Genomic DNA, 56,314 nt, shown 5'->3' with positions numbered 1-56,314 from the left:
AGGTCGTTGGCGCGTTCGGCCAACAGTGCGCTGCCGGTGTGTTGCAGCACTTCGCACTGCACGTCGATCGACTGGCTCCAGGCGTGAGTCGCCGCCGTGCCTTGGTCGATAGCATGCAGCGCAGCGTCGAGCAGGGCCGGGTCTTCGAGCAGTGCCAGGTGCGCGGCGAAGATCGCTTCTTCGTCGGCATTCTTGTGCCGCTTGGCTTCGGCCAGGGTGCCGTCGATTTCGCTGCGCACTTGATTGAGGGCGGTGTCGAGGCGTTGTCTTTGTTCGGTTGAATCATGATGGCCGGGATCGACTGGCAGGCTGATCGCGCTCAAGCGAAACAGCGGCCCGCCGACCAGTCCCGGTGCCGCGCACACACCGTGCAGCACACCGGCTTCGGCCGGGCGTTTGCGCGGTGCGGCGCTGACCGGTGCTGCGGCGTGATGGTCCTCGGGCAGGGCAGTCGCCAATGCATTGAGCAAGGCTTGCAGCGCGGTTTCGGCGTCCGGCCCCTGACAGCTGACTTGCACTTCATCCTGCTCGCCAACCGCCAGTCCCATCAGCCCGATCAGGCTGTTGCACGGCGCCGACTTACCAGCGAAGTGCAGCTGCGACTGGCTCTTGAAGCCTTGTGCGGTCTGCCGAATCAGCGCGGCGGGGCGTGCATGCAGGCCGCCGCGATGCGCCACCAGCACATGACCGTGAACCTCGGGTCCGTCCAGCGTTTCAGCATTTGCCACCGAACTGTTGCGCGCAACGATATGCAGCAACGGATCGCCGACCTTTACCGGTTTGAGCGTGATCGGGCGCACCTGGAAGTCCTGGCTGTTGGTCAGGATCAGCAGGCTGACCAGGCTTTTGCACTGCTGGCCGACCTTGTCCAGGTCGTAGCGCAACAACGGTTGGCCGTTGCTGACCCGCGTACCTTCCTTGACCAGCATCGAGAAGCCTTCGCCGTTCAGTTCAACGGTGTCGAGACCCAGGTGCAGGAGGATTTCCGCGCCGTTGTCGGCACGCACGGTCAGTGCGTGGCCGGTGCGGGCGACGTGGATGATTACCCCGGCGCAGGGCGAATACAGGGTGTCGTTCAGCGGATCGATGGCGATACCGTCGCCCATCGCGCCACTGGCGAACACCGCGTCCGGGACTTTGGCGAGCGTGAGCACCGGGCCGCTGAGCGGGGCGCTGAGGGTCAGCTCTTTATTGTTGTTGTGCATGGCTCGGTCTCATCAGGTGTGCAGTCATTCGGACTTAGTGCGTACGCGTCACTTTGCTCAGGTGGCGCGGCTGATCCGGGTCCATGCCTCGGGCCACGGCCAGGTTGGCGGCCATCACGTAGAAGCTCTGGATCGCCAGAATCGGATCAAGGGCCGGGTGTTCGGCGCGGCTCAGGGTCAGGTCGCGTTCGAGGATGTCGTCCGGCGCCGCCAGCAGCACACGGGCGCCGCGTTGACGCATCTCTGCCGCAAGGCTGATCAGACCGGCCTGTTCGGCACCGCGCGGGGCGAACACCAGCAGCGGGTAATGCTCGTCGATCAGTGCCATCGGGCCGTGACGGACTTCGGCGCTGCTGAAGGCTTCAGCCTGGATCGCCGAGGTTTCCTTGAACTTCAGCGCGGCCTCTTGGGCGATGGCAAAACCGGCACCACGGCCGATGACCATCAGGCGTTCGCAACCACGCAAGGCCTCGATGGCTGCGCTCCAGTCCTGCTGCGCCGCTTCGCGCAGGCCTTCGGGCAGGGCGTTGTGCGCTTCCAGCAGTTCGCTGTCTTCTTTCCAGTGCGCGATCAGGCGGGCACTGGCGCTCAGGGTGGCGATAAAACTCTTGGTCGCGGCGACGCTGCTTTCGGTGCCGGCGAGCAGCGGCAGGCTGAATTCACATGCGGCTTCCAACGGCGAATCGGCAGCGTTGACCATCGACACACTGAGGGCGCCACGCTTGCGCAACAGTCGCAGACTGTTGACCAGATCCGGGCTCTGCCCCGATTGCGAAAAGGCGAACGCCACCTGACCGCTGACCTTCAGCGGCGCCTGCTGCATGGTCACCACCGACATCGGCAACGACGCCACCGGCACACCCAGTTGCTGCATGGTCAGGTAAGCGAAGTAGCTCGCCGCGTGGTCGGAGCTGCCGCGCGCGACGGTCATCGCCACTTGCGGCGGCTGGCGGCGCAGGCGCCCGGCGATCTCGATCATTTGCGGGTCGAGCTGTTGCAGTTGGGCTTGCACGGCCTCGAACGAGGACAGCGCCTCTTCAAGCATTTTTGAAGTCAATGTCTTCTCCTTCGACCATGACGGCGGTCAATGTGAGTGAGCGATCCAGCCGCACGCAGTCGGCCCAGGCACCCGGTTGCAGGCGCCCGCGTTCAGTGATGCCGAGGTAGTCGGCGGGAAATTGCGACAGACGCTGCGAGGCCTCGCTGATCGGCAAACCGATCTTCACCAGGTTGCGCAGGGCCTGATCCATGGTCAGGGTGCTGCCGGCCAACGTGCCATCGGGCAGGCGCACGCCGCCCAGGCATTTGGTCACGGTGTGGCTGCCGAGCTTGTATTCACCGTCGGGCATGCCGGCGGCCGCGGTCGAATCGGTGACGCAATACAGGCATGGGATCGATCGCAGGGCCACGCGGATCGCGCCGGGGTGCACGTGCAGCAGATCCGGGATCAGCTCGGCGAATTTGGCGTGAGCCAACGCGGCGCCGACGATGCCCGGCTCGCGGTGATGCAGCGGGCTCATGGCGTTGTACAAGTGAGTAAAACTGGTCGCGCCAGCCTCCAGAGCGGCGACGCCTTCCTCGTAACTGCCGAGGGTGTGGCCGATCTGCATGCGAATGCCGCGGCTGCTGAGTTCGCGGATCAACACGTCGTGGCCGGCGATTTCCGGAGCGATGGTGATCACCCGGATCGGCGCCAGCGCCAGGTATTCCTCGACTTCGGCCATCAACGCGGTGTGGGCGAAGTTCGGTTGCGCGCCGAGTTTGCCGGGGTTGATGTACGGGCCTTCGAGATGCACACCGAGTACCCGGGCGGCGCCTTGCGGACGCTGTTCGCAGAACTCGCCGACCTCTTTCAGCACGCTGGAGATCTCGGCGCTCGGCGCGGTCATGGTGGTGGCCAGCAGCGAAGTGGTGCCGAAGCGCACGTGTGTGCGGGTGATGGTTTCGAAGGCGCTGGCGCCTTCCATGATGTCTTTGCCGCCACCGCCGTGGACGTGCAGGTCGATGAAACCCGGCAGCAGGTAGGGCAAGTCATTGTCGGCTGGATCGCAGGGCACGCCTTCGATCGACACGACTTTGCCGTGTTCGTGGATCAGCCGGCCGCGAACCCAGCCGTGAGCGGTGAGGATGTTGTCTTCGGACATTTCGGTTCTCGCTGTTTGACGGCTTCGCCCGGTTAGCGGCGCAGCTCTGCAACAAAGTCGTAGTAGTCGTTGCGGCAATAGGTGTCGGTGACTTCGATCGGCGTGTTGTCTTCCAGATAGCCGACCCGGGTCATCAGCAGCATGGCGGTACCGGGGGCGATGCCGACCAGCGCGGCGAACTCGTCCGAGGCGTTGATCGCCTGAATGTGCTGCAGGGCGCGGACGATCGGTTTGCCGATGCCGTCGAGGTATTCGTAGAGCGAATCGCCGACCAATTGCGGCTTGGGCATGATCGAGGCGGGCAGGGTGCTCATCTCGATGGCCATTACGGTGTCGTCGGCCTTGCGCAGGCGTTTCATGCGCGCCACCTTGTCGTTCGGCGACAGGCTCAGGCGGATCAGTTCTTCGTGAGTCGGCAGGGTGATTTCGCGCTCCAGCCACTGCGAGCTGGGCACGAAACCCTTGAGGCGGAGCATTTCGCTGAAGCCCGAGAGGCGCGACAGTGGTTGTTCCAGACGGGGCGTGATGAAGGTGCCGGAACCTTGCAGGCGGCGGATCAGACCTTGATCAAGCAGCACTTCCAGCGCCTTGCGGGCGGTGACCCGGGAGATACCCAGTTGCTCGCTGAGATTGCGCTCGGAAGGCATCGCCTGCTCGGCCTTCCACTGCCCGGAATGGATCGCCGACTCCAGATTACGCGCCAGCTGCAGGTACAGCGGTGTCGGCTGGGAGTCATCTGGGCGTAGGGCCTGGAGTTCGTTCATGTAGGTCATTTCCGACGCGAGTGTAGGATTGTTGTTGCTCGCTTGTGGGGCGGAAATTAATACCACTTGAATACCATGTCAACGCAGGGAATTGGCCTGTAGGCCAATGAAATGGCGGGTCTCGGGTGTGATGTATTGAAGTGGTATTAGAGGTGGAATGCAGAAAGCAAAAGATCGCAGCCTGCGGCAGCTCCTACAGTGGGAAGTGGTATCAACCCTGTAGGCGCTGCCGCAGCCTGCGATCTTTTGATTTATTTTTTTTCAGGTGACCAGTGGTGGGGCGTTAAGGACGGATCTCGATCATCGTGCCGTCCGGCACCAGGCCCCAGACTTCACGCATGTCCATGTTGCGCATGGCGATGCAACCGTCGGTCCAGTCCAGGGTGTGGAACAGGTCTTCGGGCGTGTCCTCGGTGTCGGGCGTGCCGTGGATCATGATCATTCCGCCAGGCTCGACGCCTTCGCGGCGGGCGCGGGCCGAATCGCTGATGTTCGGGTAGGAAATGTGCATCGCCAGGTTGAATTTTTCGCTGACCTTGCGCCAGTCGATCCAGTACAGACCTTCCGGGGTGCGTTTGTCGCCCTCAATCAGTTTCGGACCTTTCTTCGCGCCCTTGCCCAGGGAGATGCGATAGGTCTTGAGTGGCTTGCCGTCAGAGATCAATTGCAGTTGATGCGCCGATTTGAACACCAGTATTTTTTCGATCCGGGGGCTATTCGATGGCGTCACGGTGGTCACGAATGACGCTTGGGACACGGTGACGAACGACAGGCAGAGCAGGGCAAGCAACCAGCGCATTGAAACGATTCCCCAAGAGTGACGCATTGTTAAGTGTAGGAGCTGCCGCAGGCTGCGATCTTTTGATCTTTGATTTTTTTGAGTCAGCTGATGGCAGGCTGGACCAACGGTGGAATCGATTCCGAACGAACCGGATACGCCTCGACCCGTCGATCAGCGAAGAAGCATTCTAAAGTACGCCCCACCGTGCGAAAAGCCAGCTCGTCCCACGGGATGTCGGCTTCGTCGAATAGTTGCACTTCGAGGCTCTCGGGGCCGGCGGCAAAGTCCAGATCGGCCAGTTCGGCACGGAAGAACACGTGCACCTGGCTGATGTGTGGCACATCGATCAGCGTATAGATGCTCAGGTTGCGCACCCGGGCGCAGGCTTCCTCGGCGGTTTCGCGGATCGCGGCCTGCTCGATGGTCTCGCCGTTTTCCATGAAACCGGCGGGTAGCGTCCAGTAGCCGAGACGGGGCTCGATGGCGCGGCGGCAGAGCAACACTTGGCTGCCCCAGGTCGCGACGCAACCGGCGACAATATTGGGGTTTTGATAGTGAATGGTCTGACAGCTGTCACAGACAAATCGCAGCCGCGAATCGCCTTCGGGAATGCGCTGGGTCACCGGGTTGCCGCACTGGCTGCAAAATTTCATGCTGGGGTTCCTGAATGCTGCGCCTATCTTGGCGTGCAGCGGTGCCGGTCGGCAAGTTGTCGTTTCGCGACATGGCCGGGCGAGGGGCTTGGGCGGCTGCCATGATTGGTGCATGATGCAGGGTAAGGCACAGATCGAGAACACTCATGCTGGACGAGCTACTGCATAGGGTAAGCAACCACACACCGCGCACGCTGGAGACCGATAAACGTTTCCCCGAGGCCGCTGTTCTGGTGCCGATCACCCGCAGTGACGAGCCCGAGCTGGTACTGACCCTGCGCGCCAGCGGCCTTTCGACCCATGGTGGCGAAGTCGCCTTCCCCGGCGGGCGCCGTGACCCGGAAGACCCCGACCTGATTTTTACCGCCCTGCGCGAAGCCGAGGAAGAAATCGGCCTGCCACCGGGGCTGGTCGAGGTCATCGGCCCGCTCAGCCCGCTGATCTCCCTGCATGGCATCAAGGTTACGCCGTATGTCGGGGTGATCCCGGACTTTGTCGAATACCAGGCCAACGATGCCGAGATTGCCGCAGTATTCAACGTGCCGCTGGAGTTCTTCCGCAAAGACCCGCGCGAACACACGCATCGTATCGACTACCAGGGTCGCAGCTGGTACGTGCCGAGTTATCGCTACGGCGAGTTCAAGATCTGGGGGTTGACGGCTATCATGATCGTCGAGCTGATCAATCTGCTCTATGACGAACGGATAAGCCTGCATCACCCGCCCAAAAGTTTTATCAATACCTGAAGCCATCGCTCGAATGGCCCGTTCGTGAGCCCTGAGGAAAACAAGATGAAATACCGCCTGGGCGACGCCCGCGTCGACACCCATCCACAGAGCTGGGTAGCGCCCAATGCCGTGCTGGTGGGCAAGGTCAAACTTGAAGAGGGCGCCAACGTCTGGTTCAACGCCGTGCTGCGCGGTGACAACGAACTGATCCTGATCGGCAAGAACAGCAATGTTCAGGATGGCACCGTGATGCACACCGATATGGGCTATCCGCTGACCATCGGCACCGGCGTGACCATCGGTCACAACGCCATGCTGCATGGCTGCACCGTCGGCGACTACAGCCTGATCGGCATCAACGCGGTGATCCTCAACGGCGCGAAAATCGGCAAGAACTGCATCATCGGCGCCAATTCGCTGATCGGCGAAGGCAAGGAAATTCCCGATGGCTCGCTGGTGATGGGCTCGCCGGGCAAGGTCGTGCGTGAACTCACCGAGCCGCAGAAGAAAATGCTCGAAGCCAGCGCCGCGCACTATGTGCACAACTCGCAGCGCTATTCGCGTGACCTGGTAGAGCAGGAAGAATGAACACGCCTGAAAGACCCGTTGCCTCGCCGTGCGTGAATATCTGCGCACTGGATGAGGACGATATTTGCACCGGCTGCCAGCGTACGGTCGCGGAGATCACACGCTGGGGCCGGATGACCAACGACGAGCGGCGGGTGGTGCTCGGGTTGTGCCATGAGCGGGCGAAGGCGAGCGGGTTGGTGTGGATGATCCCGGCCAAGCGCTGAGATATTGGTTGAAGTGCTTTTGTGGCGAGGGAGCTTGCTCCCGCTGGGTCGCGAAGCGGCCCCTCTTTTGCTCTTGAAAGCACGGACTGCTGCGCAGCCCAGCGGGAGCAAGCTCCCTCGCCACAGGTAAGCCGCTTGCCATTGCGGGTGTATACAATTTTCGATCGACTTGGCCGAACTCTCTGCCTCAAGTAACCTGTGCGCCAATTTGACAGGTCGCCCCCATGATTTTCCTCATCGCCTACATCAGCAGCGTCGTGCTGATCAACTTCGCTTTCTCCACCGCGCCGCACCTGGACATCATCTGGTCAGCCTGGGGCGGGTTGGTGTTCGTGTTGCGCGACATGGTGCAAACCCGTTTTGGCCACGGCGCCATCGTGGCGATGCTGGCGGCGCTGGTGCTGTCCTACGTCACCTCTGATCCGTCGATCGCCTTGGCCAGCGCCACCGCGTTCGCGATCTCCGAGTGCATCGACTGGCTGGTGTTCAGCGTCACCAAACGCCCGTTGCGTGACCGCTTGTGGATCAGTTCGGCACTGAGCATTCCCCTCGATACCTTCATCTTTTTCGGCATGATCGACCTGATGACGCCACCGGTGATCATCACCGCATTGGTCTCGAAGTTCGCTGGCGTCACTGCCGTTTGGCTGATCATGGCCTGGCGCGAGCGCAAACAGGCTGTCGCCAGCTAAGCCAAACCCTCCGGTTCATGTAAAATGCCGCGCTTTCTCCCCATGGAAAGCGCGTCTGGCGTTGCTTTCCTCGATGATCCGCTTCTTTGAGGACCTGAGATGACCCGTATCGGAACTCCATTGTCGCCAACCGCGACCCGCGTATTGCTGTGTGGCTGTGGTGAGTTGGGCAAGGAAGTGGTGATCGAGCTGCAACGCCTGGGCGTTGAAGTGATTGCCGTCGACCGTTACGCCAACGCGCCGGCCATGCAGGTTGCGCACCGCAGCCACGTGATCAACATGCTCGACGGCGCGGCCTTGCGTGCCGTCATCGAAGCCGAGAAGCCGCACTTCATCGTGCCGGAAATCGAAGCCATCGCCACCGCTACGCTGGTCGAGCTGGAAGCCGAAGGCTTCACTGTGATCCCGACCGCGCGCGCCGCGCAACTGACCATGAACCGCGAAGGCATCCGTCGTCTGGCCGCTGAAGAACTGGACCTGCCGACCTCGCCGTACCACTTTGCCGACACCTTCGAGGACTACAGCAAAGCCGTTCAGGACCTGGGTTTCCCGTGCGTGGTCAAACCGGTCATGAGTTCGTCGGGCAAAGGTCAGAGCCTGCTGCGCAGCGCCGATGACGTGCAGAAAGCCTGGGATTACGCGCAGGAGGGCGGTCGCGCCGGCAAAGGTCGGGTGATCATCGAAGGCTTCATCGATTTCGACTACGAAATCACTCTGCTGACCGTGCGCCACATCGGCGGCACCACGTTCTGCGCACCGGTCGGTCACCGTCAGGAGAAGGGCGACTATCAGGAGTCCTGGCAGCCGCAGGCCATGAGCCCGATTGCCCTGGCTGAGTCCGAGCGCGTGGCCAAGGCTGTGACCGAAGCATTGGGTGGTCGCGGTCTGTTCGGCGTCGAACTGTTCATCAAGGGCGATCAGGTGTGGTTCAGCGAAGTCTCGCCGCGCCCGCATGACACCGGTCTGGTGACCCTGATTTCTCAGGATCTGTCGCAGTTCGCCCTGCACGCGCGCGCCATTCTCGGTCTGCCGGTGCCACTGATCCGTCAGTTCGGCCCTTCGGCTTCGGCAGTGATTCTGGTGGAAGGGCAGTCGACCCAGACCGCGTTCGCCAACCTTGGCGCTGCATTGAGCGAGCCGGATACGGCGTTGCGTCTGTTCGGCAAGCCTGAAGTCAATGGTCAGCGCCGGATGGGCGTGGCGTTGGCGCGGGATGAGTCGATCGAAGCTGCGCGTGCCAAGGCGACCCGGGCTGCTCAGGCTGTTGTTGTAGAGCTGTAAACCGAGGCGCGGCATTCGCGAGCAAGCTCGCTCCCACAGGTTCGGCGGTGTTCACAAATTTTGTGTACTGCACGGACACTGTGGGAGCGAGCTTGCTCGCGAAGCTTTTGATCTTCCGTCAGGCAACCTGATTCAGATCGTTATTGCGCGTTTCCTTCAGGCACAGCACAGCAATCAAGCTGAGCACCGCTGCCGCCGACACATACCCACCGACATAACTCAAACCCCCCATCGCCACCAGTTTCTGCGCGAAGAACGGGGCGGCCGAGGCGCCGACGATGCCGCCCAGGTTGTAGGCCGCCGATGCGCCGGTATAGCGCACGTGCGTCGGAAACAGTTCCGGCAGCAGCGCGCCCATCGGGGCAAACGTCACGCCCATCAAGAACAGCTCGATGCACAGGAACAGCGCCACGCCCCAGGTCGAACCTTGCGTCAGCAGCGGCTCCATCAGGAATCCGGACAGGATCGCCAGCACACCACCGACGATCAGCACCGGTTTGCGCCCGTAACGGTCGCTGGCCCAGGCGGACAATGGCGTTGCCGCGGCCATGAACAGCACGGCAAAACACAATAGTCCAAGGAACGTCTCACGGCTGTAACCCAGTGTGGATACGCCGTAGCTCAGGGAAAACACCGTCGAGATGTAAAACAGCGCATAACACACGACCATCGCCGCCGCGCCGAGCAGGGTTGGCGCCCAGTACTGGCTGAACAGCTCGACCAGCGGCACTTTCACTCGTTCCTGACGGGCAATGGCGTTGGCGAACACCGGGGTTTCGTGGAGTTTCAGGCGCACGTACAGGCCGACCATCACCAGTACCGCACTGAGCAGAAACGGAATCCTCCAGCCCCAGCTGCGGAACTGCTCGTCGTTGAGGGTCATGGCCAGGGTCAGGAACAGCCCGTTGGCCGCGAGAAACCCAATCGACGGGCCAAGCTGCGGAAACATGCCGAACCACGCCCGTTTGCCCTTGGGCGCATTTTCCGTGGCCAGCAACGCGGCGCCACCCCATTCGCCACCCAGTCCCAGCCCCTGACCGAAACGCAGCACGCACAGCAGAATCGGTGCCCAGGCGCCAATGCTGTCGTAACCCGGCAGCACGCCGATCAGCGTGGTGCACACGCCCATCAGAAGTAACGAGGCGACCAGTGTCGATTTGCGCCCGATGCGGTCACCGAAATGGCCGAACAGCGCCGAACCCAGCGGGCGGGCGAGGAAGGCGATGCCGAAGGTGAGAAACGCCGAAAGCATCTGCGCGGTGCCGGACGTCTGCGGAAAGAACACCGGCCCGATCACCAGTGCGGCGGCAGTGGCGTAGACGTAGAAGTCGTAGAACTCGATGGCGGTGCCGATGAAGCTCGCCGTCGCCACGCGGGTGGCGGAGTTGGTCGGTTGGGCAGGCGCGGTGTCGCGGTAAGCGGTACTGGTCGTCATGCGGTGATCCCTGACAGTCATGAGCTCCGTTGGAGCGAATTATTATGGTCGAACACCCAGGGATGTGGGATCAGGCGCGAGCGCTGTTTCGAGTAGGAACAGTCGTCGGGGTGGTGCGGAAAATTACCGAAACCGTTGGCGTGCGGGGTAAGCACAGGGCTCGGCGGCGCTTGGGTAAGCGGCTCGATTATAGGAAGGGGGCTAACAATCAAACAAGAGCAAAGGATCGCAGCCGTTGGGCTTTCTGTGGCGAGGGAGCTTGCTCCCGCTCGGGCGCGCAGCGGCCGCATGAATCTGTGGGTAAATCAAAAGCCAGGGCTGCTTCGCAACCCAGCGGGAGCAAGCTCCCTCGCCACAACAGCGCTTAAACCTTGGCGGGCACCGAGGTCGTATGCCAGATCAACACCTTGCTCACCCGGTTGTCTTCGGTTTCGAGAATTTCCAGTCGATAGCGGCCGATCTTCAGGCACACCGCGCTGTCGGGAATGGTCTCCAGCGCTTCGGTCACCAGGCCGTTAAGGGTCTTCGGCCCGTCGCTCGGCAAATGCCAGCCCAGGCATTTGTTCAACTCGCGGATCGACGCGGTGCCGTCGATCACCATGCGCCCGTCGGGCTGCGGATGGATGTGCGGGTTGTCGAGGCTGTGCTCGCTTTCGAATTCGCCGACGATTTCTTCGAGAATGTCTTCCAGGGTCACGATGCCCAGCACTTCGCCGTACTCGTCCACTACCATGCCCAAGCGGCGCTGCTGCTTGTGGAAGTTCAGCAGTTGCAGTTGCAGCGGGGTGCTTTCCGGGACGAAATACGGTTCGTAGCTGGCGGCCAGCAGCGCTTCGCGGGTCAGGTTGCCATCGTTGAGCAGATGGCGGATCTGCCGGGTGTTGAGCACCGCTTCGACCTGGTTGATGTCGCTGTGGAACACCGGCAGGCGTGTGCGCTTGTTCTGGCGCAGTAGTTCGATGATCTCTTCGATCGAGTCGTCAAGGTTGATACCGTCGACATCGCTGCGCGGTACCAGAATGTCGTTGACCGTGATGTTGTCCAACGCGTGGATTCCCGAAACCGGGTGTGTGCGAGACGGGTGTTCCGGGTCGTCGTTGTGCTCAGCGGGATCTTCGTCTTCGCTCTGCTGGACCACTTGGGGCTTGCGCGCGAAGGGGCGCAGCAGCCAACCGCTGAGGCTGCTCAGCAGCCAGGCCAGCGGGTAAAGGATTTTCAGTGGAACGGTCAGCAGGGTATTGCCGAACGACAGCACCGCATCGGGATAACGCTGGGCTACGCTGCGCGGAAAGTAATCGGCAAACACCAGCAACACGGCGCCGGCGCCCAGGCAGGCAGCCCAAGGGCCGTTCTCTTCGCAAAGAAAGATCGCCAGCAGTGTGGCGATGATCACCGCGAGCGCTCGGCACAGGGTGTTGCACAGGATCAGGCTGTCGAGCGGAAAGCTCAGCTTCGCCAGCGGCTTGTCGCTGGCACGCGAGGCCGTGCGTTGCGCCAGCAGGTGCTGCTGAGCGACTTCGACGGCAGTAAACAGCCCCGACCATAAAATCAGCAGGACAAATACCGCGAGCATCGGCCCTATGGGCAAACCGTCCATTTATGCCGCCCGTCAGATGTGCAGGATGTATTCACGAACCAGTTTGCTGCCGAAATACGCCAACATCAGCAGGCAGAAACCGGCGAGAGTCCAGCGAATCGCCTTGTGGCCACGCCAGCCGAGGCGATTGCGGCCCCACAGCAGCACGCTGAACACGATCCAGGCCAGGCACGCCAACAAGGTCTTGTGCACCAGATGCTGGGCGAACAGGTTCTCGACGAACAGCCAGCCGGAGATCAGCGACAGCGACAGCAGCGTCCAGCCAGCCCAGAGGAAGCCGAACAACAGGCTTTCCATGGTTTGCAGCGGCGGGAAGTTCTTGATCAGGCCCGACGGATGCTTGTGCTTGAGCTGGTGATCCTGCACCAACAGCAGCAAGGCCTGGAACACCGCGATGGTGAACATGCCGTAGGCGAGGATCGACAGCAGGATATGGGCGAGGATGCCAGGTTCTTCGTCGATGATCTGCACCGTGCCGGCCGGCGCGAACTGGGCCAGCAGCACCGTGGCCGCGCCGAGCGGAAACAGCAGCACCAAAAGGTTTTCCACCGGGATCCGCGAGCAGGCCAGCAGCGTCAGAGCGATGACGGCCGCGGCAATCAGGCTGGCGGCGCTGAAGAAGTCCAGGCCCAGGCCGATCGGCGTCAGCAGGTGAGTGAGCAGGCTGGCGCTGTGGGCGAGCACGGCGAAGATGCCGAGCGTAACCAGCAGGCGCTTGTTTGCCTTGGCGCCGGAGGCCAGGCGGGTGCCCTGATAAAGGGTCGCAGCGGCATAAAGGAGAGCGGCGGCGAGCGTGGTCAGCAAACTGGGTGACAAGGGGAGCATAAATCCTGTTAGGCAGGCCCGAAAGGCGCTGAGTTTGGCATAGAACCGCCACACCACGAAAGTGCGAGGTGTCCGCCCGACGCAGTCTTCGCTATAATCCGCGACCTGCCCACGCCGCAGGCTCGCCGAGCACATGTTGAATCCGGTCTGGGCCGCCATTATCCCGGTCTACACAGGGCCTGAAAGGATCGCGCAATGTTTGAAAACTTAACCGACCGTCTCTCGCAGACGCTGCGCCATGTCACCGGCAAGGCGAAGCTGACTGAAGACAATATCAAAGACACCCTGCGCGAAGTGCGCATGGCGTTGCTCGAAGCCGACGTCGCCCTGCCGGTGGTCAAGGACTTCGTCAATTCGGTCAAGGAGCGCGCTGTCGGCACCGAGGTGTCGCGCAGCCTGACGCCGGGCCAGGCGTTCGTGAAGATCGTCCAGGCCGAACTCGAAAGCCTGATGGGCGCGGCCAACGAAGACTTGAACCTGAGCGCCGTGCCGCCCGCCGTCATTCTGATGGCCGGTCTGCAGGGTGCCGGTAAAACCACCACCGCCGGCAAACTCGCGCGCTTCCTCAAGGAGCGCAAGAAGAAGTCGGTGATGGTCGTGTCGGCGGACATCTACCGTCCTGCGGCTATCAAACAGCTGGAAACCCTGGCCAACGACATCGGCGTGACGTTCTTCCCGTCCGACCTGAGCCAGAAGCCGGTCGACATCGCGACCGCTGCTATTAAAGAAGCAAAACTGAAATTCATCGACGTGGTCATCGTCGATACCGCCGGTCGTCTGCACATCGACGAAGAGATGATGGGCGAGATCAAGGCGCTGCACGCCGCGATCAACCCGGTCGAAACCCTGTTCGTGGTCGATGCCATGACCGGTCAGGACGCGGCCAACACGGCCAAGGCCTTCGGTGATGCGCTGCCGCTGACCGGTGTGATCCTGACCAAGGTCGACGGCGATGCCCGTGGTGGTGCCGCACTGTCGGTACGCGCGATCACCGGCAAGCCGATCAAGTTCATCGGTATGGGCGAGAAGAGCGAAGCGCTCGATCCGTTCCACCCTGAGCGTATCGCTTCGCGGATCCTCGGCATGGGCGACGTGCTCAGCCTGATCGAACAGGCTGAAGCGACCCTCGACAAGGACAAGGCCGACAAACTGGCCAAGAAGCTGAAGAAGGGCAAGGGCTTCGACCTCGAAGACTTCCGCGATCAGCTGCAACAGATGAAGAACATGGGCGGCCTCGGCGGGCTCATGGACAAACTGCCGAGCATCGGCGGCGTCAACCTGTCGCAGATGGGCAATGCCCAGAACGCGGCAGAGAAGCAGTTCAAGCAGATGGAAGCCATCATCAATTCCATGACCCCGGCCGAGCGCCGCGACCCTGAGCTGATCAGCGGTTCGCGCAAGCGCCGGATCGCCATGGGTTCCGGCACTCAGGTGCAGGACATCGGCCGCTTGATCAAGCAGCACAAGCAGATGCAGAAGATGATGAAGAAATTCACCGCCAAAGGCGGAATGGCGAAAATGATGCGCGGCATGGGCGGTATGTTGCCCGGCGGCGGCATGCCGAAAATGTGATTCAGGACACCAAGACTTCGCCGGTCGTCGCACCGGCGCAGACCCTGCAAGGACGCAGGATCAACAGCAAACCCGCACTCGGCGGGAGCTGACTGGCCGTTTTCATCGACGGCTCTATATGCAAATCCGCACGGCATGCCATAGGCGCCGGAAAAAGTCATTTGCAAAAGTCCGGATATTCCTTAGAATATGCGGCCTTTCGGGCACCCATGCCCGCTGTGCATTTAGATTTGCAGCACCGACTACAGGAACGATGTTCACATGCTAACAATCCGTCTTGCCCTTGGCGGCTCCAAAAAGCGCCCGTTTTACCACCTGACCGTAACCGACTCGCGTAACCCGCGTGACGGCTCCCACAAAGAACAGGTTGGCTTCTTCAACCCTGTTGCCCGTGGTCAGGAAATCCGTCTGTCCGTGAACCAAGAGCGCGTAGCCTACTGGCTGAGCGTTGGTGCACAGCCTTCTGAGCGTGTTGCTCAGTTGCTGAAGGAATCTGCCAAGGCTGCAGCCTGAGCAGTATGAGCGCGACGCCAGAAAAAGCTGATGACCTGATCGTTGTCGGCAAGATTTTTTCGGTTCACGGCGTTCGCGGCGAGGTGAAGGTCTTTTCCTTTACCGATCCGATTGAAAACCTGTTGGACTACCGCAACTGGACGCTTCGGCGCGAAGGCGTGGTGAAACAGGTCGAGCTGGTCAGCGGCCGATCCACTCAAAAGGATCTGGTTGCCAAGCTCAAAGGCCTCGACGATCGCGATGAAGCCCGTCTTCTGAGCGGTTATGAGATCTGCATCTCGCGAAGCCTTTTGCCCAACCTGACAGGCGACGAGTACTACTGGTACCAGTTGCAGGGTCTGAGCGTCATCAACCAGGACGAGCAATTGTTCGGCAAGGTTGATCACCTGTTGGAGACCGGCGCGAACGATGTATTGGTGGTCAAGCCCTGCGCGGGCAGCCTGGATGATCGCGAGCGGTTGTTGCCCTATACAGAGCAATGCGTGCTGGCCATCGACCTGGATGCAGGCGTGATGCGGGTGGAATGGGACGCGGACTTCTAAGCAATGGCCAGCCTGCGCGTAGACGTCATTACGCTGTTCCCCGAGATGTTCTCGGCCATCAGTGAGTACGGCATTACCAGTCGTGCGGTCAAACAGGGGCTGTTGCAGCTGACCTGTTGGAATCCGCGGGATTACACGACGGATCGGCATCACACTGTGGACGATCGCCCGTTTGGCGGTGGTCCGGGCATGGTGATGAAGATCAAGCCCCTGGAAGATGCTCTGGTTCAGGCCAAGGCAGCAGCCGGGGAGGCGGCGAAGGTGATTTACCTGTCCCCCCAAGGCCGTCAACTGACTCAGTCGGCGGTACGCGAGTTGGCAAAATCGGATGCATTGATCCTGATTGCCGGCCGCTATGAAGGCATTGACGAGCGCTTTATTGAGGCTCATGTCGATGAAGAGTGGTCGATTGGTGACTATGTACTGTCTGGCGGCGAGCTGCCGGCCATGGTCATGATCGATGCGGTTACACGACTGCTGCCCGGAGCTTTAGGGCATGCGGATTCCGCTGAGGAAGATTCCTTTACGGATGGTCTGCTGGATTGCCCGCACTACACCCGACCTGAGGTGTATGCGGATCAGCGTGTTCCCGACGTGTTGCTAAGTGGCAATCACGCGCATATCCGGCGTTGGCGTTTACAGCAGTCCCTTGGTAGGACCTATGAACGACGCGCCGATCTTCTGGAAAGCCGCTCGCTTTCTGGAGAAGAGAAGAAGCTGCTCGAGGAATACATCCGCGAGCGGGACGATAGTTAACAACGTATCGATGGTAGATCAGTTGATTTACCTTAGGAGCACAGCATGACCAACAAAATCATCCTTGCACTCGAAGCAGAGCAGATGACCAAAGAAATCCCTACCTTTGCCCCAGGCGACACCATTGTCGTTCAGGTGAAAGTGAAGGAAGGCGATCGTTCCCGTCTGCAAGCGTTCGAAGGCGTTGTAATCGCCAAGCGTAACCGCGGCGTGAACAGTGCGTTCACCGTTCGTAAAATCTCCAACGGTGTTGGCGTAGAACGTACTTTCCAGACCTACTCCCCGCAGATCGACAGCATGGCTGTTAAACGTCGCGGTGACGTACGTAAAGCCAAGCTGTACTACCTGCGCGACCTGTCGGGTAAAGCAGCTCGCATCAAGGAAAAACTGGCTTAAGTCCAGCTTCCGATGCAGAAAAAAGCAGCCTACGGGCTGCTTTTTTGTTGTCTGCAATTTAACCCGTCCCCCTGTAGGAGCTGCCGAAGGCTGCGATCTTTTGATCTTGCTTTGTATTCGGGAGCCCGCGATTTACGAGCAATAACCCATGACCACCCGCGACCAGGAAATCCAGCGCCGCACCGAACTCTCGGTGACCCGCGTGACCAAAGCCGTCTTCCCGCCGACCACCAACCACCACAACACCCTGTTCGGCGGCACCGCGCTGGCGTGGATGGATGAAGTGTCGTTCATCACCGCTACGCGTTTCTGCCGTTTGCCGCTGGTGACCGTGTCCACCGACCGCATCGACTTCAATCACGCGATACCGGCCGGCTCCATCGTCGAACTGGTGGGCAGGGTGATCAAAGTGGGTAACACCAGCCTCAAGGTCGAGGTGGAAGTGTTTGTTGAGAGCATGAGTTGCGATGGCCGCGAGAAGGCGATTCATGGGCAGTTCAGCTTTGTCGCTATTGATGATGACAAGCGGCCGGTGCCGGTGCTGCCCGGATTTCCTGCCTGATCTGAAACCGAGTTGCGGCTATCGCGAGCAGGCTCACTCCTACAGTGTTTGTGTCGTTCGCACCTTTATGTACGACGCGGACACTGTAGGAGTGAGCCTGCTCGCGATTCGATTTATCAGGCGCCGCTGCTCTCAGGCTGAATCAACGCCAACAACGTCCACCCGGATCCCGGTTTCAAAGCAGTCTCCGGCGTCACCACATGCACCCACCCGCTGTCATCGCGCATGAACAGCAGGGTCGCCCGACTGCCATGCAATGCCTGGTAGTCCTCCCAGCCAAAACCGTCCGTCAGCGTTGTGCTGTAAACCTCGGCACCGTTGCTGATCAGACTGGCCAGCTTGGCATAGGTCAGCGCCTCGCTCCCCAGCTGATTGCCACGATGCTCGAGACTCGCCCGGTGCTTGTCGCTGCGACGACTTTCCTGACCGCTGGCCAGGCCAAACAGCCGTTGATGACCGAAGTCATGGCGAAAGCGCATCGCCGCCAAGGTATTCAGCTCGCCTGAAGGCGACAGCGCCAACAAGTGCCCCAACCCCACCAGATCCAGGTGCGCATCGGCATGCTGCGAAGCCGGGTTACCAAAGTACGTCGGCAACCCCTCCATGCGCGCCGCACGAATGTTCTCCCAGCTCGAATCGGTCAACAGCACCCGGCTGCCCAATTGCTGCAACGACTTGCCCAACAGACGCGCCGGGCCGTTGGCGCCGACGATCAGGAAGCCGCTCGGCGCCGGTTCGGCCACGTTCAGCAAGCGCGCCAAGGGGCGTGCTGTTGCGCTTTGCAGCACCACGGTGCCGATGATCACCGCGAAGGTCAGTGGCACCAGTAGCAGCGCACCTTCGTGCCCGGCCTGATCCAGGCGAATCGCGAAAATCGCCGAGACCGCCGCCGCCACGATCCCGCGCGGGGCGATCCAGCACAGTAGGGCGCGTTCACGCCAGCTCAGGCTGGAGCCGGCGGTGCTCAACAGCACGTTCAACGGGCGCGCGATCAACTGAATCACCAGCAGCAGAATCAGCACCAACGGCCCGAGGCCGATCAAGGCATGCAGATCCAGTCGCGCCGCGAGCAGGATGAACAACCCGGAAATCAGCAGCACGCTGAGGTTTTCCTTGAAGTGCAGGATGTGCCGCACATCCACGCCCTTCATGTTCGCCAGCCACATGCCCATCAGCGTCACCGCGAGCAGGCCGGACTCATGCATCACCTGGTTGGACGCAATGAAGATCCCCAACACCGCCGCCAGCGAGGCGAGGTTGTGCAGGTATTCGGGCAGCCATTGGCGACGGATGACGGTGCCCAGCACCCAGCCGCCGACCACCCCGAATACGCTGCCGCAGACAATCACGCCGCCGAAGGTCAGCAGACTCTGTTCGAGGCCGTTGCCCTCGGACCGGGCGATGATGAAGCTGTAGACCACCACCGCGAGCAGGGCGCCGATCGGGTCGATGACAATGCCTTCCCAGCGCAGGATGTTGGCGATCGAAGCTTTCGGCCGCACCACCCGCAACATCGGCACGATCACCGTCGGCCCGGTCACCAGCGTCAGGCTGCCGAACAGAATCGCCAGCAACCAGTCGAAGCCGAGCAGGAAATGGGTCGCGACGGCAATCACCACCCAGGTCGTGAGTGCGCCGAGGGTCACCAGCCGATGCACGACGCTGCCGATTTCGCGCCATTCCGACAGATGCAGGGTCAGGCTGCCCTCAAACAGGATCAACGCCACCGCCAGCGACACCAGCGGCATCAGCAGCGGGCCGAACATTTCTTGCGGATCGAGCCAGCCCAGTACCGGGCCTGCGAGAATCCCGGTCAGCAACAGAAACAGAATCGCCGGCAGCTTCAGGCGCCACGCCAGCCACTGGCAACCCAGCGCAGCGGCGCCGATCCCGCCAAATGCCAAGAGAATTTGCTGCTCGTTCATTGAAGCTCCCTGTTCCTTGAAATTGCGGGCTATGAAAGACTAGCGGCCATTCCTACAGTTCACTCTACATTTGCGCGCAGCCCTGGAGGTTGCGTGTCTTGAGCGCCCATGCCTGCCATCGACCATCCACTGATTGACCAATTCCTCGACGCCCTGTGGCTGGAAAAAGGTCTGTCCGACAACACCCGCGGCGCCTACCGCAGCGATCTGGCGCTGTTCAACGGCTGGCTGCAGGAGAAAAACCTCGAGCTGATCAATGCCGGTCGCGAGTTGATCCTCGATCACCTGTCCTGGCGCCTGGAGCAGAATTACAAACCCCGTTCCACCGCCAGATTTCTTTCCGGTGTGCGTGGCTTTTATCGCTATCTGCTGCGGGAAAAACTGATTACGGTCGATCCGACCTTGCGCGTCGACATGCCGCAACTGGGCAGGCCGCTGCCCAAATCGTTGTCGGAAGCTGACGTCGAAGCGTTGCTCAAAGCGCCTGATCTGAGCGAAGCCATCGGCCAGCGTGACCGCGCCATGCTTGAAGTGTTGTACGCCTGCGGGCTGCGCGTGACCGAACTGGTGAGCCTGACGCTGGAGCAAGTCAATCTGCGTCAGGGCGTGTTGCGGGTGATGGGCAAGGGCAGCAAGGAGCGGCTGGTGCCGATGGGCGAAGAGGCGATTGTCTGGATCGAGCGCTATATGCGCGATGGCCGCAGCGAGCTGCTCGGCGGGCGCCCCAGCGATGTGCTGTTCCCCAGCCAGCGCGGCGAGCAGATGACCCGCCAGACCTTCTGGCACCGCATCAAGCATTGGGCCAAGGTCGCCGGGATCGGCAAATCGCTGTCGCCGCACACCCTGCGTCATGCGTTCGCCACGCACCTGCTCAACCACGGCGCCGACCTGCGGGTGGTGCAGATGCTGCTGGGGCACAGTGATTTGTCGACCACGCAGATTTACACCCATGTGGCGCGTGCGCGCTTGCAGGACCTGCACGCCAAACATCACCCAAGAGGCTAATGAAAAATCTGTGGGAGCGGGCTTGCTCGCGAAGAGGCCGTCACAGAAGAGATATTTGTCGCCTGCCAAGACGCCTTCGCGAGCAAGCCCGCTCCCACAGGGTTTGCGTCGCCCACAATCTCTGGCGACAGGCGCATTCGGCCATGCGAGCCTTATGTGGTAGGCTTTGCCGGTTTGCACGATGGACGGTTATGACCCGGTGTTCCGGCTCGGGCGTTCTGACCGTTTCATTTGTCCGCCTTCAGGAGTTCTCATGCGTCTGACCCAGATTTTCGCCGCCGCCGCCATTGCGTTGGTCAGCACCTTTGCCGTCGCCGATGACGCGGCCGACAAAGCCATTCGTCAAAGCCTGGAAAAACTCGAACTCGAGGTTCCGGTAGAAAGCATCAGCGCCAGCCCGCTGCCGGGCATGTATGAAGTCAAGCTCAAGGGCAGCCGCGTGCTGTACGCCAGCGCCGACGGCCAGTACATCGTTCAGGGCTACCTGTTCCAGCTCAAGGACGGCAAGCCGGTCAACCTGACCGAGAAAGCCGAGCGCGCGGGCATTTCCAAACTGATCAATGCCATTCCGGTGGCCGAAACCGTGGTGTATCCGGCCGTGGGCGAGACCAAATCGCACATCACCGTGTTCACCGACACCACCTGCCCGTACTGCCACAAGCTGCACGCCGAAGTGCCTGAGCTGAACAAGCGCGGCATCGAAGTGCGTTACGTAGCGTTTCCGCGTCAGGGCCTCGGCTCGCCGGGTGACGAGCAGTTGCAAGCGGTCTGGTGCTCGGCAGACAAGAAAGCGGCCATGGACAAAATGGTCGATGGCAAGGAAATCAAGGCCGCCAAGTGCGATAACCCGGTTTCCAAGCAATTCGCTTTGGGTCAGTCGATCGGCGTGAACGGTACACCGGCCATCGTTTTGGCCGACGGACAGGTCATTCCGGGCTACCAGCCGGCGCCACAAGTCGCCAAACTGGCGCTGGGCGCCAAGTAATTCGCATCGTCACGGTCAGCCTTTGACGATCATGGTCCGGCGGTAACTTCGCCGGGCCATTAATAGAGAGCCGCGAACACGCGGTTGTTTTCCGGCCGACCTTGCGTCGGCCGTTTCATGGGGAGTTCACAGTGAATCCGGTCAAAGTAGGCATCTGTGGGTTAGGGACCGTCGGTGGCGGTACCTTCAACGTACTTCAGCGCAACGCCGAGGAAATTGCTCGTCGTGCCGGGCGTGGGATCGAAGTGGCACAAATTGCCACGCGCACGCCAAAGCCTCAGTTCCAGACGACCGGTATTGCGATTACCAACGATGTCTTCGAAGTGGCCACGAACCCTGAGATCGACATCGTCATAGAGCTGATGGGCGGCTACACCGTTGCCCGCGAGCTGGTACTCAAGGCCATCGAGAATGGCAAGCATGTGGTCACCGCGAACAAGGCACTGATTGCCGTTCACGGTAATGAAATTTTCGCCAAGGCACGCGAGAAAGGCGTGATCGTGGCGTTCGAAGCGGCCGTGGCCGGTGGCATTCCGGTGATCAAGGCGATCCGTGAAGGCCTGTCCGCCAACCGCATCAACTGGGTCGCCGGGATCATCAACGGCACCGGCAACTTCATCCTCACCGAAATGCGCGAGAAGGGTCGCACCTTCGAAGACGTGCTGGCCGAAGCGCAAGCGCTGGGCTACGCCGAAGCCGATCCGACCTTCGACGTCGAAGGCATCGACGCAGCGCACAAGCTGACGATTCTGGCTTCGATCGCGTTCGGCATTCCGCTGCAATTCGACAAGGCTTACACCGAAGGCATCACCAAACTGACCACCGCTGACGTGAACTACGCCGAAGCGCTGGGCTACCGCATCAAGCACCTCGGCGTGGCGCGCAGCACTGCGGCCGGCATCGAGTTGCGTGTACACCCGACGCTGATCCCGGCGGATCGTCTGATCGCCAACGTCAACGGCGTGATGAACGCCGTGATGGTCAACGGTGACGCTGCCGGTTCGACGCTGTTCTACGGTGCCGGTGCGGGCATGGAGCCGACCGCTTCGTCGGTGATCGCCGACCTGGTGGACGTGGTTCGCGCCATGACGTCCGATCCGGAAAACCGCGTGCCGCACCTGGCCTTCCAGCCGGACTCGCTGTCGGCGCATCCGATCCTGCCGATCGAAGCCTGCGAAAGCGCCTACTACCTGCGCATCCAGGCCAAGGACCATCCGGGCGTACTGGCCCAGGTGGCGAGCATCCTCTCGGAGCGCGGCATCAACATCGAGTCGATCATGCAGAAGGAAGTCGAGGAACACGACGGTCTGGTGCCGATGATCCTGCTGACCCACCGCGTGCTGGAACAGCATATGAACGATGCGATTGCCGCTCTGGAAGCCTTGGCCGGCGTCAACGGTCCGGTTGTGCGGATCCGCGTCGAGCACCTTAACTAAGCAGCGGCAAGCTACGAGCGGCAAGCGGCAAGCTAGAGGCCAGTGACACTCAGCTTGCAGCTTGAAGCTTGAAGCTCGCAGCTCAAACCGAAGGTTTGAAAACATGCGTTATATCAGTACCCGCGGCCAGGCACCGGCCCTGAATTTCGAAGACGTCCTGCTGGCCGGTCTCGCCACTGACGGCGGTCTGTACGTCCCGGAAAACCTGCCACGTTTCACCCAGGAAGAAATCGCCTCCTGGGCCGGCCTGCCGTATCACGAGCTGGCTTTCCGCGTAATGCGCCCGTTCGTCACCGGCAGCATTCCTGACGCCGATTTCAAAAAGATCCTCGAAGAAACCTACGGTGTGTTCTCGCACAGCGCCGTTGCGCCGCTGCGTCAGCTGAACGGCAACGAATGGGTGCTCGAGCTGTTCCACGGCCCGACCCTGGCGTTCAAGGACTTCGCCCTGCAGCTGCTCGGTCGGCTGCTCGATTACGTGCTGGAAAAGCGCGGCGAGCGCGTGGTGATCGTCGGCGCCACCTCGGGTGACACCGGTTCGGCCGCCATCGAAGGCTGCAAGCACTGCGAAAACGTCGACATCTTCATCCTGCACCCGCACAACCGTGTGTCCGAAGTGCAGCGTCGGCAGATGACCACCATCCTCGGTGAGAACATCCACAACATCGCCATCGAAGGCAACTTCGATGACTGCCAGGAAATGGTCAAGAACAGCTTCGCCGACCAGAGCTTCCTCAAGGGCACGCGCCTGGTCGCGGTGAACTCGATCAACTGGGCGCGGATCATGGCCCAGATCGTTTACTACTTCCACGCAGCCCTGCAGTTGGGCGGCCCGGCACGTTCGGTGGCGTTCTCGGTACCGACCGGCAACTTCGGCGACATCTTCGCCGGTTACCTGGCACGCAACATGGGCCTGCCGATCAACCAGTTGATCGTCGCCACCAACCGCAACGACATCCTGCACCGCTTCATGAGCGGCAACCAGTACGTCAAGGAAACCCTGCACGCCACGCTGTCGCCGTCGATGGACATCATGGTTTCGTCCAACTTTGAACGCCTGCTGTTCGACCTGCACGGTCGCAACGGTGCGGCGATTGCCGGTTTGATGGATTCGTTCAAGCAGGGTGGCGGTTTCAGCGTTGAGCAAGAGCGCTGGACTGAAGCCCGCAAGCTGTTCGACTCGCTGGCTGTGGACGATGCGCAAACCTGCGAAACCATTGCCGAAGTCTACGCGCAGTGCGGCGAAGTGCTGGATCCGCACACCGCCATCGGCGTCAAGGCCGCACGCGAATGCCGTCGCAGTCTGGACATCCCGATGGTGATCCTGGGCACGGCGCATCCGGTGAAGTTCCCGGATGCCGTAGAGAAAGCAGGTGTAGGAAAAGCTCTCGAACTGCCTGCACATCTTTCTGATTTGTTTGAGCGAAACGAGCGCTGCACTGTTTTGCCAAACGAACTGAAAGCCGTACAGGCCTTTGTCAGCCAGCATGGCAACCGCGGCAAGCCGCTGTAAGTCGAAAAAGCTGTCACATTTTGAAGCCCGTCTCCTGACGGGCTTTTTTGTTTCTGCTGCCACACTGCTCGGGTTTTCGCCCATGAAGGACGGGTGAGTCGATCACGAAGGAAGTGGCAATGCTGTTTGAAAGAGGATGGAAACACACCCTGAAGCGGGTACTTCTGTTGTGCCTGTTGTGGGGTTGGCGCGTGGGCGCGGCGGCGCACCTGGCGCATGATGAAGAGCAGTTGAACATTGGCACCGTGGTGCTGGATGAGGAAGAGCTGCAATGGATCCGGGATAACCCGACGGTGATCGTGGCAGCGGAGCAATACCCGTTGTACCTGTTCCTGGATGAGCACGGTCACTGGAGTGGCCTTAACAGTGATGTGCTCAAACGCATCAGTGCCATGACCGGATTACAGTTCATCTACCGGGAATCCTTCTCGACCGCGCAGATGCTCGAGCGCCTGGAAACCGGTGCAGCGGACATGAGCACGACCCTGGCGATGAATGACGAGCGCAGATCGAGTCTGGATTTCAGCCATGCCTTTGGCGGTGCCGGCTGGGTGTTTGTCGGCCGTACCGGCGAACCCGGGCTGCATTCGTTGGAGCAGTTGGCCAAACGGGTGCTGGTATTACCTGGCCGGCACGCGCTGGAGGGGATGATCCGGCGCGATTATCCGTCCATCGAATTACGGTCGGTCAAAACCTATGCCGAGGCGCGGGCGTTGGTCGAAAGCGGCGAAGCCTATGCCACCATCGAAAACGAAATCGGCGCGCAACTCTACCCTTCGGGCCTGCTGAAGGTCGGCGAACTGCTGGAGGGCAAGTGGGAGGCCGATCTTCTGGCGGTGCGCAGAGGCCAGCCGCAATTACTGAGCATTCTGAACAAGGCCCTGGAAGCATTCCCGGCCTCAGAGCTACGAGCCATTCGCCTGAAATGGCTGGGCGGCATCGGCCCGAAGCCGGCCGCCGCCGGTTGGCAGCACTGGCTCCGCTCGAGCTGCTGGGGCGTGGTTCTGGTCGGGGGCTTTTGTGTGATGTCGCTGCTATGGAATCGGCGAATGGCGGCCGTGATCAAACAGCATCGAGACGTGCAAAGCGAACTCGGCGATCAGTTGGTGTTCCAGCGTGCGTTGATTGATGCCATGCCTGATCCGGTGTTCGTTCGTGACCTGGAGGGGCGCCTGATTCTGTGCAACAAAAGTTATGAAGAGGCGTTGTCGATCCGCTTTGAACAGGTGAAAGGATGCCGCTTGATCGACGTCGATGCGCTGCCGCGAGCTACCGCCGGGATGCTGCATGATGAGTTCATGATTCAGTTGAGGACACGCAGAACCCGCTTCAGCAGACGCCGCCTGCAATTCAATAATGGCAATCGGGAAATCTACCAGTGGACCGTGCCGTTCTACAGCGCGAAAGGCGAATTGCGAGGCCTGCTCGGCGGCTGGACGGACATCACCCAGCGCGACGCAACAGCGGTATGACATCGCAGTGATACAGGGAAATTTCCTATGTCACGCGCCTCCTTTTCCGATGGGGGACTGAAGGAGGCTGCCCTAAAGTGGGCGGCAACTGCGGACAAGTCCGCGATTGCCGTTTCCGAGGTCGCCCATGCGCTCGCTCAAAGTCCTGATTCTAGAACCTGATCCTTATCGAATGATGGCGTTGCACCAGATGCTCAACGCGGTCGGCATCTATGACGTACTGACGGCGCCGTCGCTGGCTTCGGCGCGCTGTTCGCTGGAGCGTCGTACCCGGGTCGACATCGCGATCTGCGATCCGCAACTGGAAGGCGGGGAAGGCCTGGCACTGATCCGGCATCTGGCGGCCCGACGGGAGGCCAGCGCCGTCATCCTGCTGGGGCGGATGGCAGCGGGTCTGCTGAGCGATCTCGAAAGCATGCTGCACGCTCAGGACCTGAAGCTGCTGGGGCGCTTGCAGACGCCGGTCTCGGCGGTACTGATGCGCGGGTTGCTGGACAGCTACCTGCAAACGGCAGCCCATCCGTCGGGTGCCTGAACCGACGGTTTTGTTTCTGTCATCTTCACCGTGCATTCTTTGACAGACCGCTAACTGCTCCGGGAGCAGCGCGGTATTCAGAACTTTCTTCTCGGGCGGGTGGTCATTTATTGTGAACACGCCCCAGGCACAATGTTTTCGGACTATTGAGTGGAGATCGAGATGGAAAGTATCAGTCTATTGCTCGGTGAGGCTCTGAGCCCGTACCAGGTCACGTTGACTCCGTGTGGCGCACATGGCGAATGCCTGGTGACGCTGAAGAACAGCAACGGGGCCATCGTGGTGGAGCGCGAATTCAATCAGGCGCAATTGACCGACAAGCGCCTGCTGACCGATGTGGTCGACGGTCTGCATCGTGATGTGCTGATCGTCGAAGGTCGACTGGAGCCCTGTGTGATCGCGGCTTTGCGCAATGCAGCGCTGGATAAGCGCGCGGCACTGTAAAGATGAAATATTTTTTGTGGGAACCTTCCTGCACTCCCGTCAGTCAGACCCCATAACAGCAGGATCAAGCATTGTGCTCCGGTGCTTGTCGCTTGCTGCTACGGGTCTTTATGTAGACCACGTTTAACCCCGAGTCGTCTCCCCACTTCTCGGGGTTTCTTTTGCCCGCAGGTTTTATTGCGCGGTCTGCTGCTCGAAAAACATCCGCGCCTGTTGCAGGTAATCCGTGCGCATCTCGGGATCCAGCCAGTCGGCGTACAACTGGTCAAGTTGCGCATGGGGCAGGGTACGCAGCAGTTGGTTGATCTCGCTGATCGCCTGACGGCCCTGGGGCGTATCGGAACATCCGACATAGCCAGACAGATATTTGCCGGTGCCGCGAATCGGGTAGAACACCAATTCATCTTCGGCAATTTGCGCCTGCTGCGCCTGATAGCGGATCTCCGGCCAGTAACCCAAAACCACTTGCAGACGCCCCAGACGCTGCATCGACAGCAGGCTGCTCAGGGCGTCGTTGCCATAATGCGGCGTCAGTGCACCGCCGGGTGCCTGCTTGAGCAGATTGTCGAGAAATTCGCCGTAACTGCGCTCTGCGACGACCCCGACCTTGATTTCGCCATTGGCCAGAAATGCCGTCAGATCGACTTCGCCATCGACCAGGTAAGGTGCCAGTACGTCGCGATCTTTCTGTCGCACCACCAGACCATTGCTGACAGCGCGAAACGCCGGGATAGAGAAAGTGATCCATTGCGTGCGCTCCTTGCTCCAGATCAGCGAGGGGTCGCAGGTGAAGGACGGCTCGTGCAGCATCTGCATGCCGCGGGCGCGATTGACCCGCATCAGCGTGTGTTCGTATTGCGGCATGCCGGCGATCAACATCGGCAGCAGTTGGTCGATGACGCCCTGGCCCTTTTTCGGGCCTTCGAAGATGGTCAGGGGCGGCAGATCGCGCAGTAACCAGATCAGCGTCGGTTTTGCCTGCGCCCAGGCGGGCAGAATCAGCAGAAACAACAGGCCGAACAGCCGCCACGTCCACCAGTGGTGGGCGCGGTTGGCGTCCGATGTCCGGTGATGTTTCAGGTTAAATGGCTCCGTCTGCGCGCAGTCGGGCGATCTGCTGTTCGTCGTAGCCAAGATCGTGGAGTACCTGCGCATTGTGTTCACCGAGCTGCGGCCCGACCCATTCGGAAGTGCCCGGTGTATCAGAGAGTTTCGGCACGATGCCCGGCATCTTGAAAGGCTTGCCGTCCGGCAGTTTCGCCTGCAGGAACATTTCCCGGGCGAGGTACTGCGGATCGCTGAACATGTCTTCGGCACTGAAGATCCGGCTGGCGGGTACATCCGCCTGATTGAGCAGGTCGAGCACATTTTGCAGCGGCAGCGAATTGACCCAGCGGTCGATCACGCCATACAACTCGTCGCGACGATTATCACGCCCATCGTTGCTCGCCAGCGTCGGGTCGTTGGCCAGATCTTCACGACCGATGATCAGCATGAAGCGCTTGAAGATCGCGTCGCCATTGGCACCGATCTGCACGTGTTTGCCGTCGGCGCTGGTGTGGATCGATGACGGCGTGATGCCCGGCATGATGTTGCCGGTGCGCTCGCGGATGAAACCGAACACGTCGAACTCCGGCACCATGCTTTCCATCATGGCGAAAATCGCCTCGTACAGCGCGACATCGACCACTTGGCCGAGACCGCCGTTGACCTCGCGATGACGCAGCGCCATCAGCGCGCCGATCACGCCCCACAGCGCGGCAATCGAATCGCCGATGGAAATCCCGGTGCGCACCGGTGGCCGGTCGTCGAAACCGGTGATATAGCGCAAGCCACCCATGGACTCGCCGACCGCGCCGAAGCCCGGTTGATCCTTCATCGGCCCGGTCTGGCCGAAACCGGAGAGGCGCACCATCACCAGTTTCGGATTCAGCGCGTGCAGGGTTTCCCAGCTCAGCCCGAGTTTTTCCAGCACGCCGGGGCGAAAGTTTTCGATCAGGATGTCGGCTTCGCTGAGGAGTTTTTTCAGGATCGCCAGACCCTTGGGGTGCTTGAGGTTCAGCGTCAGCGACTTTTTGTTGCGCGCCTGGACGAACCACCACAGCGAGGTGCCTTCATACAATTTGCGCCACTTGCGCAGCGGATCGCCGCCGTCGGGCGATTCGATCTTGATCACTTCGGCGCCGAACTCGCCGCAAATGCGCGAGGCAAACGGCCCGGCAATCAACGTACCCAATTCAATGACTTTCACACCGCTGAGCGGTTTGTTGGCGAACGGCATACTGAATCCTGTAGGACAAGGCTGAGCGGATACAGCGTTTTAACATAGCCGGCTGTCAGACGCCGCAGGTTGATCGCCATCAATTCGATGATTGCCTACGGCATCGGTTAGACTTGCCGACTTTCCTCGTATCAAGAAGCCCGTTCATGGCCCAGCCGTCTACCACGTACAAATTCGAACTGAACCTCACCGACCTCGACCGTAGCGTCTACGAGAGCGTCAAGCAGACCATCGCCCGTCACCCTTCGGAAACCGAAGAGCGCATGACCGTGCGGCTGCTGGCCTACGCCCTCTGGTACAACGAACTGCTGTCGTTTGGCCGTGGTCTGTCGGACGTGGATGAACCTGCGCTGTGGGAAAAAAGCCTGGATGACCGCGTTCTGCACTGGATCGAAGTCGGTCAGCCGGACGCCGATCGTCTGACCTGGTGCTCGCGTCGTACCGAACGCACCAGCCTGCTGGCCTACGGCAGCCTGCGCGTGTGGGAAGGCAAAGTGGTACCGGTGGCGAAGAACCTGAAAAACGTCAACATCGCCGCCGTGCCGCAAGAGGTGCTGGAAACCCTGGCCAAGGACATGCCGCGCGTCATCAAGTGGGACGTGATGATCAGCGAAGGCACGATTTTCGTCACTGACGACCGTGGTCAGCACGAAGTCCAGCTGGAATGGCTGGCCGGTGAACGCGGCTGATCCTGCGTCGTTCACTGATTAATCCCACCTATTCAAGAGAAGTTTCCGTTACCCCATGCGTATTGATCCTCGACCGTTGCCTGCCACGCTGCCGTTTCTCGGTGACCTGCCACCTTTGCTGACGCGTTTGTACGCCGCGCGGGGCGTGCAGTCCGAGGCGGAGCTGGATAAAAGTCTGGCGCGGCTGATTCCGTTCCAGCAGCTCAAGGGCATCGAGGCGGCGGTGGATCTGCTGGTGACGGCGCTGGAGCAGCGTCAGCGGATTCTGATCGTCGGTGACTTCGACGCCGATGGCGCGACCGCCAGTACGGTCGGCGTGCTCGGCTTGCGTCTGCTGGGTGCGGCGCATGTCGATTATCTGGTGCCGAACCGCTTTGAGTACGGCTATGGCCTGACCCCGGAAATCGTCGAAGTCGCCCTGACCCGCGAGCCGCAGTTGTTGATCACCGTCGACAACGGCATCTCCAGCGTCGAAGGCGTGGCCGCGGCGAAAAAGGCCGGGCTCAAGGTCTTGATCACTGACCACCACTTGCCCGGCGATGAACTGCCGCAGGCCGATGCGCTGGTCAACCCGAACCAGCCGGGCTGTGAGTTTCCGAGCAAGGCGCTGGCCGGGGTCGGGGTGATTTTCTACGTGTTGATGGCCTTGCGCGCGCGCCTGCGCAGCCTCGGCTGGTACGAAAGCAAACCGCAGCCGAACATCGGTGAACTGCTGGATCTGGTGGCGCTGGGCAGCGTCGCCGACGTGGTGCCGCTGGACGCCAACAACCGGATTCTGGTGCATCAGGGCCTCGAGCGGATTCGCGCCGGGCGTGCCCGTCCGGGGATCAAGGCGATTCTTGAAGTCGCCAAGCGTGACGCGGCGCGGATTACCTCCACAGACCTGGGATTCATCGTCGGCCCGCGTTTGAACGCGGCGGGGCGTCTGGACGACATGAGCCTCGGGATCGAATGCCTGCTCACCGCCGACGCCAATCTGGCGCGGGAAATGGCCGCGCAACTGGACGGCATGAACCAGGATCGCAAATCCATCGAGCAGGGCATGCAGCGCGAGGCATTGGCCCAGCTCAAGGACTTGCCGGTGGAGTCGATGCCGTTCGGCCTGTGCCTGTTCGATCCCGAGTGGCATCAGGGCGTGATCGGCATTCTCGCCTCGCGCATGAAAGAGCGTTATTTCCGCCCGACCATTGCCTTCGCCGATGCCGGTGACGGTTTGCTCAAGGGCTCGGGCCGTTCGGTGCAGGGTTTCCACATCCGCGATGCTTTGAGCGTGGTGGCGGCGCAGCATCCGAACCTGATCGCCAAGTACGGCGGTCATGCGATGGCGGCCGGCCTGACCTTGCCGCAAGAGAATTTTCCGCTGTTCGCCGAGGCGTTTGACGCTGAAGTGCGGCGGCAACTTCGCGAAGAAGACCTGACCGGGCGCATGCTCTCGGACGGCACGCTTGCGGTCGAGGAGTTCCACTTGGAGCTGGCCCGCGCACTGCGTCATGCCGGGCCTTGGGGCCAGCACTTCCCGGAGCCGCTGTTCCATGGCGTGTTCCAGTTGGTCGAGCAACGGGTGGTCGGCGAGCGGCACCTGAAAGTGGTGCTGAAAAGCGAGTGCGGTTCGGTGAAGCTGGATGGCATTGCCTTTGGTATTGACCGTGACGTCTGGCCGAATCCGACCATTCAGTGGGTCGAGCTGGCCTACAAGCTCGACGTCAACGAATTTCGTGGCAACGAGACGGTGCAACTGATGATTGCCCACATCGAACCGCGCTGACGCCATTCGCGAGCAGGCTCGCTCCCACAGGGATATGCATTCCAAAATGTGGGAGCGAGCCTGCTCGCGAAAGCACCCTTTCACACACTGAATCACTCTGAACCCTCCCTCATCCCCGGTTGTCGACTAGGCTCTAAGCACTGCTTGATTGGCCTTGTGACGTCTTGTCGAATTTTTTGCCCGCGGGGGCGGGTGCTGCACCTTTTCCTGTCACTCGTCGACTTTTCAAACAGAACCCTGGAGCCTGCCCACTGATTTGAGAGGTGCCCCATGAGTCTGCTGCTCGAACCCTTTACCCTCCGCCAACTGATCCTGCCCAACCGCATCGCCGTGTCGCCGATGTGCCAGTACTCCAGCGTCGACGGTCTGGCCAACGACTGGCATCTGGTGCACCTGGGCAGCCGCGCGGTGGGCGGCGCCGGTCTGATATTCACTGAAGCCACGGCGGTCACCGCCGACGGGCGGATCACCGCCGAAGACCTCGGTTTGTGGAACGACGAACAGATCGAACCGCTGCAACGCATCACCCGCTTCATCACCGCTCAGGGCGCTGTTGCCGGCATTCAACTGGCCCACGCCGGGCGCAAGGCCAGCACTCATCGGCCATGGATCGGCAAACACGGTAGCGTCAAACCGGAGGATGGCGGCTGGACCCCGGTCGGGCCATCGCCGATTGCTTTCGATCCGCAACACACACAACCGAAACAGCTTGATGAAGGGCAGATCGCCGAGGTCATTCAGGCCTTCGTTGCGGCCGCCAAACGCGCGTTGACCGCGGGTTTCAGCGTGGTCGAGGTACATGCCGCCCACGGTTATCTGCTGCATCAGTTTCTGTCACCGCTGAGCAATCAGCGCCGCGATCAATACGGTGGTTCGTTCGAAAACCGCATTCGTCTGGTGCTGCAAGTCACCGAGGCCGTTCGCGAGGTGTGGCCGCAAGAGCTGCCGCTGTTCGTCCGGGTGTCGGCCACCGACTGGGTTGAAGACGGCTGGAACCCGGATGAAACCGTGGAACTGGCGCGTCGTCTCAAGGCACTGGGAGCGGATCTGATCGACGTCTCCTCCGGTGGTACCGCCGCCAACGCCGAGATTCCTGTGGGGCCGGGTTATCAGACGCGCTTCGCCGAACGGGTGCGCAAGGAGTCAGGCATCGCCACCGGCACCGTGGGCATGATTACCGAGCCGGCGCAGGCCGAGCACATTCTGCGCACCTGCCAGGCTGACATCATCTTCCTCGCCCGCGAGTTGCTGCGCGATCCTTACTGGCCGCTGCACGCCGACGATGATCTCGGCGGGCGCCAGGCGGTGTGGCCGGCGCAGTATCAACGCGCGACCCATCGTGATCAGCCGATCCACGAGTCTGACCTGCGCGATTGATTTCAAACCGGTGTAACGTCTATAAAACCCGCCATTGAACCGGCGGGTTTTTTCTTGCCTGCCATTTGCCAAGGAAGTCGAGCATGTTGATCGAACGAGAACTGACCGAACACGACTTGCTGCTGCTGGCGCAGATCGACCGCAGTGAGCTGGTGGAAGAGTGCTATCGCCTGGAGAACGGCGTGCTGGTGCTTTACCCGGCACGTTTCGACATGCGCGGATGGCCGGAAGGGGAGGCCGAAGAAAATGCGCGGGCGCTGGCGAAGTGCTTGCGGCGAGGTGGCTGGTTATACGGGATTTTCGACGGGCAGGCGCTGGTCGCGGCGGTGGTTGTGGATAACCGGGTTATTCACAATCAGGGACTGAGCATGCGCCAGTTGAAGTTTCTGCACATCAGCCGCGACTACCGGGGGCAGGGACTGGGGGCGAAGTTGTTTGCGCTGGCCTGTGAGCAGGGGCGGCGATTCGGTGCCGAGGCGTTGTATGTCTCAGCCACTGAATCGCGCAACACTGTGGAGTTCTATCAGCGTCAGGGCTGCCGGCTGGTTGATCAACCGGATCCTGAGCTGTTTGATCAAGAACCCAGAGACATTCATCTGTATTGCCCACTGACCTGACGCAGTTTCTTCAATATCCGATGTTGAATGTTCTGCCGCTTTCGCGAACAAGCCCGCTCCCACCCTGGTTCCGTGTCAGTCACAAATTGTGTGATCGACCGAGAGCCAGAGTGAGAGCGGGCTTGCTCGCGAAGAGGCCCGTGCAGGCGCCTCAAATCATCAAGGATACTTGCGCTTGTCCGGTGCCGGCGGGAAGTACTGGTACAACCAGGTCTCGCTCAGCGTGCGGTCATTGGTGCGGATGAACAGGCGCAGTTCCACCGGATCGACGCTGTCGCTGGTCGGGTACCAGTCGAACAGGATCCGGTAACCCTTGATGTCATCGAGCACCAGCACGCTGAAGTCTTGCACCTTGCCGTTGGAGCAGGTGACCACCGGTTCGATCCCGGTGCCCTGCGGCAGGCGATCGAGACCGCCGCCGGTGAAGTCCACGGCAAAACGACGGGCCCAGACTGGCGGGTAATGCTCGCCCGGTGCCCAGCCTTCGACGAAGCCACCCATGCCCGAACGGGTCGCATGCACTCGCGCCAGCGGCGTACCCACCGGTGGCAGGGCGCTCCAGTAGAGCTTGTAGCCATAGTTCAGCGAGTCACCTGCGGCCACTGGCTTCTTCGGCGTCCAGAACGCGACGATGTTATCGAGCGTTTCGCCGGTGGTAGGAATTTCCAGCAGATCGATGGAGCCTTCGCCCCACGCGGTTGTAGGCTCGACCCACAGGCTCGGGCGCTTGCTGTACCAGTCGACGGTGTCCTGATAGTTGGCGAACTCGTGGTCGGTCTGCACCAGTCCGAAGCCCTTCGGATCGGTGTCGGCGAATGCGTTGAACTGCAGGGTCGCCGGGTTGTTCAGCGGACGGCAGATCCACTCGCCGTTGCCGCGCCACATCGCCAGGCGATCGGAGTCGTGAATCTGCGGGTGGATGGTGTCGCACATGCGGCGTTCGTGGGTGCCGCAGCTGAACATGCTGGTCATCGGTGCGATGCCCAGTTGTTCGATGGCGGTACGCGCATTGATGTGGGCGTCGATTTCCATCACCACGCGCTCGGCCTGGCAATCGATGTCGAAGCGGTATGCACCGGTGGCGCTCGGCGAGTCGAGCAGGGCGTAGACCACGAAGCGAGTGGCATTCTGATCCGGGGTCTCGAACCAGAATTTGGTGAAGTCCGGGAATTCTTCGCGCTTTTTCGCGTAAGTGTCGACGGCTAGACCACGGGCCGAGAGGCCATATTGGCCAGTGGCATCCACCGCGCGGAAATAGCTGGCGCCGAGGAACGACACCACGTCATGGCGATCCAGCTCCGGCGCCTTGAACAGCTTGAAACCGGCAAAGCCCAGGTCACCCTTGAGCTGCTGGGTATCGACCGAGGTGTTCTCGTAGTTGAACAGCGTCGGGCGGAAATGCACTTCGCGCGCGGTCCGGGTCTTCGGATCGACGCTGTACATGCGCACCGGTTGACGGAAACCCATACCGACGTGGAAGAACTGCACGTCCAGCTGACCCTTGTTTTCTTTCCACAACGAATGATCGCCGTCGTAGCGGATCGCGTTGAAGTTCTGCGGGGTCATGGTCGCCAAAGTCGGCGGCAGCACCTGTTTGCTGTCCTGATAGGCCGTTCCGGCCAATTGCTTGGCTTGGCGCTTCAGCGCTTCGAAGTCGAAAGCCTGGGCCTCGCCATCGGCGGCGCCACCATTGGCTGCCCAGGCACGGGCGGCCAGCAGGCCGGAAGCCGAGAGACCGGTGTAAGCCGCAATGGCCATCGACGCTTTGAGCAAATTCCTGCGGTGCATAAATACAACCTGTCGTGAGCAATCCCGCGCCTTTCCTGGCACGTGCTGGATCAGAAATTACGGTTCGGACAAGCCTTCGGCCAAACGCAACGGACTATAAACAGATGCCGGCTAGCTTAAACGGTTCGCTCGCGTTGCAAAATTCGTTGATACACACCGACAGAGTGTCAATGAAACAAGACATGTCGGTTAAATGTCCGACGGCACTTTCTGATTTACAGGGCATTTCTGCTTTTTTCGACTAATTACTCTAAAAACCGCTTTTCAGCGCCGATTAAATTTCTATTCTATGAACATGGCCGGCACGACCGGCGGGGCACAGGCGCTGCTGTAAGGGGCAGGGCGATGTGGTGATCAAGCAATTCTTCGAAGTATCAGAGAAGGACATCGTCCATGGCAAAAATACAAGGCATCGCCGAAATGCTCGGCATCTTTCCCTGCCTCGGCAGCGGCCGCAGAAGACGTCGATTGAGTTCTGAAGAGCTGAAGCTGGTGGAGCGCTATCGCGAGTTGTCGGAGAGTGACCGGATTGCGATGCGGTATCTGGTGGATGCGATGAGGAGTGTTTCGCGGTTTTAGTGTTGGAGTAGCAGCCACCTTGAGAGCCATTTGGCTTTCACGGTGACTGTAAAAGCTGTGGCTAGGGAGATTGTCGAATGCTGATTGTGGGTTACCGCTGATAGCTTGATGAAAATTTCCTTCTAGTCGATCGGAATAATCCCACGATCAGCGGCGGTTGCAGATCCAGCAGTCAAGTATTACGTTTCTATGGCGAGTAATACTCAAGGAGCATGAAATGACGACAACCATGACCAGTAAAGGTCAAGTCACAATTCCCAAGCCTATTCGTGATGCCTTGCATCTGACGCCAGGCTCGGCCATAGAATTCAGCGTTAACGAGCAGGGTGAGGTGGTTTTGCAAGGTGCCAAGCCCGCTGCAGGTAAAGCGAAGACTCAGGATCGATTTGACGCTGTCCGGGGCAAAGCCGATATCAAATGGAGAACCGATGATTTGATGGCGTTGCTCAGGGGTGATGATTGATGGTGTTGGTTGATACCAATGTGTTGATAGACGTTTTGGAGGATGACCCTGTTTGGGCTGACTGGTCTATTCAGCAGCTCCGCGCTCAGTCACTGGTCCATGAGCTGGTAATTAATCCGATCGTCTATGCAGAGCTGTCCCAGACGTTTTCCACGTTTGAAGCATTGGATGGAGTGGTCAATCAACTCGGATTAGTCATGCAGGAAATTCCGCGATCTGCGCTTTTTTTGGCTGGTAAGGCGTTTGTACGTTATCGGAAGGTGGGCGGCGGAAAGCACAATGTCCTAGCGGATTTTTTCATTGGTGCGCATGCGGCCGTAAAGAAACTACCGTTGTTGACTCGAGATTCTAAGCGGTACCGAAACTATTTCCCCTCGGTTGAGTTGATTACACCCTCCTGAGTTGTAGGAATGACTACAAATAGTGCAGGTTTCGAGCATCGCCCCTGAAACTTTTGGGTTTCCGGGGCGATTGTATTTAGCGACTCACCTTCCACGCATCCCCAGCCGGCGCCTTCCCATGGTCATACGGCTTGCCAATCCACATGTAAACCAGCCCCAGACCAATCACGATCACCGTACTCAACACCATCGCATAGTTCACGTACCACGCCGCATCCGGCGTACGTGGCCAGGCCATGTTGATGATTGCGCCGACGCCATACACCAGCGCGCCGATGTTCACTGGCCAGCCCCACGCGCCGAGGGTGAATTTGCCGCTGGGTTTCCAGCCTTTCATTCGCGCGTACAAAGCGGCCAGCACGATCATCTGGAACGCGAGGTAGATGCCGATGGCGGCGAAGCTGACGATGGTGGCCACGGCGTCTTGCAGGAAGAAGCCGAGGGCGATGATCAGGGCGGGCAGGACGCCGGACACGAACAGCGCGGCAACGGGCACCTGAGTGGTAGGAGAAATCTTTTTCAGCAGTCGGCTGCCGATGACCATTTCATCGCGAGCATAGGAGTACAGCAGACGACTCGCCGCAGCCTGCAGGCTGATGACGCAGGAGATGAAGGAAATCATTACCACACCCATCACCACTTTCGAACCGATCGGGCCGAAGGCGTTGTTGAGGATGGTGGTGACCGGGTCCTTGTCGGTGCCGTTGATCACCGCTTGCATGTCCGGCACGGCGAGGATCAGCGCCAGGCAGGCGAACATCGCCGCGATGCCGCCGATGTAGATGGTCATGCGCATGGCCACCGGGATTTTTGCGCTGGGGTTCGGGGTTTCTTCGGCGACGTCGCCGCAGGCCTCGAAGCCGTAGTAGAGGAACATCCCCGCCAGCGAGGCGGTGAGAAACGCCGGCAGGTACGAGCCGTCGACGCGGATGTCGAAGGTGTTGAACAGCACGCTCAGCGGCTGGTGACGCTCGAAGATCAGCAGGTACACGCCGACGATCACCGCGCCGACCAGTTCGCAGAGGAAACCGAACATGGCAATGCGCGCGAGCACTTTGGTGCCGCTCAGATTGACCAGCGTGGCGAACAAGGTCAGCACCAGCGCGATGACGATGTTGGTGTTGTTGCTCGGTTCAAACCCGAGCATCGCCGCCAGATACGGGCCGGCACCGACGGCCACCGCCGCGATGGTCACGCACAGGGCGATGGAGTAGATCCAGCCGACCATCCACGCCCATTTCTTGCCGACCAGACGTCGCGCCCATGGATAGACGCCGCCGGAAATCGGGAACTGCGAGACCACTTCGCCGAAGATCAGGCACACCAGCAACTGGCCGCAACCGACCAGCAAGTAAGCCCAGAACATCGGTGGCCCGCCGGCGGCGAGGCACAGGCCGAACAGGGTATAAACCCCTACGACCGGTGACAGATAGGTGAACCCTAAAGCGAAGTTTTCCCACAGGCTCATGCTGCGGTTGAAGTTCGAGGTGTAGCCGAGTTTGCGCAGTTGTTCGGCATCGCTGTCGGCAACGGCGGCCGAGAGTTCGGGTGAGGCACTCATGTGTTTTGCTCCGGGAAATCGGCAGATTTCGGATGGCCGAGGCCGTGGCGGGGCTTTGCGGGCGCCGCCCGGGTCGGTAGTTATTGTTAGGTGTTGAATCCTGGTGGTGCGTGTGGCCGGTTTCTGCCTTGAAGCCGGAGTTGACGCCATCGCGAGCAGGCTCACTCCTACAGGTTGAAATACGATTCCTTGTAGGAGCCAGCCTGCTGGCGATGCTTTAGTGCTTGAACATCACATGCCGAACCGTGGTGTAGTCCTCCAGCCCGTACATGGACATGTCCTTGCCATAGCCGGACAACTTCTGACCGCCATGCGGCATTTCGCTGACGAGCATGAAGTGCGTGTTGACCCAGGTGCAGCCGTACTGCAACCGCGCGGACAAGCGATGCGCGCGTCCGACATCCGCCGTCCATACCGAGGAGGCGAGGCCGTAGTCCGAATCGTTGGCCCACTCCAGCGCCTGCGCTTCATCGGTGAATTTGGTCACCGAGACCACTGGCCCGAACACTTCGCGGCGAACGATCTCGTCATCCTGTTGCGCGTCGGCCAGCACCGTCGGTTCGAAGAAGAACCCATTGCCTTCAACAGCCTTGCCGCCGGTGATCAAGCGAATGTGCGACTGCGCTGCGGCGCGCTCGACGAACGCGGCGACGCGGTCGCGATGCTGCGCGGTGATCAGCGGCCCCAGTTCGGTCGACGGATCATCCTGCAAGCCGTACTTGATGCTGCTGACTGCAGCGCCAAGCTTCTCGACGAACTGGTCGTAGATGCCTTGTTGCGCATAGATCCGGCACGCGGCGGTGCAGTCCTGCCCGGCGTTGTAGAAACCGAACGTACGAATGCCTTCAACCGCCGCATCGATGTCGGCGTCGTCGAAGATGATCACCGGGGCCTTGCCGCCCAGCTCCATGTGCATGCGTTTGACGCTGTCGGCGGTGCTGGAAATGATGTTCGAGCCGGTGGCGATAGAGCCAGTCAGCGAGACCATGCGCACTTTCGGGTGAGTCACAAGCGGGCTGCCGACGCTAGGACCGCGACCGAATACCAGATTGAGTACACCGGCCGGGAAGATTTCCGACGCCAGTTCGGCCAGACGCAACGCGGTCAGCGGGGTCTGTTCCGACGGCTTGAGCACCACGGTGTTACCGGCGGCGAGGGCCGGAGCGATTTTCCAGGCGACCATCATCAGCGGGTAGTTCCACGGCGCGATGGAGGCGATCACGCCCACCGGGTCGCGGCGGATCATCGAGGTGTGGCCGGGCAGGTATTCGCCACCGGCCGAACCGCTCATGCAACGGCTGGCGCCGGCGAAGAAACGGAACACATCGGCAATCGCCGGGATCTCGTCGTTCAGTGCGGCGCTGTAGGGTTTACCGCAGTTGTCGGATTCGAGTTTCGCCAGTTCCTCGCCATGGGCTTCGATGGCGTCGGCGAGTTTGAGCAGTAGCAGCGAACGGTCTTTCGGCGTGGTTTGCGACCACTCGGCGAAGGCGTTATCGGCGGCGCGCACGGCGGCGTCGACCTGGGCCTCGCTGGCTTCATTGATTTCCACGAGTACGCTGCCGAGCGCCGGGTTGAGCACTGGTTGGGCCGGGCCTTCGCCGTTGACCAGGTGGCCGTTGATCAAGAGTCTGGTTTGCATTTCATTGTCCTCGCTAACACTTTTATTGTTCTGGCCGAATTGAGAAACCTGTGGGAGCGAGCTTGCTCGCGAAGGCGGTGTGTCAGCCGACATCAATGTTGGATGTCATGGCCCCTTCGCGAGCAAGCTCGCTCCCACAGGGGATCTAGGTGTCAGTCAGATATTCATTTCCCGCCGCTACCGGCGACGCTCTCGCCACCCCGAGTCAGGTAATACGCGCCGAGAATCGGCAGCATGGTCACCATCATCACCAGCATGGCAACCACGTTGGTCACCGGCACATCCCGTGGGCGGCTGAGCTGGTTGAGCAGCCACAACGGCAAGGTGCGCTCATGGCCGGCGGTGAACGTGGTGACGATGATCTCGTCGAACGACAGCGCAAACGCCAGCATGCCGCCGGCCAGCAACGCCGAGCCGAGGTTCGGCAGGATGATGTAGCGGAAGGTCTGCCAGCCGTCGGCGCCGAGGTCCATCGAGGCTTCGATCAGGCTGTGTGACGTGCGGCGCAGGCGGGCGATGACGTTGTTGTAGACGATCACCACACAGAAGGTCGCGTGGCCGACGATGATGGTGAACATCCCCGGCTCGATCCCCAGCGTCTTGAACGTTGCCAGCAGCGCGATCCCGGTGATGATCCCCGGCAGGGCGATCGGCAAAATCAGCATCAGCGAAATGCCCTGCTTGCCGAAGAAATCGCGGCGGTACAACGCGGCTGAAGCCAGCGTGCCGAGCACCATCGCGATCAACGTGGCGATGGCGGCAATCTGCAGCGAGAGCTTGATCGCCTCCAGCACATCCGGCCGCGAAAACGCCACGCTGAACCAGTGCAGGGTGAAGCCCTTCGGCGGAAAGCTGAACGCGGCTTCCTCGGTGTTGAAGGCGTAAAGGAAGATGATCAGGATCGGGAAGTGCAGGAACACCAACCCGCCCCAGGCGGTGATGCGCAGACCCAGTGAAGCGCGCTCAGAGTGCATCGAAGGCCCCCAGTCGTTTGACGATGGACAGGTAAACCGCGATCAACACAATCGGCACCAACGTGAACGCCGCGGCCATCGGCATATTGCCGATCGCACCTTGCTGCGCGTAGACCATGCTGCCGACGAAGTAGCCCGGCGGGCCCACCAGTTGCGGCACGATGAAATCGCCCAGGGTCAGCGAAAACGTGAAGATCGAGCCGGCAGCAATCCCCGGGATCGACAACGGCAAAATCACCTGCATGAAGGTCTGGCGCGGCCTGGCGCCGAGGTCGGCGGAGGCCTGCAGCAGTGACGGCGGCAGACGTTCCAGCGAGGCCTGAATCGGCAGGATCATGAACGGCAGCCAGATGTAGACGAACACCATGAAGCGCCCCAAGTGCGAGGTCGACAGAGTGCTGCCACCGACGCCGGGAATGCCGAGGATGAACTGCAACACCGGCTCCAGTCCCAGATGCTGGACGAACCATTGTGCGACGCCGCCCTTGGCCAGCAGCAGCGTCCAGGCGTAGGCCTTGACGATGTAACTGGCCCACATCGGCATCATCACCGCGATGTAGAAAAACGCCTTGGTCTTGCCCGTGGTGTAGCGCGCCATGTAGTAGGCAATCGGGAACGCGACGATGGCGCTGGCGATGGACACGACGATGGCCATGCTCAGCGTGCGCAGGATGATGTCGAAGTTCGACGGCTGGAACAGCGCGGCAAAATTCGCCAGCGTGAGGTCAGGGGTGACCGCCATGGTGAAGTCGTCGAAGGTGTAGAAACCCTGCCACAACAGCACCAGCAACGAGCCGAGGTAGATCGCGCCGAACCACAGCAACGGCGGCACCAGCAGCAGCGACAGATAAAGATTCGGCTTGCGATAGAGCAGGTTGGAAAACCGCCGCAACGGCGGTGCCTGGGTCATTGCGAGCGTGCTCATGTCAGACCCCGCTCGCAACGGTATCGTGCAGCGGGATCATCGCTTCCCGCGCCCAGCGTGCGCTCAGGCGCTGGCCGGTCTGGTGCTGCGCGCTGCTGTCGATCCACTGATTGTTGGCGTGGCTGATGCTCAGGGTCTGGCCGTTTTCCAGGGTCAGTTCATAGCGCGTGGCGCTGCCCTGATACTGGATGTCGTGGAGCAAACCGCTGACTTCGATTTCATGGCTGGCGAGCGGCCCTTCGGCGAAACGCACGTGCTCGGGGCGAATCGAAAACGGCTGCGGATGGCCGCTGAGCTGACGCGCCAGATCGCCACGAATCACGTTCGAAGTACCGACGAATTCGGCGACGAAGGTTGTAGTGGGTTTCATGTACAGATTGCGCGGGGTGTCGACCTGCTCGATACGGCCCTTGTTGAACACCGCCACGCGGTCGGACATCGACAGCGCTTCGGTCTGGTCGTGGGTGACGAAGATGAAGGTGATGCCGAGCTGGCGCTGCAGCTTCTTCAATTCGCTTTGCATCTGTTCGCGCAGTTTCAGATCGAGAGCGCCCAACGGTTCATCGAGCAACAGCACCCGAGGGCGATTGACCAGGGCGCGGGCGAGGGCGACACGCTGGCGCTGACCGCCGGACAGCTGCACCGGTTTGCGTGCGCCGTAGCCACCGAGGGCGACCATGTCCAACGCCTCTTCGGCGCGCTTGTGGCGCTCGGTTTTGCTCACGCCTTTGACCTTCAAGCCGTAGGCGACGTTGTCCAGCACGTTCATGTGCGGGAACAGCGCGTAATCCTGGAATACGGTGTTCACATCACGTTGATACGGCGGCAGACCGGCGGCTTCGGCGCCGTGAATGCGGATCGAGCCGGCACTCGGTTGTTCGAACCCGGCGATCAGGCGCAGGCAGGTGGTCTTGCCCGAGCCGGAAGGGCCGAGCATGGAAAAGAACTCGCCGTCCTGGATATCGATGGAAACCCGGTCAACGGCCTTCACTTCGCCGAACTGCCGGGAAACGTTGGTGAACTGGACTGCAAGCGTCATGGTGCGGTGCTCCAAAAAGGCGCGGGCCGTCGCAGCGGCCCTGCCTGGACTTCTGAAAAAGCTGAAACATCTAACGGTGAATGCGATCCGCTTTTAGCTCCCTCTCCCTCCGGGAGAGGGCGGGGGGTGAGGGTGGCCTCATTGGCCGTCGCCCTTCAATCAAGAGCAAAGTCAAAAGCCACCTCCTCACCCCAGCCCTCTACCCCAGGGGGGAGAGGGGGAAAGGGAGCTAGACCAAGTTGCTCTCGGGCTTACCTGCCGCCCATGATCGCAATGTAGTCCTGAGTCCAGCGGCTATAAGGCACGAACTTGCCGCCCTCGGCCTGCGGGGTTTTCCAGAAGGCGATCTTGTCGAACTGGTCGAAGCCATTGGTCTTGCAACCCTCGGCGCCGAGCAGTTCGCTCTCCTTGCACGCCGCCGGCACTGCTGGCAGGGAACCAAACCACGCCGCCACATCACCCTGGACTTTCGGCTGCAACGACCAGTCCATCCACTTGTACGCGCAGTTCGGGTGCTTGGCCTCGGCGTGCAGCATGGTGGTGTCGGCCCAACCGGTAGCGCCTTCTTTCGGGATGGTCGAAGCGATCGGCTGTTTCTCGTTGATCAGGCCGTTGACCTGATACGGCCAGGCACTTGACGCCACCACACCTTCGTTCTTGAAGTCACTCATCTGAACGGTGGTGTCGTGCCAGTAGCGGTGAATCAACGGCTGCTGCGCGCGCAGCAGATCGAGCACGGCTTTGTACTGCGCTTCGGTGAGTTGATACGGATCCTTGATCCCCAATTCAGGCTTGGCGGTTTTCAGGTACAGCGCCGCGTCGGCGATGTAGATCGGGCCGTCATAGGCCTGCACGCGGCCCTTGTTCGGCTTGCCATCGGGGAAATTCTGCGCGTCGAACAACACGTTCCAGCTGGTCGGCGGCGTCTTGAACACGTTGGTGTTGTACATCAGCACGTTCGGGCCCCACTGATACGGGGTACCGTAGGTCTGGTTGTTGACCACGTACCACGGCGCATCTTTCAGACGTGGGTCGAGGGTTTTCCAGTTCGGGATCAACGCGGTGTTGATCGGTTGCACGCGCTTGCCGACGATCAGGCGCAACGAGGCATCGCCGGACGCGGTGACCAGGTCGTAACCACCCTTGGCCATCAGGCTGACCATCTCGTCGGAGGTGGCAGCGGTCTTGACGTTGACCTTGCAGCCGGTTTCCTTCTCGAAACCGCTCACCCAGTCGTAGGCCTTGTCGCTCTCGCCACGTTCGATGTAGCCCGGCCAGGCCACGATATCCAACTGACCTTCGCCGGCGCCGACAGCCTTCAGCGGCTCGGCCGCTTGCAGGCTGGCGCTGGCCAGCAAGGCTGTGGTGATTGCACTGAGCAGTGCGGTCTTGTGCACGAACATGGTTGAACCCTCTTCTTTAAATTATGGTCGGGGCAGTTGTGAACGCGGTGAAGCCATGCCGTTTTGCGGCTTGTTATTAGCGTAGTCAGAGATGCTGGCCGTGGCGGGCCATGATGTGCCGCACCACGCTGTAGTCCTGCAACGAATCACTGGATAAGTCTTTGCCGTAACCCGAGCGTTTCAGCCCGCCGTGGGGCATTTCGCTGACCAGCATGAAGTGGCTGTTGATCCAGGTGCAGCCATACTGCAAGCGGGCGGCGACCTGCATCGCCTTGTCCAGATTCTGAGTCCATACCGACGAGGCGAGGCCGTATTCGGAGTCGTTGGCCCAGTCCACGGCTTGCGCGAGTTCGTCGAAGCGGGTCACGGTGACCACCGGGCCGAACACTTCGCGCTGGACGATTTCATCCGTCTGTTTGCAACCGGCCAGCAACGTCGGCTGGTAGAAGAACCCGGCGCCGGAGTGCACCGCCGCACCAGTCACGCGCTCGATGTGCGGCTGGCCGAGGGCGCGCTCGACGAAACTGGCGACGCGGTCGCGCTGGCGGGTGCTGATCAGCGGGCCGATCTCGTTGTCGGCATCGCGTTTACCGGCGAAGCGCAGGCTGCTGACCGCTGCGCCGAGCTCGGCGACCAGTTTGTCGTGAATGCCTGCTTGCGCGTAGATCCGGCACGCAGCGGTGCAGTCCTGCCCGGCGTTGTAGTAACCGTAAGTGCGCACGCCGTCGACCACCGCTTGAATGTCGGCGTCGTTGCAGACGATCACCGGGGCCTTGCCGCCGAGTTCCAGATGCGTGCGCTTGAGGGTTTTTGCCGCCGCCTGAAGGATCTTCTGCCCGGTGACGATATCGCCGGTCAGCGAGACCATGCGCACCTTGGCGTGACCGACCAGATGACTGCCGACGCCTTCGCCACCGCCGCAGATGATGTTGATCACCCCGCGCGGCAGGATCTCGGCGAGCGCTGGCGCCAGTGCGAGGATCGACAGCGGCGTGTGTTCGGATGGCTTGAACACCAGGGTGTTGCCGGCGGCGAGGGCCGGGGCGATTTTCCACGCGGCCATCATGATCGGGTAGTTCCACGGCGCAATCGACGCCACCACGCCAATCGGATCGCGGCGCACCATGCTGGTGTAGCCCGGCAGGTATTCACCGCTGAGCTGACCGGTCTGGCAGCGCACGGCGCCGGCAAAGAATCGGAACACATCGACGGTGGCGGTCAGATCGTCCTGCCGCGCCAGGTGCAGCGGCTTGCCGCAGTTCAGCGCTTCGAGACGGGCGAGGTAGTCGGCGTGTTTTTCCACCGCGTTGGCGATGTCCAGCAGCAGGTTCGAGCGTTGCTGTGGCGTGGTCCGTGACCATTCTGTGAAGGCGCGGTGGGCGGCTAGGATCGCGGCTTCGACCTGCTCGGTGCTGGCCTCGGCGATGTGGGTGAGGATTTCACCGGTGGCCGGGTTGAGGATCGGTTCGACAAAACCTTGCCCGGCGACCAGTTCGCCGTCGATCAACAACGCGGTACACATCGGGGTCTGCACGCCAGCCATTTTCCGCGATCTCTTTTCTTGTGTGGTCATTGCTGCTCCCGTGCCCGGGAGCCGACCGTCTTATAGATGCTGCAAGACTAGTGCGCGGCTCCGAGGTCGACAAATTCTAAATACTGAAGGTGGCATTCGATTAAATAGATGGCTTGCGTCCGCCGTGCGGTTGTTCGCGGGCCACAGTCAAAAACGGGTCGACCAGAGCGGGACGTGCAGTACCGCGGCGCCAGGCCAGACCGACATCGAGGGTCTGGTTGAGGTCGGCAATCGGCCGCGCTTCAATGATGTCGCCTTCAAGTGACCATGGGCGGTAAGTCATGTCCGGTTGAATCGATACGCCCAGACCTGCTGCGACAAGGCTTCGCACGGCTTCGGTCGATGCAGTGCGCAGGGTGATCTTCGGTTGCAGCCCGGCGCCGCGCCACAGGCGTTGGGCATTGCGATCCATTTCATCAACATTCAGTTGAATCAGCGGTTCGCGAGCGACGTCGGCGAGGTTGATGCTGTCGTGTTCCAGCAATGGATGCTGGGCCGGCAGCCACAGACGGTGCGGCGAGTGAGTCAGCACTTCTGTCTGCAAGGCGTGGCGGTCCTCGAGGTTGGAGAGGATCAGCACGCCGACATCGATTTCGCCGCTGACCAGCAGGTGCTCGATGTAGGGGCGCTCGTCCTCCATCACGCGGATTTCGACATTGGGGTAGGCGCGCTGAAAGCGGGTGAGCAGATCGGCGAGGTAGTAACCGGCGACCAGACTGGTCACGCCGACAATCAACTGCCCGGCGACCTGATCGGTGCTCTGTTGCAGGCTGCGCTTGGCGTTATCCACCGTGGCCAGAATCAGGTGCGCCTGCCGCAGGAACTGGTGGCCCTGGTGAGTCAGGGTCATGCCCTTGGCGTGGCGGCTGAACAGGCTGACGCCGATTTCCTCTTCCAGTTGCTGAATCGCCAGGGTCAGGGTCGATTGGGAAATAAACGCGGTTTGCGCCGCCGCGGAAATCGAGCCGGTCTCGGCCACCGCGATGAAGTGACGGATCTGACGCAGGGTCATCATGAGGAAGGTACCCGGTGGGCGGTTTTTATAGATTGGCTGGAGTGTATATCTATTTTCACGAAGGGCTGTTGCCAGTGCCTGTGCAGGAAAGTGAGCAACATCTGGAAGCACACTCGCCGGCCGCTCGGGGGCACTTTCGAACTAGGCTGAGGGCCTGATAGATCCGAATAACCCCAGTTTTGGAGGCGGAACATGAACACCCGTGGATTGCTCGATCAACTACTCAAGTCCGGCCAGGATCTGTTGCAGAACAAGGCCGGTAGCGCGCAGAACAAACCGGCGGCTGGTGGCCTGGGCGGTTTGCTTGGTGGGTCTTCAGGCGCTGGTGCGCTGGGTGGCCTGCTCTCGGGGGCGGGCGGTGGCGCGTTGGCTGCCGGGGCGATGGGCCTGCTGCTCGGCAACAAAAAAGCGCGCAAGGTCGGCGGTAAAGTTGCGGTCTACGGTGGCCTCGCTGCCCTTGGTGTGCTGGCCTATAAGGCTTACGGCAACTGGAACGCGCAAAAAGGCACCGCCCCACAAAACGAACCGCAGACGCTGGATCGACTGCCACCCGCGCAAGCCGAGCAACACAGCCAGGCGATTCTCAAAGCCCTCGTTGCAGCGGCCAAAGCTGACGGCCACATCGACGACCGCGAACGTCAGTTGATCGAAGGTGAATTCACCCGACTCGACAACGATCAGGAACTGCAACACTGGCTGCACGCCGAACTCCACAAACCCCTCGATCCAGCCGATGTCGCCCGCGCCGCCAGTACGCCGGAAATGGCCGCGGAGATGTACATCGCCAGTGTGATGTTGGTGGATGAGGAAAGCTTTATGGAAAAGGCCTATCTGGAAGAGTTGGCGAAGCAACTGAAGCTGGAGCCGGGGTTGAAGGTAGAGCTGGAGAAACAGGTGCGCTTGACCGCTGCGTAATGCCGGCGGGCTCTTCGCGAGCAGGCTCGCTCTTACCTTTGGAATGCGTTCCCTTGTAGGAGTGAGCCTGCTCGCGATTGCTTTCCAGCCTCACAACAACAGCAATGGCCGATCCAGCGCCCCTTTTTGCCATTCCATCGCTGGCACGGCAGCCCGGGATTGTCGGACAGTCCCACCCCAGAGCCTTCCCGCGAACCACGTCGGGCCGGCCCGAGGGTTAAAAAGCGTCTTATAAATGAAACACCGCCCTCGGCTATACTCCCCGCATTTCGACTTAGGCACGAGGACTCACTGTGAAGAACTGGACGTTGCGCCAACGCATTTTGGCGAGCTTTGCGGTGATTATCGCCATCATGTTGCTGATGGTCGTTGTTTCGTATTCACGCTTGCTGAAGATCGAAGCCAGTGAAAGCAGCGTGCGTGACGATGCGGTGCCCGGCGTCTATTACAGCTCGATGATTCGTGGCGCCTGGGTCGACAGCTATCTGCAGACCCAGGAACTGCTCGGCCTCAAGGAAGGGCAGGGCATCAGCAGCGAAGACGCGGCAGACTACAAGGCGTTCGAGACGCGCCTGCAAGAGCAGATGGCCAACTACCGCAACACCGTCACCACCGATGAAGACCGGGTCGAGTTCGCCGCGTTCGAGAAAGACCACGACGTCTACATGCAGATCCAGGATCAGGTGCTCGACTTGCACAAGCGCAACCTGGAAGCCGAAGCGGTCAAGCTGTTCACCGAGAAGCTGACCCCGGCGTGGTACACCGGCCGCATGAAACTCAATGACATCATCGGCGAGAACAAGAAGGTTGCCGATCAGGCCATGGCCAACATCGACGAAGCGGTGGCAGCGGCCAAGGTCAGCATGTTCGTCTCGCTGCTGGTGGCGGTGCTGGCGGCCGGTGCCTGCGGTCTGCTGCTGATGCGCGCGATCATGGCGCCGATGAACCGCATCGTGAAGATCCTCGAAATCATGCGTACAGGCGACCTGAGTAGCCGTCTGAACCTCGACCGCAAAGACGAGTTCGGCGCGGTGGAAACCGGCTTCAACGACATGATGACCGAGCTGACTTCGCTGGTGTCCCAGGCCCAGCGCTCCTCGGTGCAGGTGACCACCTCGGTGACCGAAATCGCCGCCACTTCCAAACAGCAACAGGCCACCGCAACCGAAACCGCGGCCACCACCACCGAGATCGGCGCGACCTCGCGGGAGATCGCCGCCACCTCGCGGGATCTGGTGCGCACCATGACCGAAGTGTCTACCGCTGCCGATCAGGCCTCGGTGCTCGCCGGTTCCGGCCAGCAAGGTCTGGCGCGGATGGAAGACACCATGCACTCGGTGATGGGCGCGGCCGATCTGGTCAACGCCAAACTGGCGATCCTCAACGAGAAGGCCGGCAACATCAATCAGGTGGTGGTGACCATCGTAAAAGTTGCCGACCAGACCAACCTGCTGTCGCTCAACGCCGCCATCGAGGCCGAGAAGGCCGGTGAATACGGTCGCGGTTTTGCCGTGGTCGCCACCGAAGTGCGGCGTCTGGCGGATCAGACCGCCGTCGCCACTTACGACATCGAACAAATGGTTCGCGAGATCCAGTCGGCGGTGTCCGCCGGCGTGATGGGCATGGACAAGTTCTCCGAAGAAGTGCGCCGAGGCATGTCCGAAGTGCAGCAGGTCGGCGAGCAGCTGTCGCAGATCATCCATCAGGTGCAGGCGCTGGCGCCGCGGGTGTTGATGGTCAACGAAGGCATGCAGGCCCAGGCCACCGGTGCCGAGCAGATCAACCACGCGCTGGTGCAGTTGGGCGATGCCAGCAGCCAGACTGTCGAGTCGTTGCGTCAGGCCAGTTTCGCCATTGACGAACTGAGCCAGGTGGCCGTCGGGCTGCGCAGCGGCGTTTCGCGATTCAAAGTCTGATGAGCGAAATCACCGCCAAACGCAGCGCTGCGCCAGTGGCGAAGCAGGCGTTGTTCCTGCTGTTTCGCATCGGCAACGAACGTTACGCCTTGCGCGCCACCGAAGTGGCGGAAGTGCTGCCGCGCCTGCCGTTGAAGCCGATTGCCCAGGCACCGGACTGGGTCGCCGGGGTGTTCGCCTATCGCGGTACGGTGGTACCGGCGCTCGACCTCAGTGCGCTGACCTTCGGCCAGCCTGCCGAGGCGCGCACCAGTACGCGGCTGGTGCTGGTGCATTACCGTCCGGATGAACTGCAGCCGCCGCGCTGGCTCGGGCTGATCCTTGAGCAGGCGACCGATACCCTGCGCTGCAACCCCGAAGACTTCCAGCCGTATGGTCTGGACAATCGCCAGGCGCCGTACCTCGGCCCGGTGCGCGAAGATGCCCTGGGGCTGGTGCAGTGGGTGCGGGTCAACGACTTGCTGGATGACGCGGTGCGCAGCCTGCTGTTTCCGGCGCCGCTTGAGGCGCAGTCATGAGCAGCGACCAGCGTTTTTTCGATTTCCTCAAGGAACGCATCGGTCTGGATGTCACCTCGGTGGGCCCGGCGATCATTGAGCGGGCGGTGCGTCAGCGCACCACGCTCTCGCAAGCGGCGCACAGCGATGAGTACTGGCAACTGCTGCAAGGCTCGCGTGACGAGCAGCAAGCGCTGATCGAAGCGGTGATCGTCCCCGAAACCTGGTTTTTCCGTTACCCGGAGTCCTTCGCCACGCTCGGCAAGCTGGCGCGCAAGCGTCTGGACCAATTGAACAACATGCGCGCGCTGCGCATCCTCAGCTTGCCGTGCTCGACCGGCGAGGAGCCCTATTCGATTGCCATGGCTTTGCTCGATGCCGGTCTCAAACCGCATCAGTTCAAGGTCGACGGCATGGACGTCAGCCCGCTGTCGGTGGACAAGGCGCGGCGGGCTCTTTACGGCAAGAACTCGTTTCGTGGTCAGGATCTGGACTATCGCGAGCGTCATTTCACCGTCGAGCCTGAGGGGCATCGGGTCAACGAAGCGGTGCGCGAGCAGGTGCGCCTGCAGGCCGGCAATGTGCTGGATCCGACGCTGCTGGCGGGTGAGCCACCGTTCGATTTCGTGTTCTGCCGCAACCTGTTGATCTATTTCGATCAGCCGACCCAGAAGCAAGTCTTCGAAGTGCTCAAGCGCCTGACTCACGTCGATGGCGTGCTGTTCATCGGGCCGGCCGAAGGCAGTCTGCTCGGGCGCCTGGGCATGCGTTCGATCGGTATTCCGCAGTCGTTTGCCTTCAGTCGGCACAATGATCCGCTGCCGGAGCCGGTGTCATTGCCGACCCCCACGCCACTGCCCGTGCGCCAACCGTTGCGCAGTCCGCCGCCACCACCGCCGGTGCGCCCGCGTCCGTTTGCCAGCGTTGCACCGCTGCCCGTCAACAGCAAAAGCGCCACCTCGGACGCGGCGACCTTGCTCGCCAACATCGCTGCGCTGGCCAACGAAGGCAAGAGTGCCGAAGCCCGCGCGGCATGTGAGCAGTACCTGCGCAGTCACGAACCGGTGGCCCAGGTGTTCTACTGGCTCGGCCTGCTCAGCGACGTTGCTGGCGCCGCCCTCGAAGCCCAGAGTTATTACCGCAAGGCCTTGTACCTTGAACCGCAACACCCCGAAGCGTTGATGCACCTGGCCGCCTTGCTGCAGGCCCAAGGTGACAGCGCCGGTGCCAGACGATTGCAGGAACGCGCCGCCCGCAGCGGCCGCACCGCCGACAGTGAGCGTAAACGATGATCCCGTCCGACACCTTGAACGTCACCCACGAAGACGCCCGGGCCATCGATGATTGCTGGAACCGTATCGGCATTCATGGCGACAAGTCCTGCCCGTTGCTGGCCGAGCATATTCATTGCCGCAACTGCGCGGTGTATTCCGCCGCCGCCACCCGTCTGCTTGACCGTTATGCATTGCAGCAGGACGAGCGCGATCCGGTCGCCGTGGCGGTTGAAACCGATGTGAAAACCCGTTCGCTGCTGATGTTCCGCCTCGGCGAGGAATGGCTGGGACTGGCCACCCGCACTCTGGTGGAGGTGGCGCCGCTGCAGGCGATTCACTCGTTGCCGCATCAGCGTTCGCGGGCCTTGCTTGGCGTAGCGAACGTGCGCGGGGCGTTGGTCGCCTGCCTGTCGCTGGTCGAACTGCTCGATCTGGACGGCAACGCCGCACCGGCCAGCGGCGCGCGGGTCATGCCGCGCATGCTGATCATCGCCGCCCACGGCGGGCCAGTGGTGGTGCCGGTGGACGAAGTTGACGGCATCCACGCCATCGACGAAAAAATTCTCGACGCCGCGTCGCGTGCCGGCGGTGAACACCACAGTACGGCCAGCGCCAAATACACCCGTGGTGTCCTGCAATTCCGGGGGCGCAGCCTGCGTTGGCTGGATGAAGAACAGCTGCTGTCCGCCGTGACCCGGAGCCTCACATGACCCCCGAGCAAATGCGCGACGCCTCGCTGCTGGAGCTGTTCGGTCTCGAAGCCGAAGCCCAGACCCAGGTGCTCAGCAGCGGGCTGCTGGCGCTGGAGCGCAATCCGACCCAGGCCGATTATCTGGAATCGTGCATGCGCGCGGCGCACTCGCTCAAGGGCGCGGCGCGCATCGTCGGCATCGACAGCGGCGTCAGTGTCGCCCACGTGATGGAAGATTGCCTGGTCAGCGCTCAGGAAGGGCGGCTGTTGCTGCGCCCCGAACACATCGATGCGTTGTTGCAGGGCACCGATCTGTTGATGCGTATCGCCACGCCGGCCAATGCCCCGCAAGCACCGGACATCGAAGCGTATGTGGCGTTGATGGGGCGCCTGCTTGACCCTTCGGCACCGCCCGCAGTGGCGCCGCCGCCGATGGCCGAGTTGCAGATGCAGGCGCCAACGCCGACTCCGATTGAGCCTCCAGCGACAGTGATCGATACACCGCTGGAAGCGTCCGATTCGGCTCCGCGCAAGAGCAAACGCACCACCGAAGGTGGCGAGCGGGTGCTGCGGGTCACCGCCGAACGCCTGAACAGCCTGCTCGACCTGTCGAGTAAATCGCTGGTCGAAACCCAGCGCCTCAAACCGCATCTGGCGACCATGCAGCGTCTCAAGCGCATGCAGAATAACGGCCTGCGGGCACTGGAAAGCCTCAACGTGCATCTCAAGGAACACGCGCTGAGCCTCGAAGCCCAGGAAGCCCTTGAAGATGCCCGACGCTTGCTGGCCGAGTCTCAGCAATTGCTCGCGGAAAAGAACGCCGAACTCGACGAATTCGCCTGGCAAGCCAGCCAGCGCGCCCAAGTGCTCTACGACACCGCGCTGGCATGCCGCATGCGCCCGTTCGCCGATGTGCTCACCGGTCAGGTGCGCATGGTCCGGGATCTGGGGCGCAGCCTTGGCAAACAGGTGCGGCTGGAGATCGAGGGCGAGAAGACCCAGGTCGATCGCGACGTATTGGAAAAGCTCGAAGCGCCGCTGACTCATTTGCTGCGCAACGCGGTCGATCACGGCATTGAAACCCCGGAACAACGCCTGCTCAAAGGCAAGTCCGAAGAAGGCCTGATCCGCCTGCGTGCCTCGCATCAGGCTGGTTTGCTGGTGCTGGAATTGAGCGATGACGGCAACGGTGTCGATCTGGAAAAGGTCCGCCGCAGCATCGTCGAACGCCAATTGTCGCCGGCGCAAACCGCTGCGCAGTTGAGCGAAGACGAGCTGCTGACATTCCTGTTTCTGCCGGGCTTCAGCCTGCGCGACACGGTCACCGAAGTGTCCGGACGTGGCGTCGGTCTTGATGCGGTGCAGCACATGGTGCGGCAGTTACGCGGCGCGGTGGTGCTGGAGCAGACGGCAGGCGAGGGCAGCCGCTTTCATCTGGAAGTGCCGCTGACCCTGTCGGTGGTGCGCAGTCTGGTGGTGGAAGTCGGCGAAGAGGCCTACGCCTTTCCGCTGGCGCACATCGAGCGCATGTGCGATCTGCAGCCACAGGACATCGTGCAGATCGAGGGGCGCCAGCATTTCTGGCACGAAGGCCGACACGTCGGACTGGTCGCCGCCAGCCAGTTGTTGAACCGTCCGGCCAGTCAGACCAGCAGCGAAACCCTCAAGGTCGTGGTGATCCGCGAGCGCGACGCGGTCTACGGCGTGGCGGTCGAGCGTTTTGTCGGCGAGCGCACGTTGGTGGTGCTGCCGCTGGATGAGCGGCTGGGCAAGGTTCAGGACATTTCCGCCGGGGCGTTGCTCGACGACGGTTCGGTGGTGCTGATCGTCGATGTCGAGGACATGCTGCGGTCGGTGGACAAACTGCTCAATACCGGGCGTCTGGAACGTATCGCCCGCTACGGCAATCAGGCCGCCGAAGTGGCGCGCAAGCGGATTCTGGTGGTCGACGACTCGCTGACCGTGCGCGAGCTGCAACGCAAGCTGCTGCTCAATCGCGGCTACGACGTGGCGGTGGCGGTAGACGGCATGGACGGCTGGAACGCCTTGCGTTCGGAGGAATTCGATTTGCTGATCACCGACATCGACATGCCGCGCATGGACGGCATCGAGCTGGTCACCCTGTTGCGCCGCGACAACCGTCTGCAATCGCTGCCGGTGATGGTGGTCTCGTACAAGGATCGTGAAGAGGACCGGCGTCGTGGACTGGATGCCGGCGCCGACTATTATTTAGCCAAGGCCAGTTTTCATGACGACGCCCTGCTTGATGCAGTGGTTGAGCTCATTGGAGGAGCGCGGGCATGAAAATCGCAATCGTCAACGATATGCCCCTGGCGGTGGAGGCACTGCGCCGTGCGCTGGCCTTCGAGCCGGCGCATCAGGTGATCTGGGTCGCCAGAGATGGCGCCGAGGCGGTGCAACTGTGCGCCGAAAACACTCCGGATCTGATCCTGATGGACCTGATCATGCCGGTGATGGATGGCGTCGAGGCTACCCGGCGGATCATGGCCGAAACCCCGTGCGCCATCGTCATCGTCACGGTCGACCGCCAGCAGAACGTGCACCGGGTCTTCGAAGCCATGGGCCACGGCGCGCTGGACGTGGTCGATACCCCGGCCCTTGGTGCGGGGAACGCGCAGGAAGCGGCGGCGCCGTTGCTGCGCAAGATCCTCAACATTGGCTGGCTGATCGGCGAGAAAACCCCGCGCTCGCGTCCGGTGCCGACGCCCCACCGCAGTTCGGCGTCGTGCAAGCGGCTGGTGGCGATCGGCTCGTCTGCCGGCGGACCGGCAGCGCTGGAAGTGTTGCTCAAGGGCCTGCCGCGCAATTTCTCGGCGGCCATCGTGCTGGTGCAGCACGTTGACCAGGTGTTTGCTGCCGGCATGGCCGAATGGCTGGCCAGCGCCAGCGGCCTCGATGTACGCCTGGCCCGCGAAGGCGAGCCACCGCAGGCTGGCGCGGTGCTGCTGGCCGGCACCAACCACCATATTCGCTTATTGAAAAACGGCACGCTGGCCTACACCGCCGAGCCGGTCAATGAGATCTACCGACCTTCGATCGACGTGTTTTTCGAAAGTGTCGCCAGTTATTGGAACGGCGATGCGATCGGGGTTTTATTGACCGGAATGGGACGCGACGGGGCGCAAGGGCTTAAGCTCATGCGCCAGCAGGGTTATCTGACCATCGCGCAGGACCAGCAAAGCAGTGCGGTGTACGGCATGCCGAAGGCAGCAGCGGCCATCGATGCTGCCGTCGAAATCCGCCCACTGGAAAAGATAGCGCCACGGTTGCTGGAGGTTTTCCCCAAATGAACAGGCTATTCCGCAATCCTGGCCCCCGCAGTATTCAGGTGACCGCCCATGAATGATTTACAGATCGACGACATTAAAACCGACGAAAACGCCGCCATGGTGTTGTTGGTGGACGATCAGGCGATGATCGGCGAAGCCGTGCGCCGTGGGCTGTCGAATGAAGAGAACATCGACTTCCACTTCTGCTCCGACCCGCACCAGGCCATCGCCCAGGCGGTACGGATCAAACCGACGGTAATCCTGCAGGATCTGGTGATGCCCGGCCTCGACGGCCTGAGCCTGGTGCGCGAGTACCGCAATCACCCGGCGACCAAGGACATCCCGATCATCGTCCTGTCGACCAAGGAAGACCCGCTGATCAAGAGTGCGGCGTTTTCCGCCGGGGCCAACGATTATCTGGTGAAGCTGCCGGACACCATCGAACTGGTGGCGCGCATCCGTTACCACTCGCGCTCCTACATGACCCTGCTGCAGCGGGATGCGGCGTACCGCGCGTTGCGCGTCAGCCAGCAGCAGTTGCTCGACACCAATCTGGTGCTGCAACGGCTGATGAACTCCGACGGCCTGACCGGGCTGTCCAACCGCCGGCACTTCGACGAGTACCTGGAGCTGGAATGGCGCCGTTCGCTGCGCGACCAGAGCCAGTTGTCGTTGCTGATGATCGACGTCGATTACTTCAAGTCCTACAACGACAGCTTTGGCCACGTCGAAGGCGACGAGGCGCTGCGCAAGGTCGCCACGGCGATCCGCGACGCCAGCGCCCGACCGTCGGACCTGCCGGCGCGCTACGGCGGTGAAGAGTTCGCCCTGGTGCTGCCGAACACCTCGCCGGGCGGCGCACGCCTGGTGGCGGAGAAACTGCGTCAGACCGTGGCGGCCTTGAAGATTCCGCACAACACCCCGAGCGACGGGGCGAGCCTGACCATCAGCATCGGCCTGGCGACCATGGTGCCGCAGTCGGGCAGCGATTGCCGGCTGCTGATTTCGGCGGCGGACCGCGGGTTGTACCTGGCGAAGAACAACGGGCGTAATCAGGTGGGTATCGAATAGGTTCGCAATCCCC

Annotated in this window: 54 protein-coding genes (1 of these 54 cut by a window edge); 33 read left to right on the top strand and 21 right to left on the bottom strand. The window is 61.3% G+C overall.

Going from position 1 to position 56,314, the window contains the following annotated elements:
• From ptsP to AC27VU_RS21110, 6 genes are all read right to left on the bottom strand, one after another.
• Positions 1-1,205, bottom strand: the beginning of a protein-coding gene (ptsP, locus tag AC27VU_RS21135) for a phosphoenolpyruvate--protein phosphotransferase (protein ID WP_488724855.1). Its footprint begins 1,309 nt before the window's first position; only the first 1,205 of its 2,514 coding nucleotides appear in the window; it begins with the start codon at positions 1,203-1,205; the stop codon falls past the left edge of the window.
• A gap of 34 nt (positions 1,206-1,239) precedes the next feature.
• Positions 1,240-2,250 (bottom strand): SIS domain-containing protein, encoded by a 1,011-nt coding sequence (locus tag AC27VU_RS21130; RefSeq protein WP_103521336.1) that lies wholly within the window; start codon positions 2,248-2,250, stop codon positions 1,240-1,242.
• Positions 2,243-3,349 (bottom strand): N-acetylglucosamine-6-phosphate deacetylase, encoded by a 1,107-nt coding sequence (gene nagA / locus AC27VU_RS21125; RefSeq protein ID WP_473018881.1) that lies wholly within the window; start codon positions 3,347-3,349, stop codon positions 2,243-2,245. Before nagA ends, AC27VU_RS21130 begins: the two co-directional genes overlap by 8 nt.
• Before the next feature lie 32 nt (positions 3,350-3,381).
• Positions 3,382-4,113, bottom strand: a complete 732-nt coding sequence (locus AC27VU_RS21120) for a GntR family transcriptional regulator (protein WP_488724854.1) — start codon at positions 4,111-4,113, stop codon at positions 3,382-3,384.
• A gap of 283 nt (positions 4,114-4,396) precedes the next feature.
• Entirely contained in the window at positions 4,397-4,912 is a 516-nt protein-coding gene (locus AC27VU_RS21115; RefSeq protein ID WP_488724853.1) for a L,D-transpeptidase family protein, read from the bottom strand.
• Positions 4,913-4,995: 83 nt separating this feature from the next.
• Positions 4,996-5,547 (bottom strand): NUDIX hydrolase, encoded by a 552-nt coding sequence (locus tag AC27VU_RS21110; RefSeq protein WP_098967373.1) that lies wholly within the window; start codon positions 5,545-5,547, stop codon positions 4,996-4,998.
• Positions 5,548-5,693: 146 nt separating this feature from the next.
• Here AC27VU_RS21110 and AC27VU_RS21105 point away from each other — a divergent pair, with 146 nt between their 5' ends.
• The 5 genes from AC27VU_RS21105 to purT all read left to right on the top strand — a co-directional run bounded on the left by AC27VU_RS21105 (position 5,694) and on the right by purT (position 9,042).
• Positions 5,694-6,293 (top strand): CoA pyrophosphatase, encoded by a 600-nt coding sequence (locus tag AC27VU_RS21105; RefSeq protein ID WP_488724852.1) that lies wholly within the window; start codon positions 5,694-5,696, stop codon positions 6,291-6,293.
• A gap of 45 nt (positions 6,294-6,338) precedes the next feature.
• Positions 6,339-6,863 (top strand): gamma carbonic anhydrase family protein, encoded by a 525-nt coding sequence (locus tag AC27VU_RS21100; RefSeq protein ID WP_488724851.1) that lies wholly within the window; start codon positions 6,339-6,341, stop codon positions 6,861-6,863.
• Complete coding sequence (locus AC27VU_RS21095; protein WP_007967801.1) at positions 6,860-7,069, top strand: DUF1289 domain-containing protein; 210 nt, start codon at positions 6,860-6,862, stop codon at positions 7,067-7,069. Before AC27VU_RS21100 ends, AC27VU_RS21095 begins: the two co-directional genes overlap by 4 nt.
• A gap of 224 nt (positions 7,070-7,293) precedes the next feature.
• Complete coding sequence (locus AC27VU_RS21090) at positions 7,294-7,761, top strand: hypothetical protein (protein ID WP_003221966.1); 468 nt, start codon at positions 7,294-7,296, stop codon at positions 7,759-7,761.
• Positions 7,762-7,860: 99 nt separating this feature from the next.
• Positions 7,861-9,042: a formate-dependent phosphoribosylglycinamide formyltransferase gene (gene purT / locus AC27VU_RS21085; RefSeq protein ID WP_003221968.1), complete on the top strand. Its 1,182-nt coding sequence runs from the start codon at positions 7,861-7,863 to the stop codon at positions 9,040-9,042.
• A 118-nt stretch (positions 9,043-9,160) separates the two neighbouring features.
• On the opposite strand, the gene AC27VU_RS21080 is transcribed toward purT, so the two are convergent.
• From AC27VU_RS21080 to AC27VU_RS21070, 3 genes are all read right to left on the bottom strand, one after another.
• Entirely contained in the window at positions 9,161-10,477 is a 1,317-nt protein-coding gene (locus tag AC27VU_RS21080) for an MFS transporter (protein WP_103521587.1), read from the bottom strand.
• Positions 10,478-10,841: 364 nt separating this feature from the next.
• Positions 10,842-12,074, bottom strand: a complete 1,233-nt coding sequence (locus AC27VU_RS21075) for a transporter associated domain-containing protein (RefSeq protein ID WP_103485366.1) — start codon at positions 12,072-12,074, stop codon at positions 10,842-10,844.
• A 12-nt stretch (positions 12,075-12,086) separates the two neighbouring features.
• The gene (locus tag AC27VU_RS21070) at positions 12,087-12,899 is read right to left on the bottom strand and encodes a cytochrome C assembly family protein (protein ID WP_045122309.1); all 813 of its coding nucleotides are present in this window, start codon (positions 12,897-12,899) and stop codon (positions 12,087-12,089) included.
• Between the two features lie 195 nt (positions 12,900-13,094).
• Here AC27VU_RS21070 and ffh point away from each other — a divergent pair, with 195 nt between their 5' ends.
• The 6 genes from ffh (at position 13,095) to AC27VU_RS21040 (ending at position 17,240) form a co-directional block, all read left to right on the top strand.
• Positions 13,095-14,471, top strand: coding sequence for a signal recognition particle protein (ffh, locus tag AC27VU_RS21065; protein ID WP_003221977.1), 1,377 nt, complete (start codon positions 13,095-13,097; stop codon positions 14,469-14,471).
• A gap of 261 nt (positions 14,472-14,732) precedes the next feature.
• Positions 14,733-14,984 carry a 30S ribosomal protein S16 gene (rpsP, locus tag AC27VU_RS21060; RefSeq protein WP_003185073.1) on the top strand — a complete coding sequence of 84 codons (252 nt, stop codon included), beginning with the start codon at positions 14,733-14,735 and terminating at the stop codon, positions 14,982-14,984.
• Positions 14,985-14,989: 5 nt separating this feature from the next.
• Positions 14,990-15,526 (top strand): ribosome maturation factor RimM, encoded by a 537-nt coding sequence (rimM, locus tag AC27VU_RS21055; protein WP_003221979.1) that lies wholly within the window; start codon positions 14,990-14,992, stop codon positions 15,524-15,526.
• Between the two features lie 3 nt (positions 15,527-15,529).
• Entirely contained in the window at positions 15,530-16,282 is a 753-nt protein-coding gene (gene trmD, locus AC27VU_RS21050; RefSeq protein WP_003221981.1) for a tRNA (guanosine(37)-N1)-methyltransferase TrmD, read from the top strand.
• A gap of 45 nt (positions 16,283-16,327) precedes the next feature.
• Positions 16,328-16,678 (top strand): 50S ribosomal protein L19, encoded by a 351-nt coding sequence (gene rplS / locus AC27VU_RS21045; protein WP_003175895.1) that lies wholly within the window; start codon positions 16,328-16,330, stop codon positions 16,676-16,678.
• A gap of 148 nt (positions 16,679-16,826) precedes the next feature.
• The gene (locus tag AC27VU_RS21040; protein ID WP_108181783.1) at positions 16,827-17,240 is read left to right on the top strand and encodes an acyl-CoA thioesterase; all 414 of its coding nucleotides are present in this window, start codon (positions 16,827-16,829) and stop codon (positions 17,238-17,240) included.
• Between the two features lie 116 nt (positions 17,241-17,356).
• Here the strand turns inward: AC27VU_RS21040 and AC27VU_RS21035 are convergent, their stop codons facing one another.
• Positions 17,357-19,165: a cation:proton antiporter gene (locus AC27VU_RS21035; protein WP_488724850.1), complete on the bottom strand. Its 1,809-nt coding sequence runs from the start codon at positions 19,163-19,165 to the stop codon at positions 17,357-17,359.
• A 108-nt stretch (positions 19,166-19,273) separates the two neighbouring features.
• On the opposite strand from AC27VU_RS21035, the gene xerD reads away from it, so the two are divergent.
• The 7 genes from xerD to AC27VU_RS21000 all read left to right on the top strand — a co-directional run bounded on the left by xerD (position 19,274) and on the right by AC27VU_RS21000 (position 26,555).
• Complete coding sequence (gene xerD, locus AC27VU_RS21030; protein ID WP_003221987.1) at positions 19,274-20,170, top strand: site-specific tyrosine recombinase XerD; 897 nt, start codon at positions 19,274-19,276, stop codon at positions 20,168-20,170.
• A 253-nt stretch (positions 20,171-20,423) separates the two neighbouring features.
• Complete coding sequence (dsbC, locus tag AC27VU_RS21025) at positions 20,424-21,155, top strand: bifunctional protein-disulfide isomerase/oxidoreductase DsbC (protein ID WP_003221989.1); 732 nt, start codon at positions 20,424-20,426, stop codon at positions 21,153-21,155.
• A gap of 131 nt (positions 21,156-21,286) precedes the next feature.
• Positions 21,287-22,591 carry a homoserine dehydrogenase gene (locus AC27VU_RS21020; RefSeq protein WP_003221992.1) on the top strand — a complete coding sequence of 435 codons (1,305 nt, stop codon included), beginning with the start codon at positions 21,287-21,289 and terminating at the stop codon, positions 22,589-22,591.
• Positions 22,592-22,694: 103 nt separating this feature from the next.
• Complete coding sequence (gene thrC / locus AC27VU_RS21015) at positions 22,695-24,104, top strand: threonine synthase (protein ID WP_003221994.1); 1,410 nt, start codon at positions 22,695-22,697, stop codon at positions 24,102-24,104.
• Positions 24,105-24,223: 119 nt separating this feature from the next.
• Entirely contained in the window at positions 24,224-25,576 is a 1,353-nt protein-coding gene (locus tag AC27VU_RS21010; protein ID WP_488724849.1) for a transporter substrate-binding domain-containing protein, read from the top strand.
• Between the two features lie 127 nt (positions 25,577-25,703).
• Positions 25,704-26,111, top strand: a complete 408-nt coding sequence (locus tag AC27VU_RS21005; protein ID WP_201135720.1) for a response regulator — start codon at positions 25,704-25,706, stop codon at positions 26,109-26,111.
• A gap of 162 nt (positions 26,112-26,273) precedes the next feature.
• Complete coding sequence (locus AC27VU_RS21000) at positions 26,274-26,555, top strand: DUF3509 domain-containing protein (RefSeq protein WP_488724848.1); 282 nt, start codon at positions 26,274-26,276, stop codon at positions 26,553-26,555.
• 174 nt (positions 26,556-26,729) lie between these two features.
• Here AC27VU_RS21000 and AC27VU_RS20995 read toward each other — a convergent pair whose 3' ends face one another.
• Both AC27VU_RS20995 and AC27VU_RS20990 read right to left on the bottom strand, forming a co-directional pair.
• Complete coding sequence (locus AC27VU_RS20995) at positions 26,730-27,689, bottom strand: TIGR02285 family protein (RefSeq protein WP_488724847.1); 960 nt, start codon at positions 27,687-27,689, stop codon at positions 26,730-26,732.
• Positions 27,637-28,836 carry a CaiB/BaiF CoA transferase family protein gene (locus AC27VU_RS20990; protein ID WP_488724846.1) on the bottom strand — a complete coding sequence of 400 codons (1,200 nt, stop codon included), beginning with the start codon at positions 28,834-28,836 and terminating at the stop codon, positions 27,637-27,639. Before AC27VU_RS20990 ends, AC27VU_RS20995 begins: the two co-directional genes overlap by 53 nt.
• A 146-nt stretch (positions 28,837-28,982) precedes the next feature.
• Between AC27VU_RS20990 and AC27VU_RS20985 the strand changes: the two genes are divergently transcribed.
• The 4 genes from AC27VU_RS20985 to AC27VU_RS20970 all read left to right on the top strand — a co-directional run bounded on the left by AC27VU_RS20985 (position 28,983) and on the right by AC27VU_RS20970 (position 33,284).
• On the top strand, positions 28,983-29,525 hold the full coding sequence (locus AC27VU_RS20985) for a YaeQ family protein (RefSeq protein WP_003222001.1): 543 nt from the start codon (positions 28,983-28,985) through the stop codon (positions 29,523-29,525).
• Positions 29,526-29,580: 55 nt separating this feature from the next.
• Complete coding sequence (gene recJ / locus AC27VU_RS20980; protein ID WP_223008419.1) at positions 29,581-31,290, top strand: single-stranded-DNA-specific exonuclease RecJ; 1,710 nt, start codon at positions 29,581-29,583, stop codon at positions 31,288-31,290.
• Positions 31,291-31,560: 270 nt separating this feature from the next.
• Positions 31,561-32,667 (top strand): NADH:flavin oxidoreductase/NADH oxidase, encoded by a 1,107-nt coding sequence (locus tag AC27VU_RS20975; protein ID WP_003222005.1) that lies wholly within the window; start codon positions 31,561-31,563, stop codon positions 32,665-32,667.
• 83 nt (positions 32,668-32,750) lie between these two features.
• A complete protein-coding gene (locus AC27VU_RS20970; protein ID WP_488724845.1) occupies positions 32,751-33,284 on the top strand; it encodes a GNAT family N-acetyltransferase in 534 nt (177 codons plus the stop codon).
• Positions 33,285-33,443: 159 nt separating this feature from the next.
• Here the strand turns inward: AC27VU_RS20970 and AC27VU_RS20965 are convergent, their stop codons facing one another.
• On the bottom strand, positions 33,444-35,072 hold the full coding sequence (locus tag AC27VU_RS20965) for a glucan biosynthesis protein D (protein ID WP_103485374.1): 1,629 nt from the start codon (positions 35,070-35,072) through the stop codon (positions 33,444-33,446).
• Positions 35,073-35,465: 393 nt separating this feature from the next.
• Here AC27VU_RS20965 and AC27VU_RS20960 point away from each other — a divergent pair, with 393 nt between their 5' ends.
• From AC27VU_RS20960 to AC27VU_RS20950, 3 genes are all read left to right on the top strand, one after another.
• Positions 35,466-35,651 (top strand): hypothetical protein, encoded by a 186-nt coding sequence (locus AC27VU_RS20960; protein WP_003222012.1) that lies wholly within the window; start codon positions 35,466-35,468, stop codon positions 35,649-35,651.
• A 217-nt stretch (positions 35,652-35,868) separates the two neighbouring features.
• Entirely contained in the window at positions 35,869-36,114 is a 246-nt protein-coding gene (locus AC27VU_RS20955) for an AbrB/MazE/SpoVT family DNA-binding domain-containing protein (RefSeq protein WP_400498622.1), read from the top strand.
• Positions 36,114-36,515: a type II toxin-antitoxin system VapC family toxin gene (locus tag AC27VU_RS20950; protein ID WP_400498633.1), complete on the top strand. Its 402-nt coding sequence runs from the start codon at positions 36,114-36,116 to the stop codon at positions 36,513-36,515. Before AC27VU_RS20955 ends, AC27VU_RS20950 begins: the two co-directional genes overlap by 1 nt.
• Before the next feature lie 76 nt (positions 36,516-36,591).
• Here the strand turns inward: AC27VU_RS20950 and AC27VU_RS20945 are convergent, their stop codons facing one another.
• The 8 genes from AC27VU_RS20945 to AC27VU_RS20910 all read right to left on the bottom strand — a co-directional run bounded on the left by AC27VU_RS20945 (position 36,592) and on the right by AC27VU_RS20910 (position 46,647).
• Positions 36,592-38,076 (bottom strand): APC family permease, encoded by a 1,485-nt coding sequence (locus tag AC27VU_RS20945; protein ID WP_488724844.1) that lies wholly within the window; start codon positions 38,074-38,076, stop codon positions 36,592-36,594.
• A 217-nt stretch (positions 38,077-38,293) separates the two neighbouring features.
• Positions 38,294-39,718 (bottom strand): gamma-aminobutyraldehyde dehydrogenase, encoded by a 1,425-nt coding sequence (locus tag AC27VU_RS20940; protein WP_473018892.1) that lies wholly within the window; start codon positions 39,716-39,718, stop codon positions 38,294-38,296.
• 164 nt (positions 39,719-39,882) lie between these two features.
• Positions 39,883-40,692, bottom strand: a complete 810-nt coding sequence (locus AC27VU_RS20935; protein ID WP_488724843.1) for an ABC transporter permease — start codon at positions 40,690-40,692, stop codon at positions 39,883-39,885.
• The gene (locus AC27VU_RS20930; RefSeq protein ID WP_135295034.1) at positions 40,682-41,617 is read right to left on the bottom strand and encodes an ABC transporter permease; all 936 of its coding nucleotides are present in this window, start codon (positions 41,615-41,617) and stop codon (positions 40,682-40,684) included. Before AC27VU_RS20930 ends, AC27VU_RS20935 begins: the two co-directional genes overlap by 11 nt.
• A 1-nt stretch (position 41,618) precedes the next feature.
• Entirely contained in the window at positions 41,619-42,656 is a 1,038-nt protein-coding gene (locus AC27VU_RS20925; protein WP_134785514.1) for an ABC transporter ATP-binding protein, read from the bottom strand.
• Between the two features lie 251 nt (positions 42,657-42,907).
• Positions 42,908-44,059 (bottom strand): putative ABC transporter substrate-binding protein YdcS, encoded by a 1,152-nt coding sequence (gene ydcS / locus AC27VU_RS20920; RefSeq protein ID WP_096795797.1) that lies wholly within the window; start codon positions 44,057-44,059, stop codon positions 42,908-42,910.
• An 85-nt stretch (positions 44,060-44,144) separates the two neighbouring features.
• The gene (locus AC27VU_RS20915) at positions 44,145-45,602 is read right to left on the bottom strand and encodes a gamma-aminobutyraldehyde dehydrogenase (RefSeq protein WP_473020047.1); all 1,458 of its coding nucleotides are present in this window, start codon (positions 45,600-45,602) and stop codon (positions 44,145-44,147) included.
• Between the two features lie 130 nt (positions 45,603-45,732).
• On the bottom strand, positions 45,733-46,647 hold the full coding sequence (locus AC27VU_RS20910) for a LysR family transcriptional regulator (protein WP_007967749.1): 915 nt from the start codon (positions 46,645-46,647) through the stop codon (positions 45,733-45,735).
• A 192-nt stretch (positions 46,648-46,839) separates the two neighbouring features.
• Here AC27VU_RS20910 and AC27VU_RS20905 point away from each other — a divergent pair, with 192 nt between their 5' ends.
• The 8 genes from AC27VU_RS20905 (at position 46,840) to AC27VU_RS20870 (ending at position 56,301) form a co-directional block, all read left to right on the top strand.
• A complete protein-coding gene (locus tag AC27VU_RS20905; RefSeq protein WP_488724842.1) occupies positions 46,840-47,562 on the top strand; it encodes a tellurite resistance TerB family protein in 723 nt (240 codons plus the stop codon).
• A 293-nt stretch (positions 47,563-47,855) separates the two neighbouring features.
• On the top strand, positions 47,856-49,478 hold the full coding sequence (locus AC27VU_RS20900; RefSeq protein WP_003222034.1) for a methyl-accepting chemotaxis protein: 1,623 nt from the start codon (positions 47,856-47,858) through the stop codon (positions 49,476-49,478).
• Positions 49,478-49,996, top strand: a complete 519-nt coding sequence (locus AC27VU_RS20895; RefSeq protein ID WP_488724841.1) for a chemotaxis protein CheW — start codon at positions 49,478-49,480, stop codon at positions 49,994-49,996. The genes AC27VU_RS20900 and AC27VU_RS20895 overlap by 1 nt, the downstream gene beginning before the upstream one ends.
• Positions 49,993-51,267, top strand: a complete 1,275-nt coding sequence (locus AC27VU_RS20890; RefSeq protein WP_488724840.1) for a CheR family methyltransferase — start codon at positions 49,993-49,995, stop codon at positions 51,265-51,267. The genes AC27VU_RS20895 and AC27VU_RS20890 overlap by 4 nt, the downstream gene beginning before the upstream one ends.
• Positions 51,264-51,959, top strand: a complete 696-nt coding sequence (locus AC27VU_RS20885; RefSeq protein WP_488724839.1) for a chemotaxis protein CheW — start codon at positions 51,264-51,266, stop codon at positions 51,957-51,959. Before AC27VU_RS20890 ends, AC27VU_RS20885 begins: the two co-directional genes overlap by 4 nt.
• The gene (locus AC27VU_RS20880) at positions 51,956-54,244 is read left to right on the top strand and encodes a hybrid sensor histidine kinase/response regulator (RefSeq protein WP_488724838.1); all 2,289 of its coding nucleotides are present in this window, start codon (positions 51,956-51,958) and stop codon (positions 54,242-54,244) included. The genes AC27VU_RS20885 and AC27VU_RS20880 overlap by 4 nt, the downstream gene beginning before the upstream one ends.
• A complete protein-coding gene (locus AC27VU_RS20875; protein WP_003222043.1) occupies positions 54,241-55,251 on the top strand; it encodes a chemotaxis response regulator protein-glutamate methylesterase in 1,011 nt (336 codons plus the stop codon). The genes AC27VU_RS20880 and AC27VU_RS20875 overlap by 4 nt, the downstream gene beginning before the upstream one ends.
• A gap of 48 nt (positions 55,252-55,299) precedes the next feature.
• The gene (locus AC27VU_RS20870) at positions 55,300-56,301 is read left to right on the top strand and encodes a response regulator (protein ID WP_201135705.1); all 1,002 of its coding nucleotides are present in this window, start codon (positions 55,300-55,302) and stop codon (positions 56,299-56,301) included.
• Positions 56,302-56,314: the final 13 nt, after the last annotated feature.

This window comes from Pseudomonas sp. 14P5.3.2, from assembly GCF_057799175.1.
Note: the sequence above shows the minus strand (reverse complement) of the source record. Positions and strands in the feature narration are given on the sequence as shown.

Coding starts and splice junctions, on each gene's coding strand:
- AC27VU_RS21130 (WP_103521336.1), bottom strand. CDS start 2,250: ATGCTTGAAGAGGCGCTGTCCTCGTTCGAGGCCGTGCAAGCCCAACTG.
- nagA (WP_473018881.1), bottom strand. CDS start 3,349: ATGTCCGAAGACAACATCCTCACCGCTCACGGCTGGGTTCGCGGCCGG.
- AC27VU_RS21120 (WP_488724854.1), bottom strand. CDS start 4,113: ATGAACGAACTCCAGGCCCTACGCCCAGATGACTCCCAGCCGACACCG.
- AC27VU_RS21115 (WP_488724853.1), bottom strand. CDS start 4,912: ATGCGCTGGTTGCTTGCCCTGCTCTGCCTGTCGTTCGTCACCGTGTCC.
- AC27VU_RS21110 (WP_098967373.1), bottom strand. CDS start 5,547: ATGAAATTTTGCAGCCAGTGCGGCAACCCGGTGACCCAGCGCATTCCC.
- AC27VU_RS21105 (WP_488724852.1), top strand. CDS start 5,694: ATGCTGGACGAGCTACTGCATAGGGTAAGCAACCACACACCGCGCACG.
- AC27VU_RS21100 (WP_488724851.1), top strand. CDS start 6,339: ATGAAATACCGCCTGGGCGACGCCCGCGTCGACACCCATCCACAGAGC.
- AC27VU_RS21095 (WP_007967801.1), top strand. CDS start 6,860: ATGAACACGCCTGAAAGACCCGTTGCCTCGCCGTGCGTGAATATCTGC.
- AC27VU_RS21090 (WP_003221966.1), top strand. CDS start 7,294: ATGATTTTCCTCATCGCCTACATCAGCAGCGTCGTGCTGATCAACTTC.
- purT (WP_003221968.1), top strand. CDS start 7,861: ATGACCCGTATCGGAACTCCATTGTCGCCAACCGCGACCCGCGTATTG.
- AC27VU_RS21080 (WP_103521587.1), bottom strand. CDS start 10,477: ATGACGACCAGTACCGCTTACCGCGACACCGCGCCTGCCCAACCGACC.
- AC27VU_RS21075 (WP_103485366.1), bottom strand. CDS start 12,074: ATGGACGGTTTGCCCATAGGGCCGATGCTCGCGGTATTTGTCCTGCTG.
- AC27VU_RS21070 (WP_045122309.1), bottom strand. CDS start 12,899: ATGCTCCCCTTGTCACCCAGTTTGCTGACCACGCTCGCCGCCGCTCTC.
- ffh (WP_003221977.1), top strand. CDS start 13,095: ATGTTTGAAAACTTAACCGACCGTCTCTCGCAGACGCTGCGCCATGTC.
- rpsP (WP_003185073.1), top strand. CDS start 14,733: ATGCTAACAATCCGTCTTGCCCTTGGCGGCTCCAAAAAGCGCCCGTTT.
- rimM (WP_003221979.1), top strand. CDS start 14,990: ATGAGCGCGACGCCAGAAAAAGCTGATGACCTGATCGTTGTCGGCAAG.
- trmD (WP_003221981.1), top strand. CDS start 15,530: ATGGCCAGCCTGCGCGTAGACGTCATTACGCTGTTCCCCGAGATGTTC.
- rplS (WP_003175895.1), top strand. CDS start 16,328: ATGACCAACAAAATCATCCTTGCACTCGAAGCAGAGCAGATGACCAAA.
- AC27VU_RS21040 (WP_108181783.1), top strand. CDS start 16,827: ATGACCACCCGCGACCAGGAAATCCAGCGCCGCACCGAACTCTCGGTG.
- AC27VU_RS21035 (WP_488724850.1), bottom strand. CDS start 19,165: ATGAACGAGCAGCAAATTCTCTTGGCATTTGGCGGGATCGGCGCCGCT.
- xerD (WP_003221987.1), top strand. CDS start 19,274: ATGCCTGCCATCGACCATCCACTGATTGACCAATTCCTCGACGCCCTG.
- dsbC (WP_003221989.1), top strand. CDS start 20,424: ATGCGTCTGACCCAGATTTTCGCCGCCGCCGCCATTGCGTTGGTCAGC.
- thrC (WP_003221994.1), top strand. CDS start 22,695: ATGCGTTATATCAGTACCCGCGGCCAGGCACCGGCCCTGAATTTCGAA.
- AC27VU_RS21010 (WP_488724849.1), top strand. CDS start 24,224: ATGCTGTTTGAAAGAGGATGGAAACACACCCTGAAGCGGGTACTTCTG.
- AC27VU_RS21005 (WP_201135720.1), top strand. CDS start 25,704: ATGCGCTCGCTCAAAGTCCTGATTCTAGAACCTGATCCTTATCGAATG.
- AC27VU_RS21000 (WP_488724848.1), top strand. CDS start 26,274: ATGGAAAGTATCAGTCTATTGCTCGGTGAGGCTCTGAGCCCGTACCAG.
- AC27VU_RS20990 (WP_488724846.1), bottom strand. CDS start 28,836: ATGCCGTTCGCCAACAAACCGCTCAGCGGTGTGAAAGTCATTGAATTG.
- AC27VU_RS20985 (WP_003222001.1), top strand. CDS start 28,983: ATGGCCCAGCCGTCTACCACGTACAAATTCGAACTGAACCTCACCGAC.
- recJ (WP_223008419.1), top strand. CDS start 29,581: ATGCGTATTGATCCTCGACCGTTGCCTGCCACGCTGCCGTTTCTCGGT.
- AC27VU_RS20975 (WP_003222005.1), top strand. CDS start 31,561: ATGAGTCTGCTGCTCGAACCCTTTACCCTCCGCCAACTGATCCTGCCC.
- AC27VU_RS20970 (WP_488724845.1), top strand. CDS start 32,751: ATGTTGATCGAACGAGAACTGACCGAACACGACTTGCTGCTGCTGGCG.
- AC27VU_RS20965 (WP_103485374.1), bottom strand. CDS start 35,072: ATGCACCGCAGGAATTTGCTCAAAGCGTCGATGGCCATTGCGGCTTAC.
- AC27VU_RS20960 (WP_003222012.1), top strand. CDS start 35,466: ATGGCAAAAATACAAGGCATCGCCGAAATGCTCGGCATCTTTCCCTGC.
- AC27VU_RS20955 (WP_400498622.1), top strand. CDS start 35,869: ATGACGACAACCATGACCAGTAAAGGTCAAGTCACAATTCCCAAGCCT.
- AC27VU_RS20950 (WP_400498633.1), top strand. CDS start 36,114: ATGGTGTTGGTTGATACCAATGTGTTGATAGACGTTTTGGAGGATGAC.
- AC27VU_RS20945 (WP_488724844.1), bottom strand. CDS start 38,076: ATGAGTGCCTCACCCGAACTCTCGGCCGCCGTTGCCGACAGCGATGCC.
- AC27VU_RS20940 (WP_473018892.1), bottom strand. CDS start 39,718: ATGCAAACCAGACTCTTGATCAACGGCCACCTGGTCAACGGCGAAGGC.
- AC27VU_RS20935 (WP_488724843.1), bottom strand. CDS start 40,692: ATGCACTCTGAGCGCGCTTCACTGGGTCTGCGCATCACCGCCTGGGGC.
- AC27VU_RS20930 (WP_135295034.1), bottom strand. CDS start 41,617: ATGAGCACGCTCGCAATGACCCAGGCACCGCCGTTGCGGCGGTTTTCC.
- AC27VU_RS20925 (WP_134785514.1), bottom strand. CDS start 42,656: ATGACGCTTGCAGTCCAGTTCACCAACGTTTCCCGGCAGTTCGGCGAA.
- ydcS (WP_096795797.1), bottom strand. CDS start 44,059: ATGTTCGTGCACAAGACCGCACTGCTCAGTGCAATCACCACAGCCTTG.
- AC27VU_RS20915 (WP_473020047.1), bottom strand. CDS start 45,602: ATGGCTGGCGTGCAGACCCCGATGTGTACCGCGTTGTTGATCGACGGC.
- AC27VU_RS20910 (WP_007967749.1), bottom strand. CDS start 46,647: ATGATGACCCTGCGTCAGATCCGTCACTTCATCGCGGTGGCCGAGACC.
- AC27VU_RS20905 (WP_488724842.1), top strand. CDS start 46,840: ATGAACACCCGTGGATTGCTCGATCAACTACTCAAGTCCGGCCAGGAT.
- AC27VU_RS20895 (WP_488724841.1), top strand. CDS start 49,478: ATGAGCGAAATCACCGCCAAACGCAGCGCTGCGCCAGTGGCGAAGCAG.
- AC27VU_RS20890 (WP_488724840.1), top strand. CDS start 49,993: ATGAGCAGCGACCAGCGTTTTTTCGATTTCCTCAAGGAACGCATCGGT.
- AC27VU_RS20885 (WP_488724839.1), top strand. CDS start 51,264: ATGATCCCGTCCGACACCTTGAACGTCACCCACGAAGACGCCCGGGCC.
- AC27VU_RS20880 (WP_488724838.1), top strand. CDS start 51,956: ATGACCCCCGAGCAAATGCGCGACGCCTCGCTGCTGGAGCTGTTCGGT.
- AC27VU_RS20875 (WP_003222043.1), top strand. CDS start 54,241: ATGAAAATCGCAATCGTCAACGATATGCCCCTGGCGGTGGAGGCACTG.
- AC27VU_RS20870 (WP_201135705.1), top strand. CDS start 55,300: ATGAATGATTTACAGATCGACGACATTAAAACCGACGAAAACGCCGCC.